Annotated in this window: 56 protein-coding genes (1 of these 56 running past the window's edge); 25 read left to right on the top strand and 31 right to left on the bottom strand. The window is 65.7% G+C overall.

Translation table 11 applies throughout. The features are described 5' to 3' along the window. From IB273_RS22520 to IB273_RS22500, 5 genes are all read right to left on the bottom strand, one after another. On the bottom strand, window positions 1-203 hold the 5' portion of the coding sequence (locus tag IB273_RS22520; RefSeq protein WP_081515166.1) for a RidA family protein. The gene continues 151 nt to the left of window position 1, outside the view; only the first 203 of its 354 coding nucleotides appear in the window; it begins with the start codon at window positions 201-203; its stop codon lies beyond the left edge, outside the window. Beyond that, window positions 178-1,473, bottom strand: a complete 1,296-nt coding sequence (gene dadA, locus IB273_RS22515) for a D-amino acid dehydrogenase (RefSeq protein WP_045217668.1) — start codon at window positions 1,471-1,473, stop codon at window positions 178-180. Before dadA ends, IB273_RS22520 begins: the two co-directional genes overlap by 26 nt. Window positions 1,474-1,834: 361 nt before the next feature. After that, complete coding sequence (locus IB273_RS22510) at window positions 1,835-2,179, bottom strand: YdbL family protein (protein WP_081515165.1); 345 nt, start codon at window positions 2,177-2,179, stop codon at window positions 1,835-1,837. Window positions 2,180-2,193: 14 nt separating this feature from the next. Further along, window positions 2,194-2,385: a YnbE family lipoprotein gene (locus IB273_RS22505; protein ID WP_081515164.1), complete on the bottom strand. Its 192-nt coding sequence runs from the start codon at window positions 2,383-2,385 to the stop codon at window positions 2,194-2,196. 18 nt (window positions 2,386-2,403) lie between these two features. After that, window positions 2,404-4,968, bottom strand: coding sequence for a YdbH domain-containing protein (locus tag IB273_RS22500; RefSeq protein ID WP_192225076.1), 2,565 nt, complete (start codon window positions 4,966-4,968; stop codon window positions 2,404-2,406). A gap of 172 nt (window positions 4,969-5,140) precedes the next feature. On the opposite strand from IB273_RS22500, the gene dadR reads away from it, so the two are divergent. The 3 genes from dadR to IB273_RS22485 all read left to right on the top strand — a co-directional run bounded on the left by dadR (window position 5,141) and on the right by IB273_RS22485 (window position 8,722). After that, entirely contained in the window at window positions 5,141-5,629 is a 489-nt protein-coding gene (gene dadR, locus IB273_RS22495; RefSeq protein ID WP_015479539.1) for a transcriptional regulator DadR, read from the top strand. 150 nt (window positions 5,630-5,779) lie between these two features. Next, entirely contained in the window at window positions 5,780-7,099 is a 1,320-nt protein-coding gene (locus tag IB273_RS22490; protein WP_081515162.1) for an NAD(P)/FAD-dependent oxidoreductase, read from the top strand. A gap of 69 nt (window positions 7,100-7,168) precedes the next feature. Next, window positions 7,169-8,722, top strand: a complete 1,554-nt coding sequence (locus tag IB273_RS22485; protein WP_081515161.1) for a phospholipase D family protein — start codon at window positions 7,169-7,171, stop codon at window positions 8,720-8,722. On the opposite strand, the gene IB273_RS22480 is transcribed toward IB273_RS22485, so the two are convergent. Further along, window positions 8,719-9,888 carry an MFS transporter gene (locus IB273_RS22480; RefSeq protein WP_192225075.1) on the bottom strand — a complete coding sequence of 390 codons (1,170 nt, stop codon included), beginning with the start codon at window positions 9,886-9,888 and terminating at the stop codon, window positions 8,719-8,721. The genes IB273_RS22485 and IB273_RS22480 overlap by 4 nt on opposite strands. A gap of 314 nt (window positions 9,889-10,202) precedes the next feature. Continuing rightward, the gene (locus tag IB273_RS22475) at window positions 10,203-11,696 is read right to left on the bottom strand and encodes an aldehyde dehydrogenase (RefSeq protein WP_045217682.1); all 1,494 of its coding nucleotides are present in this window, start codon (window positions 11,694-11,696) and stop codon (window positions 10,203-10,205) included. Window positions 11,697-11,996: 300 nt separating this feature from the next. Here IB273_RS22475 and IB273_RS22470 point away from each other — a divergent pair, with 300 nt between their 5' ends. Continuing rightward, window positions 11,997-12,359, top strand: coding sequence for a cupin domain-containing protein (locus IB273_RS22470; protein ID WP_081515159.1), 363 nt, complete (start codon window positions 11,997-11,999; stop codon window positions 12,357-12,359). Between the two features lie 128 nt (window positions 12,360-12,487). Here IB273_RS22470 and rpmG read toward each other — a convergent pair whose 3' ends face one another. Both rpmG and rpmB read right to left on the bottom strand, forming a co-directional pair. Further along, complete coding sequence (gene rpmG / locus IB273_RS22465; protein ID WP_017520721.1) at window positions 12,488-12,643, bottom strand: 50S ribosomal protein L33; 156 nt, start codon at window positions 12,641-12,643, stop codon at window positions 12,488-12,490. 12 nt (window positions 12,644-12,655) lie between these two features. Further along, window positions 12,656-12,892 carry a 50S ribosomal protein L28 gene (gene rpmB / locus IB273_RS22460; RefSeq protein ID WP_009614118.1) on the bottom strand — a complete coding sequence of 79 codons (237 nt, stop codon included), beginning with the start codon at window positions 12,890-12,892 and terminating at the stop codon, window positions 12,656-12,658. A gap of 366 nt (window positions 12,893-13,258) precedes the next feature. Between rpmB and IB273_RS22455 the strand changes: the two genes are divergently transcribed. Next, on the top strand, window positions 13,259-14,830 hold the full coding sequence (locus IB273_RS22455; protein WP_192225074.1) for an ABC transporter substrate-binding protein: 1,572 nt from the start codon (window positions 13,259-13,261) through the stop codon (window positions 14,828-14,830). Between the two features lie 10 nt (window positions 14,831-14,840). Here the strand turns inward: IB273_RS22455 and radC are convergent, their stop codons facing one another. After that, window positions 14,841-15,488 (bottom strand): RadC family protein, encoded by a 648-nt coding sequence (radC, locus tag IB273_RS22450; RefSeq protein ID WP_192225073.1) that lies wholly within the window; start codon window positions 15,486-15,488, stop codon window positions 14,841-14,843. A 142-nt stretch (window positions 15,489-15,630) separates the two neighbouring features. Here radC and coaBC point away from each other — a divergent pair, with 142 nt between their 5' ends. Genes coaBC through IB273_RS22425 form a run of 5 tightly spaced genes read left to right on the top strand, consistent with a single transcriptional unit; the run spans window position 15,631 to window position 21,399 of the window. After that, complete coding sequence (coaBC, locus tag IB273_RS22445; protein WP_045217692.1) at window positions 15,631-16,839, top strand: bifunctional phosphopantothenoylcysteine decarboxylase/phosphopantothenate--cysteine ligase CoaBC; 1,209 nt, start codon at window positions 15,631-15,633, stop codon at window positions 16,837-16,839. Window positions 16,840-16,846: 7 nt separating this feature from the next. Beyond that, window positions 16,847-17,302, top strand: coding sequence for a dUTP diphosphatase (gene dut / locus IB273_RS22440; protein WP_081515156.1), 456 nt, complete (start codon window positions 16,847-16,849; stop codon window positions 17,300-17,302). 40 nt (window positions 17,303-17,342) lie between these two features. Beyond that, complete coding sequence (locus IB273_RS22435; protein WP_192225072.1) at window positions 17,343-19,967, top strand: phosphomannomutase/phosphoglucomutase; 2,625 nt, start codon at window positions 17,343-17,345, stop codon at window positions 19,965-19,967. A 20-nt stretch (window positions 19,968-19,987) separates the two neighbouring features. After that, window positions 19,988-20,893 carry an acetylglutamate kinase gene (argB, locus tag IB273_RS22430; protein WP_024762065.1) on the top strand — a complete coding sequence of 302 codons (906 nt, stop codon included), beginning with the start codon at window positions 19,988-19,990 and terminating at the stop codon, window positions 20,891-20,893. A 59-nt stretch (window positions 20,894-20,952) separates the two neighbouring features. Continuing rightward, complete coding sequence (locus IB273_RS22425) at window positions 20,953-21,399, top strand: acyl-CoA thioesterase (RefSeq protein ID WP_151188726.1); 447 nt, start codon at window positions 20,953-20,955, stop codon at window positions 21,397-21,399. An 18-nt stretch (window positions 21,400-21,417) separates the two neighbouring features. On the opposite strand, the gene IB273_RS22420 is transcribed toward IB273_RS22425, so the two are convergent. Next, window positions 21,418-22,038 (bottom strand): DUF4124 domain-containing protein, encoded by a 621-nt coding sequence (locus IB273_RS22420; protein ID WP_151188727.1) that lies wholly within the window; start codon window positions 22,036-22,038, stop codon window positions 21,418-21,420. A gap of 20 nt (window positions 22,039-22,058) precedes the next feature. After that, entirely contained in the window at window positions 22,059-22,700 is a 642-nt protein-coding gene (gene pyrE, locus IB273_RS22415; RefSeq protein WP_081515152.1) for an orotate phosphoribosyltransferase, read from the bottom strand. Window positions 22,701-22,781: 81 nt separating this feature from the next. On the opposite strand from pyrE, the gene IB273_RS22410 reads away from it, so the two are divergent. Further along, window positions 22,782-23,561, top strand: coding sequence for an exodeoxyribonuclease III (locus tag IB273_RS22410; protein ID WP_151188728.1), 780 nt, complete (start codon window positions 22,782-22,784; stop codon window positions 23,559-23,561). 73 nt (window positions 23,562-23,634) lie between these two features. On the opposite strand, the gene IB273_RS22405 is transcribed toward IB273_RS22410, so the two are convergent. Together IB273_RS22405 and rph are read right to left on the bottom strand one after the other, a co-directional pair. Further along, on the bottom strand, window positions 23,635-24,006 hold the full coding sequence (locus IB273_RS22405; RefSeq protein WP_192225071.1) for a DUF4870 domain-containing protein: 372 nt from the start codon (window positions 24,004-24,006) through the stop codon (window positions 23,635-23,637). 49 nt (window positions 24,007-24,055) lie between these two features. Further along, window positions 24,056-24,775: a ribonuclease PH gene (gene rph / locus IB273_RS22400; RefSeq protein ID WP_015479557.1), complete on the bottom strand. Its 720-nt coding sequence runs from the start codon at window positions 24,773-24,775 to the stop codon at window positions 24,056-24,058. Window positions 24,776-24,941: 166 nt separating this feature from the next. Between rph and IB273_RS22395 the strand changes: the two genes are divergently transcribed. From IB273_RS22395 to IB273_RS22370, 6 genes are all read left to right on the top strand, one after another. After that, window positions 24,942-25,805, top strand: coding sequence for a YicC/YloC family endoribonuclease (locus IB273_RS22395; protein ID WP_081515151.1), 864 nt, complete (start codon window positions 24,942-24,944; stop codon window positions 25,803-25,805). A gap of 52 nt (window positions 25,806-25,857) precedes the next feature. Further along, entirely contained in the window at window positions 25,858-26,469 is a 612-nt protein-coding gene (gmk, locus tag IB273_RS22390; RefSeq protein ID WP_045217706.1) for a guanylate kinase, read from the top strand. A gap of 99 nt (window positions 26,470-26,568) precedes the next feature. Then, window positions 26,569-26,835, top strand: a complete 267-nt coding sequence (gene rpoZ / locus IB273_RS22385; RefSeq protein WP_045217709.1) for a DNA-directed RNA polymerase subunit omega — start codon at window positions 26,569-26,571, stop codon at window positions 26,833-26,835. A 60-nt stretch (window positions 26,836-26,895) separates the two neighbouring features. Further along, window positions 26,896-29,004 (top strand): bifunctional GTP diphosphokinase/guanosine-3',5'-bis pyrophosphate 3'-pyrophosphohydrolase, encoded by a 2,109-nt coding sequence (gene spoT, locus IB273_RS22380; protein WP_151188729.1) that lies wholly within the window; start codon window positions 26,896-26,898, stop codon window positions 29,002-29,004. A 22-nt stretch (window positions 29,005-29,026) separates the two neighbouring features. Next, a complete protein-coding gene (locus IB273_RS22375; RefSeq protein ID WP_017520704.1) occupies window positions 29,027-29,407 on the top strand; it encodes a RidA family protein in 381 nt (126 codons plus the stop codon). Window positions 29,408-29,465: 58 nt separating this feature from the next. Next, window positions 29,466-30,200: a hypothetical protein gene (locus IB273_RS22370; RefSeq protein WP_192225070.1), complete on the top strand. Its 735-nt coding sequence runs from the start codon at window positions 29,466-29,468 to the stop codon at window positions 30,198-30,200. A gap of 33 nt (window positions 30,201-30,233) precedes the next feature. Here IB273_RS22370 and IB273_RS22365 read toward each other — a convergent pair whose 3' ends face one another. The 3 genes from IB273_RS22365 to IB273_RS22355 form a co-directional block, all read right to left on the bottom strand. Continuing rightward, window positions 30,234-30,857, bottom strand: coding sequence for a LysE family translocator (locus IB273_RS22365; protein WP_192225069.1), 624 nt, complete (start codon window positions 30,855-30,857; stop codon window positions 30,234-30,236). A gap of 67 nt (window positions 30,858-30,924) precedes the next feature. Then, a complete protein-coding gene (locus IB273_RS22360) occupies window positions 30,925-31,725 on the bottom strand; it encodes a helix-turn-helix transcriptional regulator (protein ID WP_081515147.1) in 801 nt (266 codons plus the stop codon). A gap of 9 nt (window positions 31,726-31,734) precedes the next feature. Next, the gene (locus IB273_RS22355; protein WP_081515146.1) at window positions 31,735-32,604 is read right to left on the bottom strand and encodes an NAD-dependent epimerase/dehydratase family protein; all 870 of its coding nucleotides are present in this window, start codon (window positions 32,602-32,604) and stop codon (window positions 31,735-31,737) included. Window positions 32,605-32,699: 95 nt separating this feature from the next. Here IB273_RS22355 and IB273_RS22350 point away from each other — a divergent pair, with 95 nt between their 5' ends. The 3 genes from IB273_RS22350 (at window position 32,700) to IB273_RS22340 (ending at window position 37,202) form a co-directional block, all read left to right on the top strand. Further along, on the top strand, window positions 32,700-33,632 hold the full coding sequence (locus IB273_RS22350; RefSeq protein ID WP_081515145.1) for a hydrogen peroxide-inducible genes activator: 933 nt from the start codon (window positions 32,700-32,702) through the stop codon (window positions 33,630-33,632). Then, window positions 33,629-35,704 carry an ATP-dependent DNA helicase RecG gene (gene recG, locus IB273_RS22345; protein ID WP_151188733.1) on the top strand — a complete coding sequence of 692 codons (2,076 nt, stop codon included), beginning with the start codon at window positions 33,629-33,631 and terminating at the stop codon, window positions 35,702-35,704. Before IB273_RS22350 ends, recG begins: the two co-directional genes overlap by 4 nt. Window positions 35,705-35,795: 91 nt before the next feature. Next, on the top strand, window positions 35,796-37,202 hold the full coding sequence (locus IB273_RS22340; RefSeq protein ID WP_192225068.1) for an aminoacyl-tRNA deacylase and HDOD domain-containing protein: 1,407 nt from the start codon (window positions 35,796-35,798) through the stop codon (window positions 37,200-37,202). An 82-nt stretch (window positions 37,203-37,284) separates the two neighbouring features. Here the strand turns inward: IB273_RS22340 and IB273_RS22335 are convergent, their stop codons facing one another. The 5 genes from IB273_RS22335 to IB273_RS22315 all read right to left on the bottom strand — a co-directional run bounded on the left by IB273_RS22335 (window position 37,285) and on the right by IB273_RS22315 (window position 40,064). Continuing rightward, the gene (locus IB273_RS22335) at window positions 37,285-37,686 is read right to left on the bottom strand and encodes a helicase (RefSeq protein WP_081515143.1); all 402 of its coding nucleotides are present in this window, start codon (window positions 37,684-37,686) and stop codon (window positions 37,285-37,287) included. A 135-nt stretch (window positions 37,687-37,821) separates the two neighbouring features. Next, on the bottom strand, window positions 37,822-38,094 hold the full coding sequence (locus IB273_RS22330) for an HU family DNA-binding protein (RefSeq protein ID WP_017520695.1): 273 nt from the start codon (window positions 38,092-38,094) through the stop codon (window positions 37,822-37,824). A gap of 196 nt (window positions 38,095-38,290) precedes the next feature. After that, window positions 38,291-39,445 (bottom strand): NAD(P)/FAD-dependent oxidoreductase, encoded by a 1,155-nt coding sequence (locus IB273_RS22325; protein WP_081515142.1) that lies wholly within the window; start codon window positions 39,443-39,445, stop codon window positions 38,291-38,293. Between the two features lie 84 nt (window positions 39,446-39,529). Continuing rightward, the gene (locus IB273_RS22320; RefSeq protein ID WP_017520693.1) at window positions 39,530-39,697 is read right to left on the bottom strand and encodes a rubredoxin; all 168 of its coding nucleotides are present in this window, start codon (window positions 39,695-39,697) and stop codon (window positions 39,530-39,532) included. 199 nt (window positions 39,698-39,896) lie between these two features. Then, on the bottom strand, window positions 39,897-40,064 hold the full coding sequence (locus tag IB273_RS22315; RefSeq protein ID WP_015479573.1) for a rubredoxin: 168 nt from the start codon (window positions 40,062-40,064) through the stop codon (window positions 39,897-39,899). Between the two features lie 235 nt (window positions 40,065-40,299). Between IB273_RS22315 and IB273_RS22310 the strand changes: the two genes are divergently transcribed. After that, window positions 40,300-40,839 (top strand): chorismate lyase, encoded by a 540-nt coding sequence (locus tag IB273_RS22310; RefSeq protein ID WP_167523300.1) that lies wholly within the window; start codon window positions 40,300-40,302, stop codon window positions 40,837-40,839. A 27-nt stretch (window positions 40,840-40,866) separates the two neighbouring features. Next, window positions 40,867-41,757 carry a 4-hydroxybenzoate octaprenyltransferase gene (gene ubiA, locus IB273_RS22305; RefSeq protein ID WP_081515140.1) on the top strand — a complete coding sequence of 297 codons (891 nt, stop codon included), beginning with the start codon at window positions 40,867-40,869 and terminating at the stop codon, window positions 41,755-41,757. A gap of 75 nt (window positions 41,758-41,832) precedes the next feature. Here the strand turns inward: ubiA and IB273_RS22300 are convergent, their stop codons facing one another. Next, the gene (locus tag IB273_RS22300) at window positions 41,833-42,198 is read right to left on the bottom strand and encodes a hypothetical protein (protein WP_192225067.1); all 366 of its coding nucleotides are present in this window, start codon (window positions 42,196-42,198) and stop codon (window positions 41,833-41,835) included. Window positions 42,199-42,511: 313 nt separating this feature from the next. Between IB273_RS22300 and phoB the strand changes: the two genes are divergently transcribed. From phoB to IB273_RS22285, 3 genes are all read left to right on the top strand, one after another. After that, entirely contained in the window at window positions 42,512-43,201 is a 690-nt protein-coding gene (phoB, locus tag IB273_RS22295; RefSeq protein ID WP_054910046.1) for a phosphate regulon transcriptional regulator PhoB, read from the top strand. 39 nt (window positions 43,202-43,240) lie between these two features. After that, window positions 43,241-44,545 carry a phosphate regulon sensor histidine kinase PhoR gene (gene phoR, locus IB273_RS22290; protein ID WP_081515138.1) on the top strand — a complete coding sequence of 435 codons (1,305 nt, stop codon included), beginning with the start codon at window positions 43,241-43,243 and terminating at the stop codon, window positions 44,543-44,545. A gap of 92 nt (window positions 44,546-44,637) precedes the next feature. Beyond that, entirely contained in the window at window positions 44,638-45,978 is a 1,341-nt protein-coding gene (locus IB273_RS22285; RefSeq protein ID WP_192225066.1) for a hemolysin family protein, read from the top strand. A gap of 174 nt (window positions 45,979-46,152) precedes the next feature. Here IB273_RS22285 and IB273_RS22280 read toward each other — a convergent pair whose 3' ends face one another. The 8 genes from IB273_RS22280 to IB273_RS22245 all read right to left on the bottom strand — a co-directional run bounded on the left by IB273_RS22280 (window position 46,153) and on the right by IB273_RS22245 (window position 55,490). After that, entirely contained in the window at window positions 46,153-47,052 is a 900-nt protein-coding gene (locus tag IB273_RS22280; protein ID WP_081515136.1) for a peptidoglycan DD-metalloendopeptidase family protein, read from the bottom strand. Window positions 47,053-47,175: 123 nt separating this feature from the next. Then, the gene (locus tag IB273_RS22275; RefSeq protein WP_081515135.1) at window positions 47,176-48,069 is read right to left on the bottom strand and encodes a response regulator; all 894 of its coding nucleotides are present in this window, start codon (window positions 48,067-48,069) and stop codon (window positions 47,176-47,178) included. 133 nt (window positions 48,070-48,202) lie between these two features. Further along, complete coding sequence (gene phoU / locus IB273_RS22270) at window positions 48,203-48,946, bottom strand: phosphate signaling complex protein PhoU (protein WP_045217747.1); 744 nt, start codon at window positions 48,944-48,946, stop codon at window positions 48,203-48,205. Window positions 48,947-49,031: 85 nt separating this feature from the next. Beyond that, window positions 49,032-49,868 carry a phosphate ABC transporter ATP-binding protein PstB gene (pstB, locus tag IB273_RS22265; RefSeq protein WP_081515134.1) on the bottom strand — a complete coding sequence of 279 codons (837 nt, stop codon included), beginning with the start codon at window positions 49,866-49,868 and terminating at the stop codon, window positions 49,032-49,034. 52 nt (window positions 49,869-49,920) lie between these two features. Then, a complete protein-coding gene (gene pstA, locus IB273_RS22260) occupies window positions 49,921-51,597 on the bottom strand; it encodes a phosphate ABC transporter permease PstA (RefSeq protein WP_151188738.1) in 1,677 nt (558 codons plus the stop codon). 25 nt (window positions 51,598-51,622) lie between these two features. Next, the gene (locus tag IB273_RS22255) at window positions 51,623-53,656 is read right to left on the bottom strand and encodes an ABC transporter permease subunit (RefSeq protein WP_192225392.1); all 2,034 of its coding nucleotides are present in this window, start codon (window positions 53,654-53,656) and stop codon (window positions 51,623-51,625) included. A gap of 395 nt (window positions 53,657-54,051) precedes the next feature. After that, window positions 54,052-55,023, bottom strand: a complete 972-nt coding sequence (gene pstS, locus IB273_RS22250) for a phosphate ABC transporter substrate-binding protein PstS (protein ID WP_024762034.1) — start codon at window positions 55,021-55,023, stop codon at window positions 54,052-54,054. Window positions 55,024-55,256: 233 nt separating this feature from the next. Further along, a complete protein-coding gene (locus tag IB273_RS22245; protein ID WP_081515131.1) occupies window positions 55,257-55,490 on the bottom strand; it encodes a hypothetical protein in 234 nt (77 codons plus the stop codon). Between the last annotated feature and the right edge of the window lie 153 nt (window positions 55,491-55,643).

Below are 55,643 nucleotides of genomic sequence, written 5' to 3'. Positions count from 1 at the left end.
AGGTAGATGGTTGCCGAGAGCACCCGCGACTTGTCGGTGCCGGCTTCTTCGAGCAGGCGCTCGACGCTGGCGAGGACTTCGCGGGTCTGTTGCTCGACACCGGCGGAGAGGTCGTCCGCCACCTGGCCGGCGAGGTACACCGTGCCATTGTGGACGACGACCTGGCTCATCCGCTGGTTAGTGTGCAGGCGCAGGATGGCCATCGTGGGCCTCCGAGGCAGAGCCGTAGCGGGAGATGTCCAGGCCTTCGGTGCTGATCTGCGGGCGCTTCTTGGCCATCAGGTCGGCGAGGTAGCGGCCCGAGCCGCAAGCCATGGTCCAGCCCAGGGTGCCGTGGCCGGTGTTGAGGAACAGGTTGCGATAGCGGGTGGCGCCGACGATCGGGGTGCCGTCCGGGGTGGCCGGGCGCAGGCCGGTCCAGAACTCCGCCTGGCTGACGTCGCCGCCTTCCGGGTAGAGGTCGGTGGTGATCATTTCCAGGGTGGCGCGGCGACGCGGGTTCAGCGACAGGTCGAAGCCGGCGATTTCCGCCATGCCGCCGACGCGGATGCGCTGGTCGAAGCGGGTGATCGCAACCTTGTAGGTCTCGTCGAGGATGGTCGAGGTCGGCGCCATGTCCGGGTTGGTGATCGGCACGGTCAGCGAGTAGCCCTTGAGCGGGTAGACCGGGGCGTCGATACCCAGCGGCTTGAGCATCTGCGGCGAGTAGCTGCCCAGCGCCAGCACGTAGCGGTCGGCGGTGACCAGTTGGCCATCGACCCAGACGCCGTTGATGCGGTCGCCGGCGAAGTCCAGGCGCTGGATGTCCTGGCCGAAGCGGAACTCCACGCCCAGGGCCTTGGCCATCTCGGCCAGCTTGGTGGTGAACATCTGGCAGTCGCCGGTCTGGTCGTTGGGCAGGCGCAGGGCGCCGACCAGCTTGTCGGCCACCTTGGCCAGGGCCGGCTCGACGCGGGCGATGCCGGCGCGATCCAGCACTTCATAGGGGACGCCGGTGCTTTCCAGGACGGCGATGTCCTTGGCAGCGGAGTCCAGCTGGGCCTGGGTGCGGAACAGCTGGGTGGTGCCCAGGGAGCGGCCTTCGTAGGTGATGCCGGTCTCGGCACGCAGTTCGTCGAGGCAGTCGCGGCTGTACTCGGACAGGCGGACCATGCGCTCCTTGTTCACCGCGTAGCTCTTGGCGTTGCAGTTGCGCAGCATCTGCCACATCCAGGTGTACTGGCTGGGGTCGCCGGTCAGCTTGATGGCCAGCGGGGCGTGGGTCTGCATCAGCCATTTCATGGCCTTGAGCGGGATGCCCGGGGCAGCCCAGGGCGAGGCGTAGCCAGGGGACACCTGGCCGGCGTTGGCGAAGCTGGTTTCAAGGGCCGGGCCAGGCTGGCGGTCGACGACGACCACTTCGAAGCCGGCACGGGCGAGATAGTAAGCACTGGCGGTACCGATCACACCGCTGCCAAGCACCAGAACGCGCATCTTTGCCTCCTACGTCGCGCCGGGGGCGCGGACGTTTCTTATTCTGAACGTAGATGCGCGCAGTATAGGAAGTCAGGCTCAGCGATATTCACTGATTGCGATGCGTGTTTTGACGAAAATTCCTGGCAAAAGTCGCTTTCACGGAGGGACATCCACCAGTAATAGCGCTTTTTTACCCGAGACCGGATGGTCGAGTATCTGGCGAAAATTTCACCAGATCCAGAGGAAATAGCGAACGGAAGGGGATCGGCCAGAACTTCTCGCGCCGGCCTCATGGCGGACGGGATTTACCTGCTATCGGGCGGACCGTCCCCGCCTGCCCCGACAAGCGGCGACAGGCAGGGAAATCCCCTTGGCAGGCTTACTTGCGCACCCACTGACCATTGACCTGTACGTACTGCCCCGACGGCGTACGCTCGATGGCCTTCTTGCCGGCCAGGGATTCCACGTCCTTGAGGGTGGCGCCACTCTGGCTGGCGACCTTCTGGTACTCGGCGCGGCGTGCGGCGTTGATCTGCGCGGCGACATCGGCGGCATCACCGCCGTTCTTCACGACGCCGAGGTATCCGTCGGCCTGCTCGCCGACCAGCCCCTGGGACTTGGCGCTGCCCAGCGCGGACATCGCCTGCTCCAGGCTCATGGCCATGACCGGCAGGCTCAGGCAGAGGGCGACCAGCGCGACGCCCAGTTTGCGGTGCAATCTCATGCAAAGGCTCCTTCTCAGAACAGGCCACTGTTCTCGTTGATGATGCCGTCGAGCGCCTTGTCGACCTTGATATAGATCTCGTGCTCGATCTTCACGTTGAGGTTGATGTTGATCGGCTCCTTGGGCGCTGCCAGCTGCACGGTGGGCGTGCAGCCCTGGGCAAGGCCGGCCAGGAGCAGTAGGGCGAATAGGGCGCGGAGGCGCATTTCAGGTTCTCCTTGCGGTCATGGCGCGGCGGCCGGGTCGTTGCGCAGGCGTTCCTGCACGCGCTTGCGGATGGTGTCGCTGACCCGGTCGCTCAGTTGCAGGCTGGTGAGCAGCTTGGGCACGTTCTCCTCCAGGTTGACGTTGAGGTTGATCGGCCGGCCCTGCTCCAGTTCGGGATTGCGCCCGCTCAGGCTCAGGGCGAGGAGCAGCTTGCCGGATTCATCATAATCCACGCGGCTGCTCAGCTTGTCGTAGCGGAAGTCGTCGATGGCGGTGGCCACCAGTTGCATGGCCGGGTTGCTCTGGCCCAGCGACTGGATCTTCGGCGAACGGAACTGCAGCACGCCGGGCTGCCGCGCGGCCACTTCACCATTGCGGATCACCAGCTTGCCCTCGTGCAGACCCAGCGGCAGGTTGCCGTCGATGATGCCGTTGCCGGAAAGGCCCTCCGCCGGATAGGCCGCGAGGATCGCCTCCAGGGCCAGCCCCTCCAGCTTCAGGGTAAGACCCTGCCCCAGTGCAGAAAGATCCACGGCCCCGGCCGGCAGCCAGGCGCGGCCCTTGAACAGGCCCAGCTCCGCCTGCTGCCAGTCGACCCGGCCCGCCAGCGGCGCCGCCAGCGAGGCCTTGTAATTACCCTGCAGGGACAGCGGGCCGAGGGTGACGCCGGGGTTCAGCGTGGCGACTCTTACCTGCGGCAGATGCAGTTGCATCTGCGAGCCCTTCAGGGCGAACTTCGCCTGCAGGTCGAGGCCATGCACCTCGCTGCGATCGTAGACGCCCTCCAGTCCGCTGCCGCGCAGGTTCAGGTCGAGGCTCTGCGCAGCGGCGCCCTGTGGCAGGCGCCAATTCAGGTCGAAGCTCGCCTTGCCATTGTTCAGGCTGAGCAGCCCCGGCCAGTCGCCCAGGGACTTCTCCAGCGGGTTGCCGGTGCGCAGGAAGAACTCCGGCTGCCGCGCGACCAGGGCAACACCCTGCTTCGCCGAGTTACCCAGGTCGACCTCGGCATTCAGACCACCGCTGTTGAGCAGCCGGCCCTTGAACTGCTGGGCGTCGAGGCTCGCCGCCAGTGTGCCCATGGCATTCCAGGACAGCGGTTTGACGTGGGGCTGGCGCAACTCGCCCACGGCCAGTTTCAGCGGGGCATCGAGTTGCAGGGTGGCCCGCAGGTCACTGGCGTACCCCAGGTTCAGCGCGCCTTTACCCAGCGTGGCGGCAAGCTTGCTGGCCTTCAGCGACTGCGGTCCGGTCAGCGTGCCGACTTGCAACTGTGCGCCATCGGCCAGATTGAAACTCGCCGACTGCTGATCGATCCGGCCGTCGAAGCTCAGGTCGATGCGACTGTTGTCGCCGCGCAGGCCGGCCAGCTCCAGGTGCGGGATCTTCCCTTCCAGCCGCGCATCACTCAGTTGCAGCGCCAGCGGGGTCGCCTCTAGCAAGGCCACGCGGGAGCGCAGGCGCAGGTCGGCGGCCCCCACCGCACGCAGATCGGCGCGCACGCTGCCGACTTCCTCTTCTACACCGGGCTCCAGGTGCAGGGTCAGGCGCGCCGGGCGCAGGCCGACCGGCAGCGCCTGCAGCCAGTCGCCGTAGAGATCGGAAAGGCGCAGGTCGCCGCTGACCACCGAGGGCCGCCAGCCGATATCGTTCGCACTGGCGATCAGCCGCAGATCACCCTGCAGGTTGCCCGCACCCGGCAGCGGCCAGGGCTGCGGTAGCTGCAGGGAGAGATCGATGCTGCCGCGTCCATCGCGCAGGCCCGGCCAGTCCGGCCAGGCGGCGTCGCCGGCCAGCTGGGTGTCCCAGCTCAGGCGCAGGCGCCCGGCCTCGGGGATCGGCAACGGCAGGTTCGGTGTCGGCAACCACATGCCCAGCCAGTTGCGCACCGCCTGCACCGGTGGCACGGCGGGGCTGGCAATGTTGCCGCTGAGCTGGCGGCTGGTCGGCGCCCAGCTGGAATCCAGGGAAAGCAGCGGCTCGTTGTCCAGGTAGCTGTCCAGGTGCAGGCGCCACTGACCATCCCCCGGTTGCAGCAGGCCGTTGAATGCCAGTTGCTGTCCGCCCTGGCGCAGCTCGCCGCCCAGTGCGGCGGCGCCGCCCTGGATCTGCTGCCAGTGCGCGCTGCCATTGAGCGTGCAGCGTTGCTCGCGGGCGCAGGGCAATTCGACGGCGACGCGCTCCAGCGCCAGCCGTCCGGGCAGCAGAGCCAGCCAGCGGTTGAGCTGGGTGATATCCGGCAGCCCGGCATCTGCTTCCGGCGCGCCCTGCCCCGGCCACTGGCGGATGTCGATGCTGCGGGCAGCCAGCTCCTTCAGGCGCCAGCGCCCGTCTTCATGCTCGGGCCAGCCGACGCGCAGGTCCTGCAACTGGATCGCCAGGCGCGCGCCATCCGGTGTCTGCCGCTGCAGGGCCAGGCGCTGCAGCGTCAGACCCTCGCGGGAAATACCCAGCCCCTGCCACTGCTCGACGCTGACCCCGGCATTCGCCAGCAGGCGCGGAACCGCCAGCCACGCCGCGCCGGCCGCCATTGCCAGAAGCAGCAACAGCAGCAGGAGAACGGTGCGCAGGCGGGGGAGCGACATGCGAAAGCCTCTGCAAAAAATGACCGACTTCGTCCCAAAAGACCGAAGCGTTGGCCTACAGGCTGGCCGTCCAACGCGGGAAGTTCAAGGGTTGCCAGTGATATTCCCTGCACAACCGACTATATTGCCGACATTCCCCCAAAGCTCATCGCTCGACTTCAGAGTCATACCCATGAGAACCCAGCATCAAAGCCGCCGCGAACTGGACAAGATCGACCGCAACATCCTGCGCATCCTGCAGGAGGAAGGCCGCATCTCCTTCACCGAACTGGGCGAGCGCGTCGGCCTCTCCACCACGCCGTGCACCGAGCGCGTGCGCCGGCTGGAGCGCGAGGGAATCATCATGGGCTACAACGCCCGGCTGAATCCGCAGTACCTCAAGGCCAGCCTGCTGGTGTTCGTCGAGATCAGCCTGGACTACAAGTCCGGCGACACCTTCGAGGACTTCCGCCGCTCGGTGCTCAAGCTGCCCCATGTGCTGGAGTGCCACTTGGTGTCGGGCCACTTCGACTACCTGGTGAAGGCGCGCATCTCCGAGATGGCCTCCTACCGCAAGCTGCTGGGCGACATCCTGCTCAAGCTGCCCCACGTGCGCGAATCCAAGAGCTACATCGTGATGGAAGAGGTGAAGGAAAGCCTTACCCTGCCCATTCCTGACTGAATAGCCGGCTGATTCCCCGCCGTTCGCGGCAAGCTCAACAGATTTATTTACGACTTCCCGGCGTTTTTTCCCGTGCGGCTATTGGCTGCGCGGGAAGTCGGCGTTTATCCTGCGTAAAATTTTAACAACACAAAAATCAGGATATCGCACATGAACGCCCGCGTTCACCAGCCGGTGCACACCGACCGCCACGCCCCGTCCTACTACGCCGCGAGCGTCAATCGCCGCCTCGAAGTACCGCCCCTGGCGGGCGAGGAAAAGGCCGACGTGTGCATCATCGGCGGTGGTTTCTCCGGGCTGAACACGGCCATCGAACTGGCCGAGCGCGGGCTCTCGGTGATCCTGCTGGAAGCGCATCAGATCGGCTGGGGCGCCAGCGGTCGCAACGGCGGCCAGTTGATCCGCGGCGTCGGCCACGGCCTGGAGCAGTTCGAGCCGGCAGTGGGCGCCGCTGGCGTGCACGCCATGAAGCTGATGGGCCTGGAAGCGGTGGAGATCGTCCGCCAGCGTGTCGAAAAATACGCCATCGACTGCGACCTGACCTGGGGCTACTGCGACCTGGCCAACAAGCCCTCGGACGTCGAAGGCTTCCAGGAAGATTTCGACGAGCTGAAAAGCCTCGGCTATCGCCACGAACTGCGCATGATCCCGCAGGATCAGATGCGCTCCATCGTTGGCTCCGACCAGTACGTCGGCGGCATGGTGGACATGGGCTCGGGCCACCTGCACCCGCTCAACCTGGCCCTGGGCGAAGCTGCCGCGGCGCAGAGCCTGGGCGTGAGGCTGTTCGAGAACTCCGCCGTCACCGGCATCGACTACGGCAGCGAAGTACGCGTGCGCACCGCCCAGGGCAGCGTGCGCGCCAAGTCCCTGGTGATCGCCTGCAATGCTTACCAGAACGGCCTGAACCCCTACCTCGACGGCAAGGTGCTGCCCGCCGGCAGCTACGTGATCGCCACCGAACCGCTGTCCGCGGAACAGGCCCGCGCCCTGCTGCCGCAGAACATGGCCGTGTGCGACCAGCGCGTGGCGCTGGACTACTACCGGCTCTCCGCCGACAACCGCCTGCTGTTCGGCGGTGCCTGCCACTACTCCGGGCGCGACCCGGCGGACATCGCCGCCTACATGCGACCGAAGATGCTCAAGGTATTCCCGCACCTGGAAAACGTGCGCATCGACTACCAGTGGGGCGGCATGATCGGCATCGGCGCCAACCGCCTGCCGCAGATCGGCCGCCTGCCCGACCAGCCCAATGTGTATTTCGCCCAGGCCTACGCCGGCCACGGGGTGAACGCCACGCACCTGGCCGGCAAGCTGCTCGCCGAAGCCATCACTGCCCAGCAGGGCAGCGGCTTCGAGCTGTTCGCCAAGGTGCCGCACATCACCTTCCCCGGCGGCAAGCTGCTGCGCTCGCCACTGCTGGCCTTAGGGATGGCCTGGTACCGCTTCAAGGAAACCTTCGGCGGCTGACCGCCTGCGCGATCCACCGGCTAGAATCTTCCGCAGCCCGTCACCGGCGGGCTTGTCGGAGACTCATCCTTGCTTCCACGCCTGTTCCTGCTGATCCTGTTGGCCCTGGGTGGCTGCGCCAGCGCGCCGCCGCCCGAGCCTTCGCACGTGCTGCCGGTGCAAGGCACCCGGCTGGACAACCAGATCAGCGAACAGGCCGCCGCCCATCCCGGGCAATCCGGCTTCCACCTGCTGGCCTCCAGCGTCGACGCCTTCCTCGCCCGCGCCGAGCTGATCCGCAAGGCCCAGCGCAGCCTCGACGTGCAGTACTACATCGTCCACGACGGCCTCACCACCCGCGCGCTGATCCGCGAGCTGCTGCACGCGGCGGACCGCGGCGTGCGCGTGCGCATCCTGATCGACGACACCAGCAGCGACGGCTGGGACTACGAGCTGGGCACGCTCGCCGCCCACCCGAACATCCAGGTGCGCCTGTTCAACCCGCTGCACCTGGGCCGCAGCACCGGCGTCACGCGCAACCTCGGGCGGCTGTTCAACCTCTCCGAACAGCACCGGCGGATGCACAACAAGCTGCTGCTGGCGGACAACAGCGTGGCCATCGTCGGCGGCCGCAACCTGGGCGACGAGTACTTCGACGCCAAGGCCGAGATGAACTTCAGCGACCTCGACCTGATGGGCGTCGGCCCGGTGGCGCAGTCGCTGGGGCAGAGTTTCGACCAGTACTGGAACAGCCGCATCAGCCGGCCCATCGAGGACTACCTGTGGGGTGACCCGGACCTCGACGAGCTCAACCGCATGCGCCGCAAGCTGGACCACTACCTGGCGAAGGAGCGGGTGAAGAGCTCCAGCTACATAGCCCGGCTCAACCGCAACAGCGACCGCCCGCACCTGCAGAACTGGCTGGACGAACTGGTCTGGGCGCCGGGCAAGGCAGTCTGGGACACCCCGCTGAAAGTCCTCGACCACGGCGATCCGAAGGGCGAGTACCTGCTCAGCACCCAGCTGCAGCCGCTGTTCGACGGGGTGTCGAAGGAGCTGATCCTTGTCTCGGCCTACTTCGTACCGACCAGCGCCGGTGTCGACTACCTGACCCAGCGCGCCGACAGCGGCGTCAGCGTGCGCCTGCTGACCAACTCACTGGAGGCGACTGATGTGCCGGCCGTGCACGCCGGCTATGCGCCCTATCGATTGGAGCTGCTGGAGCACGGGGTGAAGCTCTACGAGCTGCGCGCCGATCCGGACCAACGTCTGTCCGGCGCACCGTGGATGGTGCGCGGGTCGAGCAGCGCCAGCCTGCACAGCAAGGCAGCGGTGTTCGACCAGCGGAAGGTGTTCGTCGGCTCGCTGAACTTCGACCCGCGCTCGGTGCTGTGGAACACCGAGGTCGGCATCATCGTCGACAGCCCGGAACTGGCCGACCAGGTACGCCGCCTGGCGCTGGCGAGCATGTCGCCTAGCGTCAGCTACCAGGTGAAGGTTGCCCCCAACAGTGACCCGCCAAAGCTGGTCTGGATCGAGGAGCGCGGCGGCAAGCTGGTGGCGCTGGACCGCGAACCGGGCAACGCCTGGCGTCGGCTCAACGCATGGATCGCCGGCGCCATCGGGCTGGAGAAGATGCTCTAGGAGCGCTCCTGCTGCAGCTCGGCGTCAGTCGAACGCATCACCGGCGGCAATCCGCGCAGGCTCACCAGGATCACGAAGCCGACCGCCCCCAGCGCCATCACCAGCGGCAGCGCGTGGCCGCTGATCCACTGGCTGGCCGCTCCGGTGGCCAGCGGCCCGATCAGGCAACCGATGCCCCAGAGCTGGGCGATGTGTGAGTTGGCGCGCACCAGCGCATCGTCGCGATAGCGCTCGCCAATAAGGATCAACGATAGGGTGAACAGCCCGCCCGCACTGGCGCCGAACAGCACCAGCACCGGCCAGATGGCGATGTGGTGGAGCAGTGGCGGCATGGCCAGGCTGCTCGCGCACAGTACGATGCCGCAGCCCTTGAACAGCGTCTGCCGCGAGATGCGATCGGCCAGCCAGCCGATGGGCAGCTGCAGCAGCGCATCGCCGACCACCACCGTGCTGACCATCGCCAGCGCTACCGCCTGGGTGAAGCCCTGCTGGATGCCGTAGACCGGCAGCAGGGTGAGGATCATCGCCTCGAAGCCGGCGAACAGCACCACCGCCCAGGCGATCGCCGGGAGCTGGCCGCAGAAGGCGAACAGCCCGCGCCCGTTGGCGCTGTGCGGGTCGACCCTGGGCGCGCCGGTACGGCCGAGCAGCAGCAGGGAGCCGCCCACCAGCAGGCAGACGCTGAACCAGAAGCCGCGGTTGTCGGCGGTGCCTATGAACGTCAGCAGCACCGGGCCGGACAGCTGGCTCAGTGCATAGCCGGTGCCATACAGAGCGACCAGGCGGCCGCGCCATTTCTCGATGGCCAGCTGGTTGATCCAGCTTTCTCCGAGGATGAACACGACAGTCAGTTGCACGCCGATCAGCAGGCGCAGGAACAACCAGATCGGGTAGCTCTGCAACAGCGCCAGCAGGCCGACCGAGAAGGCTCCGGACAGCAGGCACAGGCGCATCAGCCGTGGCGTGCCGACCCGCGCCGCGAGGCGCCCGGCAATCATCGCGCCCAGCAGCACACCCACGGCCGGCGTGGACGCCATGACGCCGATGGCGAAATTGCCATAGCCCCAGCCTTCCAGGCGCAACGAGACCAGCGGCATGGTCAGGCCCAGGGCCAGACCGATGCTGATGACGGCAGCACACACTGCAAAATACGGTCCCCAACGCATTGTCTTTCTCCCGTTCCATCCGGAGCGCACGCCAGGCGCGAGGGGTGCCCGATGCGCAATGCACAGCGGCCGGGCTTCCCTGAGGGAAACCCGGCCGCGGGTGTGGCTCTTTGTCAGAGCCGGCCCCTGACTCGGGGCCGACCTGTACCAGCCTGAATCGCTAAGTTCGCCACGGAAGGCGCGAGCTAGAACCAGGCAAGGCGAGAACGAATTTTGGTGCGCCACCTACGCTCGTATGAACAACGTCCGTAAATGAGCAGCCAAAATTCGTTCTCAACGCAGCATGGCCGACGCGCAGCCCCTCCGAACCGACCTTAGAGTTTGATCCAGGTGGCTTTTAGCTCGGTGTACTTGTCGAACGCGTGCAGCGACTTGTCGCGGCCGTTGCCGGACTGCTTGAAGCCACCGAACGGCGCGGTCATGTCGCCGCCGTCGTACTGGTTCACCCACACGCTGCCGGCACGTAGTGCCTTGGCGGTCAGGTGAGCCTTGGACAGATCGCTGGTCCACACCGCGGCAGCCAGGCCGTACGGGGTGTCGTTGGCGATGCGCACGGCTTCTTCGGCATCGGTGAACTCGATGACCGACAGCACCGGGCCGAAGATCTCTTCACGGGCGATGCGCATGGCGTTGGTCACGCCGTCGAAGATGGTCGGCTCGACATAGGTGCCGCCAGTCTCTTCCAGAGTGCGCTTGCCGCCGGCCACCAGCTTGGCGCCGTCGTCGTGGCCAGCCTGGATGTAGCTCAGCACGTTGTTCATCTGGGTGGTGTCGACCAGCGCACCGACGTTGGTTTCCGGGTCCAGCGGGTTGCCCGGCTTCCAGGCCTTGATGGCTTCGACGACCATCGGCACGAACTCGGCCTTGATCGACTTCTCCACCAGCAGGCGCGAGCCGGCGGTGCAGACTTCGCCCTGGTTGAAGGCGATGGCGCTGGCGGCAGCTTCAGCAGCGGCTTTCAGGTCCGGAGCATCGGCGAAGACGATGTTCGGGCTCTTGCCACCGGCTTCCAGCCAGACGCGCTTCATGTTGGATTCGCCGGCGTAGACCATCAGCTGCTTGGCGATCTTGGTCGAACCGGTGAACACCAGGGTGTCGACGTCCATGTGCAGGGCCAGGGCCTTGCCGACGGTGTGGCCGAAGCCCGGCAGGACGTTGAATACGCCTTTCGGGATGCCGGCCTCGATGGCCAGTTGGGCGATACGGATGCCGGTCAGCGGGGACTTCTCGGAAGGCTTGAGGATCACCGAGTTACCGGTGGACAGCGCCGGGCCGAGTTTCCAGCAGGTCATCAGCAGCGGGAAGTTCCACGGCACGATGGCAGCGACGACGCCGACCGGCTCGCGGGTAACCAGGCCCAGTTCGTTGTGGGCGGTGGCGGCCACTTCGTCGTAGATCTTGTCGATCGCTTCACCGCTCCAGCGCAGGCTGTTGGCGGCGCTGGACACGTCGATGCTCAGCGAGTCGCTGATCGGCTTGCCCATGTCGAGGGTTTCCAGCAGGGCCAGTTCCTCGGCGTTCTCCAGCAGCAGCTCGGAGAAGCGGATCATGACCTTCTTGCGCTTGGCCGGGGCCAGGCGCGACCAGGAGCCGGAATCGAAGGCGGCACGGGCGACCTGCACGGCACTTTCGGCATCGGCCAGGTCGCAGCTGGCGACCTTGGCCAGGAAGCGGCCATCCACGGGGCTGATGCAATCGAAGGTGGCGCCGGATGCGGCGTCGACATATTCACCGTTGACGAAGGCGCGGCCTTCGATCTTCAGGTCCTTGGCGCGAGCTTCCCAATCGGCGCGAGTGAGGGTACCCATGACAACGTGTCCTCTTATTAATGTACTTATCAGGTGCAGGCGCCCGGCGGGCGCGCTGTCAAAAATTCCGCAAGGCGGAGCAAACGCATGCTGTTGGCAACCCTAAACCGGAGGCCGCCAATTTTCAATATTTTTTACACTAAGCGGCCAAATGGCCTTGTCACGTTCGTTTTATTAAACATAGACTGCCCTGATTCGTCGGCTGATGGTTTTCCGACAGCCGCTTCGGAGTAAATATCCAACAGCGCTGCGCGTGCCCGCACGCACTCTCGCCAACAACTCTAAAGAACCGAGACCGCCATGAACGTCGAGCAGATCGTCGATTTCGCCCAGGCCACCACCGCCCCCGAGCACTACCGCCCCGCTCCGGACCGCATCATCAAGGGCGACCCGGCGCAGAACGTGCGCAACCACTACGCCAGCGAGTGCGGCCAGTTCAACGTGGGCATCTGGGAAGGCGAGCCGGGCCACTGGAATGTCAGCTACACCGAGCACGAGTACTGCGAGATTCTCCAGGGCGTGTCGGTGATCCGTGACGCCAACGGCGGCGCCAAGACCGTGCGCGTCGGCGACCGCTTCGTCATCCCGGCCGGCTTCAGCGGCACCTGGGAAGTGCTGGAGCCCTGCCGCAAGGTATACGTGATCTTCGAACAGAAGGCCTGATCCCCCGAACACCAAAAAGCCCGCCGATCGGCGGGCTTTTTTTTCGTCCGCAATCTTCGCCAGGGAAAATCGCAGGCAAGAAAAAACCCGCCACGAGGGGCGGGTTTCTTCACAAGGGCGAAGATCAATTACTTGATCTTGGCTTCCTTGTAGATCACGTGCTTGCGAACAACCGGATCGTACTTCTTGATCTCGATTTTCTCAGGCTTGGTACGCTTGTTCTTGTCGGTGGTGTAGAAGTGGCCGGTACCGGCGCTGGACACCAAACGGATCAGTTCGCGCATGACTGCAGCTCCTTAGAATTTTTCGCCGCGGGCGCGCAGGTCGTTCAGAACGGCCTCGATGCCACGCTTGTCGATGATACGCATGCCTTTGGCGGAAACGCGCAGACGCACGAAGCGCTTCTCGGATTCAACCCAGAAACGGTGGTGCTGCAGGTTCGGCAGGAAACGGCGGCGGGTTTTGTTGTGTGCGTGGGAAATGTTGTTCCCGGTAACCGGACCCTTACCGGTCACTTGGCAAACTCTCGACATGGCTCAGCCCTCTGTAAACCACATGCCAAACCCGGCATGGGTTGGCTGCTTAACTCAATAGGATTCTCAGTTTCACCGGGGTCTTAACTGCCGCTTCGCCGCGATCGAGTCGCAGGATCAGAGCAGGGCCCCAGAAAAGAGCGCAGCTTTATATCAGAAAGACACTTCCAGCTGCAAGGGAAAGCATGACTCGAAAAAGCCGATGCCAGCCCCCGCGGGCCGCGGCACTGGTGCCGTTCGTCGCCTGTCATCGTTGTGACGGGCGGCGGCTTGGTCTAGGGTAGCTCCTTCGAGGCTGCCAACAGCCTTGCATGACCCCGCCCAGCCTCGCGGATGGGCATCTTGCCAGCTCACACGGAGTTCGTCATGCGTCTTGCCCTTCTTGCCCTCCTTCTTTCCCCTGCCCTCGCCAGCGCCGCCTCGCTGAGCGTGTGCACCGAAGCCAGCCCCGAAGGCTTCGACGTGGTCCAGTACAACTCGCTGACCACCACCAACGCCTCGGCCGACGTGCTGATGAACCGCCTGGTGGACTTCGACGCCGCCCGCGGCGAAGTGGTGCCGAGCCTGGCCGAAAGCTGGAAAGTCTCCGACGATGGCCTGACCTACGACTTCCAGCTGCGCGACGGCGTGGCCTTCCACCACACCGACTACTTCAAGCCGAGCCGCGCACTGGGCGCCGACGACGTGGTGTTCAGCTTCCAGCGCATGCTCGACCCGGCCCAACCCTGGCACAAGGTCGCGCAGAGCGGCTTCCCCCACGCCCAGTCGATGCAGCTGCCAAGCCTGGTCAAGGCCGTGGAGAAGGTCGATGAGCACCACGTGCGTTTCAGCCTCAACCACCCGGACGCCACCTTCCTGGCGATGCTCAGCATGGGCTTCGCCTCCATCTACTCCGCCGAGTACGCCGACCATCTGATGAAGGCCGGTACCCCGGAGAAGCTCAACGCCCAGCCGGTCGGCACCGGTCCCTTCGTCTTCAAGCGCTTCCAGAAAGACGCCGTGGTGCGCTATGTCGCCAACGCCGAGTACTTTGGCGGCAAGCCAGCTGTGGATAACCTGGTGTTCGCCATCACCCCGGACGCCAGCGTGCGCCTGCAGAAGCTCAAGCGCGGCGAATGCCAGATCGCCCTGTCGCCCAAGCCGCTGGACGTCGAGGCGGCGCAGAAGAGCGCCGAACTCAAGGTCGAACAGACCCCGGCCTTCATGACCGCCTTCGTCGGCATCAACAGCCAGCACCCGCCGCTGGACAATCCCAAGGTGCGCCAGGCGATCAACCTCGCTTTCGACAAGGGCAGCTACCTGAAGAGCGTGTTCGCCGGCAGCGCCACCGCCGCCGACGGCGTCTACCCGCCCAACACCTGGAGCTATGCCAAGGACATCCCCGGCTACCCGCGCGACCTGGACAAGGCCCGCGCGCTGCTGGCCGAGGCCGGGCACAAGGACGGCTTCAAGACCACCATCTGGACCCGCCCTTCCGGCAGCCTGCTCAATCCCAACCCCAGCGTCGGCGCACAGCTGCTGCAGGCGGACCTGGCGCAGATCGGCATCCAGGCCGAAATCCGCGTGATCGAATGGGGCGAGCTGATCCGCCGCGCCAAGGCCGGCGAGCATGACCTGCTGTTCATGGGCTGGGCCGGCGACAACGGCGACCCGGACAACTTCCTCACCCCGCAATTCTCCTGCGCCAGCGTGAAATCCGGGCTGAATTTCGCGCGCTACTGCGACGAGAAGCTCGACGGCCCGATCAGCCAGGGCAAGGCGGTGGCCGACCAGGCCAAGCGCAGCGAGCTGTATCACCAGGCGCAGCAGATCATCCACGACCAGGCGCTGTGGCTGCCGCTGGCGCACCCGACCGCCTCGGCGCTGACCCGCCAGAACGTGAAGGGCTACGTAGTGAACCCCTTCGGTCGCCAGGACTATTCGAAGGTGCAGCTGTAGCGCACCGGAGCTAGAGCATCCCCAGCTCGGCCATGGATTGCGGCTCGCCGTCACCGACGATGAAGTGATCGAGCACCCGCACATCGATCAGCGCCAGCGCCTGGACGATGCGACGGGTCAGCAGGTCGTCGGACTGGCTCGGTTCGGCGATCCCGGAGGGGTGGTTGTGCGCCAGGGCGCGCTTGACGATCTGCCGTGGGTAGACGCTGGCGCTGTCGATGGAGCCGTGGAACAGCACCTCGAAGTCCAGCATGCGGTGGCGGTTGTCCATGAACAGGCAGGCGAAGACCTCGTGGGGTTCGTGGCGCAGGCGTGCCTTGAGGAAGTCGCGCACCGCCTGCGGGCTTTCCAGGGCGGGCCCGCGGTCCATGTCCTCGGCCAGGTGCCGGCGGCTCATCTCCAGCACCGCCTGGAGCTGGGTGAACTTGGCCGGCCCCAGCCCGCGATGGCTGCAGAACGCCTCGAGATCGGCCTCCAGCAGCGCGCGCAGGCTGCCGAACTCGACCAGCAGCCGGCGCGCGAGGTCCACGGCACTGCAACCGGTGACACCGGTGCGCAGGAAGATGGCCAGCAATTCGGCATCGCTCAGGCTCGCCGCCCCCTGTTCGAGCAAGCGTTCACGGGGCCGCTCCGACACCGGCCAATCGAGAATTCTCACGCAACCTCCCAGGTCTGGTCCGCCCGCTGTTCCGGCGCAGGCGCTGTGCTATCTTAGCCCCCTCGCTGCGCGCGGCCGGAGGCCTGGGGAGGCGTCATCGGCTTCAGCGCGCGTCATCCATTTCCGTATTTAAGGCTGGCCTATGCAGCGGCTCTATCGTAAACGCATCGTTCTGGGCGTCGGTGGCGGTATCGCCGCCTACAAGAGCGCCGAACTGGTCCGCCGGTTGCGCGACCAGGGCGCCGAGGTGCGTGTCGTGATGACCCAGGGCGGCCGCGAGTTCATCACCCCGCTCACCCTCCAGGCCCTGTCCGGGCACCCGGTGCACCTGGACCTGCTCGACCCCGCCGCCGAAGCAGCCATGGGGCATATCGAGCTGGCCCGCTGGGCCGATCTGGTGCTGATCGCCCCCGCCACCGCCGACCTCATGGCGCGTCTGGCCCAGGGCGTGGCCAACGACCTGCTGACCACCCTGGTGCTCGCCACCGACGCGCAGGTCGCACTGGCGCCGGCGATGAACCAGGCCATGTGGCGCGACCCGGCCACCCAGGTGAATGCCGAGCTGCTGCGCTCGCGCGGCCTGCACTTCTTCGGCCCCGCCGCCGGCAGCCAGGCCTGCGGCGACGTCGGTCCGGGACGCATGCTCGAGGCCGAAGAGCTGGCGCAACTGGCCGCCGACTGCTTCGAGTTCAAGGCCCTGACCGGCCAGCACATCCTGATCACCGCAGGGCCGACCCAGGAAAACATCGACCCGGTGCGTTACATCACCAACCACAGCTCCGGGAAGATGGGCTTCGCCCTGGCCGAAGCGGCCGCCGAAGCCGGCGCCCGCGTGACCCTGGTGACCGGCCCGGTGCACCTGCCGACCCCGGACCGCGTGAGCCGCGTCGACGTGGTCAGCGCCCGCGACATGCTCGCCGCCTGCGAAGCCGCGATGCCGGCGGACATCCTGATCGCCTCCGCCGCCGTGGCCGACTACCGCCCGGAACTGGTCGCCACGCAGAAACTCAAGAAAGACCCCACCACCGGTGACGGCCTGCTCTTGCAGCTGGTGCGCAATCCCGACATTCTCGCCACCCTCTCGCTGCGCGAGGACCGGCCCTTCAGCGTCGGTTTCGCCGCGGAGACCGAGAACCTGCTCGAGTACGCCTCGCGCAAGCTCAAGGACAAGAATCTCGACCTGATCGTCGCCAATGACGTCGCAAATCCGTCCATCGGCTTCAATAGTGAAGAGAACGCCATCACGGTCATCGACCGCGAACTGCACAAGACTGCGTTCGCCCAGACCAGCAAGGGCAAGATCGCCCGCCAGCTGATCGCCTTCATCGCCGAACGCATCAATCAACACTGAGAACTCAATGCATTCCCTGCAAGCCAAGATCCTCGATCCCCGCCTGGGCAGCGACTTCCCGCTGCCGCAGTACGCAACTCCCGGTTCCGCCGGCCTCGACCTGCGCGCCATGCTCAAGGAGGACTGCGTCCTCGAACCGGGCCAGACCGTACTGATCCCCACCGGCCTGTCCATTTACGTCGCCGATCCGGGCCTGGCTGCGCTGATCCTTCCGCGCTCGGGCCTGGGCCACAAGCACGGCATCGTGCTGGGCAACCTGGTCGGCCTGATCGACTCGGATTACCAGGGCGAGCTGATGGTCTCCTGCTGGAACCGCGGCCAGACGGCTTTCAAGATCGCCATTGGCGAACGCATCGCCCAGCTGGTGCTGGTGCCGGTGGTGCAGGCGCACTTCGAGCTGGTCGAGTCCTTCGACGAGAGCCAGCGCGGCGCCGGCGGCTTCGGTCACTCCGGCAGCCATTGACCCCTTTCCCTTTCAGGATGAATCGCCGAGGAGACGTTGCATGAAACTTTTCCAACGCACTGCCAAGGACAGCGCCGAACTGCCGGAACTCGTGCCGGCGGAGAAGCCCGTCAAGGGGCCGGCGGCCAAGGTCGACCTCAAACCGCTGCTGCCCTCCCTGGTCCTTACCGTCGGCGGTATAGCGGCGGCCGGCGCGTTGCTCTGGTTCAGCCTGTTCGGCCAGGCGGACAAGGCCCACGTCGCGCAGGTCAGCAGCGCCTGGTCGGAAAGCCAGGCCGGCGCGCTGCGCCAGTCACTCAGCCTGCTGGCCGCGGACAGCCGCGCCATGGCGAGCGACTCGCAGTTGCTGCCGACCCTGCAGAGCAATGACCCGGCGCGCATCGCCGCGCTGGAAAAGGCACTCACCCAGGGGCATCTTGATGGGCTGGTGGATGTCCACCTGAACGCCAGCGGGCAGGCCGTGCAGGACACCTCCCGCCCCGGCCCGCTCAACTATGCCGCGCTGGACATGCTGCACCGCGTCGAGAGCGGCCAGGCCGTGGCACCGGAAGCCTACAAGGTCGGCACCCGCTGGCTGGTCTACAGCCCCACCGCGCTGCGCGGTGCGGACAACTCGATCCAGGGTTCGCTGCTGCTGGTCGTCGACCTGCAGCGCCTGCTCGGCAGCCTGCCGCCGATGTCCGCCGATATCGGCCAGTTGCAGCTTTCCCAGCAGTTCGGCAACTCGCCGGCGCAGGTACTGCTGCAGCGCGGCCAAGCCAGTGAAGTTGCGCCGCTCAGCATCGCCAGCGGCAACCCGAACTGGAAGCTGAGCTTCACCCCCGGCCCGACCCTCACCAATCCGCTGTACTCGCCGACCCTGCTGGGCATCGCTGCGCTGCTCGCGCTGGTGGGCGGCCTGCTCGGCCTCTATCTTGCGCAAAGTGCGATGCAGCGCCGGGTCAGCAAAGATGCCCAGGGCCTGGGGCAGTTCATTCAGGAACTCGCCGGCCAACGCACTGCCAAAGCTCCTGAGCTGAGCCTGCCGAGCCTGCAGGCGCTGGCTCAGGCGCTGGCCCGCCAGCCGCGTCGCAAGACCGAAACACCCAGTGCCAGCGCTCCCGCCGCGCCTGCAGCCGCCGCCCAGCCGGTTCCGGCTGTCGCCGCTGCCAGCGCCCCGGCCGCTGCCACTGAAACGCCATTGGTCGATCCGCTGTTCCAGAACACCGACATTCTGGACATCGACATTCTTGATGAAGACCAGGATCTCCTGGGATTGGAGCAAACACCCGCTATGAGCACGCCTAAAGCCCCGCAGCTGCCCGCCAGCATCTTCCGCGCCTACGACATCCGTGGCGTGGTCGGCGACACCCTGACCACCGAGACCGCCTACTGGGTCGGCCGTGCGATCGGTTCCGAAAGCCTTGCGCGCGGCGAGCCGTGCGTCTCCGTGGGCCGTGACGGCCGCCTGTCCGGCCCCGAACTGGTCCAGCACCTCATCCAGGGTCTGCTCGACTGCGGCTGCCAGGTCACCGACGTCGGCATGGTGCCGACTCCGGTCCTGTACTACGCGGCCAACGTCCTGGAAGGCAAGTCGGGCGTGATGCTCACTGGCAGCCACAACCCGCCGGACTACAACGGCTTCAAGATCGTCGTCGCCGGCGAGACCCTGGCCAACGAGCAGATCCAGGCACTGCGCGAACGCATCCAGAATGGCGACCTCGCCTCCGGCGTGGGCAGCGTGCAGCAGGTCGACATCCTGCCGCGTTACTTCCAGCAGATCCGCGACGACATCGCCCTGGCCAAGCCGCTGAAAGTGGTGGTGGACTGTGGCAACGGCGTGGCCGGCGTAATCGCCCCGCAGCTGATCGAAGCCCTGGGCTGCACCGTGATTCCGCTGTATTGCGATGTCGACGGCACCTTCCCCAACCACCACCCGGACCCGGGCAAGCCCGAGAACCTGGAAGACCTGATCGCCAAGGTGAAAGAGACCGGCGCCGACCTGGGCCTGGCCTTCGACGGCGACGGCGACCGCGTGGGCGTGGTGACCAACGAAGGCACCATCATCTACCCCGACCGCCTGCTGATGCTGTTCGCCAAGGACGTGGTATCGCGCAACCCGGGCGCCGACATCATCTTCGACGTCAAATGCACCCGTCGCCTGATCTCGCTGATCAGCGGCTACGGCGGTCGCCCGGTGATGTGGAAGACCGGCCACTCACTGATCAAGAAGAAGATGAAGGAAACCGGCGCCCTGCTCGCCGGCGAGATGAGCGGCCACATCTTCTTCAAGGAACGCTGGTACGGCTTCGACGACGGCATCTACAGCGCCGCGCGCCTGCTGGAAATCATCAGCCTGGACAAGCGCGATGCCGAACGCGTGTTCTCCGCGTTCCCGATGGACATCTCCACCCCGGAAATCAACATCACCGTCACCGACGAGGGCAAGTTCGCCCTGATCGAGGCGCTGCAGGCCCGTGGCCAGTGGGGTGAAGCCAACCTCACCACCCTCGACGGCGTGCGTGTGGATTACCCCAAAGGCTGGGGCCTGGTTCGCGCGTCCAACACCACTCCGGTGCTGGTCCTGCGCTTCGAGGCGGATTCCCAGGAAGAACTGGAACGCATCAAGGAAGTGTTCCGCACCCAGCTGAAAGCGGTCGATCCCGCCCTCAGCCTGCCCTTTTGACCTCTATGCCGGAGCCCACCATGACCCAGAGCCGCGATGACGCCGCCCAGGTTGCCCGCGTCCTTGCCGAAGCCCTGCCCTACATCCGCCGTTTCGTCGGCAAGACGCTGGTGATCAAGTACGGCGGCAACGCCATGGAAACGGACGAGCTGAAGAACAGCTTCGCCCGCGACGTGGTGCTGATGAAAGCCGTCGGCATCAACCCGGTGGTGGTCCATGGTGGTGGTCCGCAGATCGGCGACCTGCTCAGCCGTCTGTCGATCGAGAGCCACTTCATCGATGGCATGCGCGTCACCGACGCGCAGACCATGGACGTGGTGGAGATGGTCCTCGGCGGCCAGGTCAACAAGGACATCGTCAACCTGATCAACCGTCATGGCGGCAGCGCCATCGGCCTGACCGGGAAGGACGCCGAGCTGATCCGCGCGAAGAAGCTCACCGTCACCCGCCAGACGCCGGAGATGACCAAGCCGGAAATCATCGACATCGGTCACGTGGGCGAAGTCACCGGGGTCAACGTCGACCTGCTTAACATGCTGGTGCAGGGTGACTTCATCCCGGTCATCGCACCGATCGGGGTGGGCGCCAACGGCGAGTCCTACAACATCAACGCCGATCTCGTGGCCGGCAAGGTGGCCGAGGCGCTGAAGGCCGAGAAGCTGATGCTGCTCACCAACATCGCCGGCCTGATGGACAAACAGGGCCAGGTCCTCACCGGCCTGACCACCGAGCAGGTCAACGAGCTGATCGCCGACGGCACCATCTACGGCGGCATGCTGCCGAAGATCCGCTGCGCCCTCGAAGCGGTGCAGGGCGGCGTGACCAGCGCGCACATCATCGATGGCCGCGTGCCCAACGCCGTGCTGCTGGAGATCTTCACCGACAGCGGTGTCGGCACCCTGATCACCAATCGCAAGCAGCGCTGATCGAGAATGACACCCGCCTGGAGCGATCCACGCGGGTGTCTTTCCGTCTGGAGTCTGGAATGACCGCATCCCCCGTTTCCCGCAACGACTTCAGCTTCTTCCATGGCCTGCGCGTGCGCTGGTCGGAGGTGGACCCGCAGGGAATCGTCTTCAACGGCAACTACCTGACCTACGCCGATGTCGCCACCACCGAGTACTACCGCCACCTGGGCGTAAGCTACCCGGCGGACCTGCTGCGCGGCGGCGGCGATCTGTTCGCGGTGAAGACCACCCTGGAATACCTGGCGCCCGCGCGCTTCGACGACTGGCTGGAAATGGGCGTGCGCGTCAGTCGGCTGGGCCGCAGCAGCCTGACCTTCCAGGTGTCGATCTGGTGTGATGAAACCCTGCTGACGCTGGGGGAGCTGATCTACGCCTATGCCGGCGAAGACCGGACAAGCCAGCCCTTGCCGGACTGGCTGCGCGGGAAGATCAACGAATTCGAGCGCGTCTCGCCGCAACAGTAAGCGCGGCGAGCGTCTGCCTCAGTTACCGCCGGAAATCTGGGCGAATCGCGCCCGGTCGGAGGCGAAGCTGCTCTGCGCCTGGGTGCGCAGCTGCTGATAGCGGGCGATGTCCTGCTGCAGGCGTTGCTCATCGCTGCGCAGGTTACTCAGTTGCGCGACCAGGTCATCCGGCACTGGGCGCCCGGCACGTTCCTGATCGGCAGCGCGGGCCTGCAGGTTGGCCTGCTGCGTTTTCAGCGACTGCAGGTTGCCCTTGGCCACGCTGGCCAGCCCGTCGAGCTCAGCCAGCTTGCGGTCGCGGGCACGGTCGACGTCCTCCACGCTGGTGTACATGCGCATCAGTTGCTGGTCGGAACTGGCACGCGCGGCGTCCGCCTTGCGCTGCTCGATCTCGGCGGCGGTCGGTGCCGGCGGCACCTCACGGATCACCCGGCCCTGGTCGTTAAGCACCTGGTAGCCCTTGCCGATGTACTGCGGCGGGACGCCCAGGCGGTCGATGACGGTGATGCCCTTGTCATTGACGTAGCGGTACAGCTCGACCTGGCTGGTCGGTTGGCCGGCAGCTGCCGCCTGGCCTGCGAGCATGGCCCCCAGAAGCCCCATCAACACCCTGTAGCGGTAAGCACCCTGCTTGGCCATGCCCGACACCCTTGTTCCGGTTAGATACCGTACTGCGCCCGATAGGCCTCGACGGCCGCGAGATGCTGCTTGAGCTGCCCGTCACCGGCCAGATACTCCAGCACCTGCTCCAGCGAGACAATGCTTACGACCGGGATCGAGAAGTCCCGTTCAACTTCCTGGATCGCTGACAGCTCACCCTTGCCGCGTTCCTGGCGGTTCAGCGCGATCAGTACGCCGGCGGCCTGGGCCCCCTGCGCGTCGATGATCTGCATGACTTCGCGGATCGCGGTGCCGGCGGTGATCACGTCATCGATGATCAGCGCGCGACCGGCCAGCGGTGCGCCGACCAGCGTGCCACCTTCGCCGTGGTCCTTGGCTTCCTTGCGGTTGAAGCACCAGGGCAGGTCGAGGCCGTGCTGTTCCGCCAGCGCAATGGCTGTAGCGGCCGCCAGCGGAATTCCTTTATAGGCCGGGCCGAACAACACGTCGAAAGGTATGCCGCTGTCGACCACCGCGCTGGCGTAGAAACGACCCAGCTGGGACAGCGCAACGCCTGAGTTGAACAGGCCCGCATTGAAGAAGTACGGACTGGTGCGCCCGGACTTGAGGGTGAATTCGCCGAAACGAAGAACGCCGCGCTCGATGGCGAAGCGGATGAAATCGCGCTGATATGGCTGCATGGGTAAGAACCGGCCGGTATGAATTTAGCTAAACCGTTTGAGCTCGGGTATCATACACACACGTGATTTTGGGGGCCATTTATGCGGATCATCAGTGTGAACGTGAATGGTATTCAGGCTGCAGCCGAGCGTGGTTTGCTCAGTTGGCTGCAAGCCCAGAATGCCGACGTGATCTGCTTGCAGGATACCCGCGCCTCCGCTTTCGATCTGGATGACCCGTCCTACCAACTGGATGGCTACTTCCTGTACGCCTGCGATGCCGAAGTGCCCAGTCAGGGCGGCGTCGCAATCTATAGTCGTCTGCAACCCAAGGCTGTCATAAGCGGCCTGGGTTTCGAGATGGCCGATCGTTACGGGCGCTACCTGCAAGCCGATTTCGATAAGGTGAGTATCGCCACTCTCCTGCTGCCTACCGGGCAGGAAGGGGATGAGAACCTGAACCACAAGTTCAAGTTCATGGACGATTTCGCCCAGTACATGAACAAGCAGCGCCGCAAGCGCCGCGAATACATCTATTGCGGCTCGCTGTACGTCGCGCACCAGAAGCTGGACGTGAAGAACTGGCGCGAATGCCAGCAATCGCCGGGCTTCATGGCGCCGGAGCGTGGCTGGATGGATGAGATCTTCGGCACCATGGGCTACGTCGACGCCCTGCGCGAGGTCAATCGCGAAGGCGACCAGTACAGCTGGTGGCCGGACAGCGAACAGGCCGAGCTGCTCAACCTGGGCTGGCGCTTCGACTATCAGATCCTCACGCCGGGTCTGCGCCGCTTCGTGCGCAGCGCCAAGCTGCCGCGCCAGCCGCGCTTCTCCCAGCATGCGCCGCTGATCGTCGATTACGACTGGACCCTGAGCATCTGAGTCCTGTCGCACCGCCGCGAGGCGGACAGAAAAAAGCCGGCTTCGAGCCGGCTTTTTCGCATCTGGAGCGCGCTTACTTGAGCGGACGCCAGGTGAAGGGATAGCGGTAATCCAGCCCTTCATTGGCCTTGATCCCGGCAATGATGGTCAGCACCAGTGCGCCGATGCTCACCAGGCCCAGCAGGAAGAAGCCGATCACCACCAGCATCAGCAGACAGCTGACCACCACCGCGAGGCTCACGGTGATCTGGAAGTTCAGCGCTTCCTTGCCCTGACGGTCCACGAACGGGGCCGATTCACGCTTGATCTGCCAGACGATCAGCGGCCCGAGCAGGTTGCCGAAGGGGAAAATGAAGCCAAGGAAGGCGGCAAAGTGGCAGAACATCGCCCACTGACGGGCTTCCTGGCTCGGCTGAACCTGCTGTACCGGTACTTCGTCGCTCATCCTTTCGCTCCTTGCACTTGAAGATCGGGCGGGCTGGCCGCCCGCCGGGTCAGTCTGCCAGCGCGGCGCGCTGCAGTTCGAACAGCTCGCGCAGGCCCTGCTGCGCCAGTTCCAGCATGGCATTGAGCTCGGCCGGCTGGAAGGGGGCGCCCTCGGCAGTGCCCTGGACTTCGATGAAGCCACCGGCATCGGTCATGACCACGTTCAGGTCGGTCTCGGCCGCGGAGTCTTCCAGGTAGTCCAGGTCCAGCACCGGCTCGCCCTGGTACATGCCCACGGAAACCGCGGCGACCATCTGCTTGAGCGGGTTGCCCTTGAGTGCGCCACGCTTCTTCAGCACGGCCAGGGCGTCGATCAGCGCCACGGTGGCGCCGGTGATCGAAGCGGTGCGGGTGCCGCCGTCGGCCTGGATCACATCGCAGTCGATGTACAGGGTGTTCTCGCCGAGCTTGGACAGGTCCAGCGCGGCACGCAGGGAGCGGCCGATCAGGCGCTGGATTTCCAGGGTGCGACCACCCTGCTTGCCGCGCGCGGCTTCACGCTGGTTACGCTCGCCGGTGGAGCGCGGCAGCATGCCGTATTCGGCGGTCAGCCAGCCCTGGCCCTGGCCCTTGAGGAAGCGCGGCACACCGGATTCGGCGCTGACGGTGCAGATCACCTTGGTGTCGCCGAACTCGACCAGCACGGAGCCCTCAGCGTGCTTGGTGTAATGGCGGGTGATACGGATCGGGCGCAGTTGGTCGGCGGCGCGGCCACTGGGACGGTTCATGGAGGCATCCTGTACAGATTGCTGGCGGGGGAATGTCCGCCATTATAGAGGCCAGCGGACGGGCGCAACCACCGCCGGCGTGCTGCGGCGCGCTACGCTGGGGTACAATTACCGGTTTCCGACGACCTGTCGGCCGTTTTCCCAGCCCATTCAGAGAGGTGACTCCATGGTCCACAGCATGACCGCCTTCGCCCGCGTCGAGCGCGCCAGCACCCATGGAACCCTGAGCTGGGAGCTGCGCTCGGTCAACCACCGCTACCTCGAGCCCAACCTGCGCCTGCCCGAAGCCTTCCGCGACCTCGAAGGCGCGGTGCGCGAGGCGCTGCGCCAGGGCCTGTCGCGCGGCAAGGTGGAATGCACCCTGCGCTTCAACGAGGAAAACGCCGGCAAGGCGCTGCAGGTCGACCGCGAGCGCGCCGCGCAACTGGTCGCCGCCGCCGAGACCGTCGCCGACCTGATCAAGAACCCCGCCCCGCTCGATCCGCTGGCCGTGCTGGCCTGGCCCGGCGTCCTGGTGGGCGATGCCGCCGATCCGCAGGCGCTCAACGCCAGCGCGCTGGCTGCTTTCACCCAGGCCCTGGATGAACTCAAGGCCGGCCGCGCCCGCGAAGGTGCCGAGCTTTCGAAGATTATCGACGAGCGCCTGACAGCCATGCAGGAAGACGTGGCCAACCTGCGCCAGCTGGTCCCGGAAATGCTCGCCAACCAGCGCCAGAAGGTGCTCGACCGCTTCACCGAGATGAAAGCCGAGCTCGACCCGCAGCGCCTGGAACAGGAAATGGTCCTGCTGGCGCAGAAGAGCGACGTTGCCGAGGAGCTGGATCGCCTCACCACCCACGTCACCGAAGTACGCCGCGTGCTCAAGGCGGGCGGCGCCGCCGGCCGGCGCCTGGACTTCCTGATGCAGGAACTCAACCGCGAGGCCAACACGCTGGGCTCGAAGGCTTTCGACCCGCGCTCCACCCAGGCCGCGGTCAACCTCAAGGTCCTGATCGAGCAGATGCGCGAACAGGTCCAGAATATCGAGTAAGCCGGACGCATCCGGCTTCAACCACAGTCAACCGCAACTCCAGGAAAGCGCCATGTCCGGCACCCTCTACATCGTTTCCGCCCCGTCCGGCGCCGGCAAGACCAGCCTGGTCAAAGCCCTGCTCGACGCCATGCCCAGCGTGCGCGTCTCCGTCTCCCACACCACCCGCGGCATGCGCCCGGGCGAAGTGGACGGGGTGAACTACCACTTCGTCGGCCACGACACCTTCCGCGCCATGCTCGAGCGCAACGAATTCCTCGAGCACGCGCAGGTCTTCGACAACCTCTACGGCACCTCCCAGCGCTGGGTCGAGAAGACCCTCGCCGAAGGCAACGACCTGATCCTGGAGATCGACTGGCAGGGCGCGCAGCAGGTACGCCGGCTGATGCCCCAGGCGCAGTCGATCTTCATCCTGCCGCCGACCCAGGAAGCCCTGCGCCAGCGCCTGACCAACCGCGGCCAGGACAGCGACGAGGTGATCGAGCGGCGCATGCAGGAAGCCGTCAGCGAAATGAGCCACTATGTGGAATACGATCACCTGGTGATCAACGACGATTTCGCCCACGCGCTGGAAGACCTCAAGGCGATCTTCCGCGCCCGCCAGCTCCGTCAGGATGCCCAGCAGCAGCGTCACACCGAGCTGCTGCAACGCCTGTTGGCCTGAAGTCGCCGAGAGAAGGCACTTCCATAAAGATTGGCGATTTTTTAGACTATCCAGTCCGCCCGGCATTTTCCGGGCCTACATTTCAGTACGAGGAACACCATGGCCCGCGTCACCGTTGAAGACTGCCTGGACAACGTCGATAACCGTTTCGAGCTGGTCATGCTCGCCACCAAGCGTTCGCGTCAGCTGGCCACCGGCGGCAAAGAGCCGAAGGTACCGTGGGAAAACGACAAGCCCACCGTCGTCGCCCTGCGCGAAATCGCTTCCGGCCTGATCGACAACGAAATCGTTCTGCTGGAGGACGTGGTTGAAGAAGAACCGCTGTTCGCTGCCTTCGAAGACGAGGCCAACAACGAGGCCCTGTAAGTCTATGTCCGGCCGACGAATCGGTGCACTGCGACGTACCGCTCGGCAGGGGGTGAACCCATGCCGAGCATAGATGCCTTCGCCGATCGTCTGTCGAGCTATCTGGGCCCGGACCAGGTCAACCTGGTCCGCCGCGCCTACTACTACGCCGAGCAGGCCCACGACGGGCAGCGCCGCCGCAGCGGCGAGGCTTACGTCACCCATCCGCTCGCCGTCGCCAATATCCTCGCCGACATGCACATGGACCATCAGAGCCTGATGGCGGCCATGCTGCACGACGTGATCGAGGACACCGGCATCGCCAAGGAAGCGCTCACCGCGCAGTTCGGCGAAACCGTCTCGGAACTCGTGGACGGGGTCAGCAAGCTGACCCAGATGAACTTCGAGTCCAAGGCCGAGGCGCAGGCCGAGAACTTCCAGAAGATGGCCATGGCCATGGCGCGCGACATCCGCGTGATCCTGGTGAAGCTGGCCGACCGCCTGCACAACATGCGCACCCTGGAAGTGCTGTCCGGCGAGAAGCGCCGGCGCATCGCCAAGGAAACCCTGGAAATCTACGCCCCCATCGCCAACCGGCTGGGCATGCACAGCATGCGCGTGGAATTCGAGGACCTGGGCTTCAAGGCCATGCACCCGATGCGCTCCGAGCGCATCCGCCAGGCGGTGAAGAAGGCCCGTGGCAACCGCCGCGAGATCGTCGGCAAGATCCAGGAATCGCTGGTCAACTGCCTCGCCCGCGAAAGCATGGAAGGCCAGGTCCTGGGCCGCGAGAAGCACCTGTTCAGCATCTACAAGAAGATGCGCGGCAAGCGCAAGGCGTTCAACGAGATCATGGACGTCTACGCCTTCCGCATCGTGGTCGACAAGGTCGACACCTGCTACCGCGTGCTCGGCGCCGTGCACAACCTGTACAAGCCGTTCCCCGGTCGCTTCAAGGACTACATCGCGATTCCCAAGGCCAACGGCTACCAGTCGTTGCACACCACGCTGTTCGGCATGCACGGCGTGCCCATCGAGATCCAGATCCGCACCCGTGAGATGGAAGAGATGGCCAACCACGGCATCGCCGCGCACTGGCTGTACAAGTCCAGCGAAGAGGAAGCGCAGAAAGGCACCCATGCCCGCGCCCGCCAGTGGGTGAAGGGCATCCTCGAACTGCAGCAGCGCGCCGGCAACTCGCTGGAATTCATCGAGAACGTGAAGATCGACCTGTTCCCGGACGAGGTCTACGTCTTCACGCCCAAGGGCCGCATCATGGAGCTGCCCAAGGGCTCCACGGCCGTCGACTTCGCCTACGCGGTGCACACCGACGTCGGCAACAGCTGCATCGCCTGCCGCATCAACCGCCGCCTGGCGCCGCTGTCCGAGCCGCTGCAGAGCGGCGCGACGGTGGAAATCGTCACCGCACCGGGTACCCGGCCGAACCCGGCCTGGCTCAACTTCGTGGTCACCGGCAAGGCGCGCACGCACATCCGCCACGCGCTCAAGCTGCAGCGCCGCTCCGAGTCGATCAACCTCGGCGAGCGCCTGCTGAACAAGACGCTGGCCGGCTTCGACAGCCACCTGGAGAAGATCCCTCAGGAACGCATCCAGGGCGTGCTCAACGAATACCGCATGGAAGTCTTCGAGGACCTGCTCGAAGAGATCGGCCTGGGCAACCGCATGGCCTACGTGGTCGCGCGCCGCCTGCTGTCCAGCGAAGGCGAGCAGGCTCCCAGCGCCGAAGGGCCGCTGGCGATCCGCGGTACCGAAGGTCTGGTGCTCAGCTACGCCAAGTGCTGCACGCCGATCCCCGGCGACCCGATCGTCGGCCACCTGTCGGCCGGCAAGGGCATGGTCGTGCACCTGGAGAACTGCCGGAACATCAGCGAAATCCGCCACAATCCGGAAAAGTGCATCCAGCTCAGCTGGGCCAAGGATGTCACCGGCGAATTCAACGTCGAACTGCGCGTCGAGCTGGAACACCAGCGCGGCCTGATCGCCCTGCTGGCGACCAGCGTCAACGCCGCCGACGGCAACATCGAGAAGATCAGCATGGACGAGCGCGACGGTCGCATCAGCGTGGTCCAGCTCGTCGTCAGCGTGCATGACCGTGTGCACCTGGCCCGCGTCATCAAGAAGCTGCGCGCGCTCAAGGGCGTGATCCGCATCACCCGCATGCGCAGCTGATCCCACCCCGTTAGGAGTCGACATGACCAAGACCGTTATCCACACCGACAAAGCCCCGGCCGCCATCGGCACTTACTCCCAGGCGATCAAGGCTGGCAACACCGTCTATGTCTCCGGCCAGATCCCGCTGGACCCGAAAACCATGGAACTGGTCGAGGGCTTCGAAGAGCAGACCGTCCAGGTGTTCGAGAACCTGAAAGCCGTCATCGAGGCTTCCGGCGGCTACCTGCACGACGTCGCCAAGCTGAACATCTTCCTCACTGACCTGTCGCACTTCGCCAAGGTCAACGAGATCATGGGCAAGTACTTCGTCCAGCCCTACCCGGCCCGCGCCGCCATCGGCGTTGCCGCCCTGCCCAAGGGCGCCCAGGTCGAGATGGACGCCATCGTCGTCCTGGAATAAGCCGCACCTCCCGAACGGGGCCTTCAGGGCCCCGTTCTTTTGTCTGCAAGGAGCAAACATGCGTCGCGCCCTGATCCTGAGCGCCCTGATCGGCCTGCTCACCGGCTGCGCCGGCACCCCGTCCGACCCTTCCGGCGTCTGGGTCAACCAGGCCGCCATCGATGCCGCCGGCAAGGGCGGCAAGCTGCGCGAGGCGCTGCTGGCCTACGGCCCGAACCTGGAATGGAAGCTGGACACCAAGGCCAGCCAGGCCACCTTCAGCAACGGCTTCGAGCTCGGCGAAGGCCAGCTGAGCGCCGAAGATCCCAAGCACTACCGCGTCGACTTCTACGGCAGCAACCAGGAATCCCTGGAGCTGGACGGCAAGGAGCTGGTGCAGGTGGGCAGCGACAACTGGCCCGAGCAGCGCTTCCTGCGTCCCAAGGAGCAGCCCGCCGCGCAGAGCCCGGCCGGCAGCACCTTCGAGAACGCCCTCTACGCCGCCTACCTGAACGGCACCTGGATCATCCAGGAAGGCGAAGGCAAGGGCAGCAAGGTCAAGTTCGCCGCCAACGGCAGCCTCGAAGGCATGCCCGGCTTCGATCGCTACGCGCTGTGCCTGGCCGGCGACTGCGCGGCCATGAGCGGCGACAACGACAGCATCTGGCTGCAACAGGGCCAGCAGGGCCGCGAATTCCTCTTCGAGCGCGACGGCGACAAGCTGGAGCTGTTCGAAGCGGTGAACCGCGCCCAGTCCGACGAGATGCCGCAGTACGCGCCCGGCAACAAGGTCTGGACCCTGGAGCGCGACTGATCCGCGCGAGCGGGCGGGCGCGAATGACAGCCGTCAGCGCAGCCCGCTCCACAGCAGCCAGCCACCCAGCGCCAGCAACAGGCCGCCGCAAAGTCGGTCCAGCGCTGTGACCCGGCGCTTCAGCCAGCCGCGCCAGCGCGGGCGATCCAGCAGGCGCACCAGCGCCATGTCCCACAGCAGCACCACCGCGCCCATCCACAGCACGCAGACGCCCAGTGCCCAGCCCGGCAGGTGGAACTGCCCGAGCACGCCGAACAGCCCGGTGTAGAAGATCGGCAGCTTGGGGTTCAGGCTGCTGGCCAGCAGGCCCTCGCGCATCCCGCGCAGAAATCCTCCGCTGCGCTGCAGCCCCAGATCAGTGGGAATCTCCAGCTCGCGCCGCGCCAGCAGCGCCTGCGCGCCGAGCCAGACGAAGTAGACGCCACCCAGCAACTGCACCACCCGCAGCCCGTGGCTGGCCACTTCCGGCAACAGACCGAGAACGAACAGCACCAGCAGCATGCTCGCCAGATTGGCCAGGGCGATGCCCGCCGCGCAGCCATCGGCATGGCGACGACCGCGCAGCAGCGCGGCGCGGATCAGCAGGAAGAAGTCCGGCCCCGGTGACAGCAGGGCGGCGAAGTGGGTGCTGGCGACCAGCGCGAAGGCGGCGAACATGGTGATCTCCCGGATAGCGGCGTCGCGCAGTCTGGAAGCGTCGGGGTTTGCCGGTCTTGGAAGAAAGTCAGGTGCGCGTGGCGCGCAGGAAGCGACCGGGCGTAACGCCGGTGAAGCGGCGGAAGGTGCCAGAGAAGTGCGCCTGGTCGTAGAACCCCAGGGTCAGCGCGACCTCCAGCGGCTTCTCGCCGGCCACCAGCAGGCGCTTGGCCTCGCGGATGCGCCGCTGCAGCAGGTAGGTGTGCGGCGGCACGCCGTAAGCGTTGCGGAAGGCTTCGATCAGGTGGCGCGGATGGCGCTGCAGCAGCTCAGCCAGCGCTTCGAGGCTGACCGCCTCGCGGTAATGCGCTTCCAGGTAGTCGCGCAGCTTGGCAGTGACGCTGCCGTCGCGCGAGGCCGAGGCAGTCGGGCGCATGCCGCCGTGGCGAACGAACACCAACTCCAGCAGCGCCAGCAGTTCGCTCTCCAGCGCCAGTGCGTCGTTGCGCTCGAACTCCGTGGCGACGCGCCGCAGCGCCTCCGCCACCTGCCCGTCATCGTGCGGATTGAGCGCCTGGAAGCCACGCGGCAACTGCTTGCGGCCCAGCAGCGGGAGCAGGCGCGATTCTTCGATGTAGAGCATGCGATAGACCAGCCGCTCGGACTCGGCATTGCCGGTGTGCGGCTCCTCCGGGTTCATCAGCGACAGGGTGCCGGCCGGCAGCACGTGGTGCGCGCCGCGGCACTGGTAGCCACCAGCGCCGTGCAGGATGGCGCCGATGGCAAAGGCATCGTGACTGTGCCGCCCGAACGGCTGGCCGGAGAAGTCCGCATGGAACAACTCCACCCCCGGTAACCAGGGGCGCGCCAGCAGTCGATTGGCGTCCATCAGACCCTTTTAGTCCTGCTTGCCGGCGAGGATCGCCGCGTAGCCTTCGCGGAAGCTCGGGTAGCGCGGCTCCCAGCCCAGCGCGCGGGCGCGGGCGTTGCTGCAGCGCTTGCTGCCGGCGCGGCGCACGGTCTGCTCGTCGGCCCAGTGGGTGACGCCCAGATGCGCGCGCAGCCAGCCGACTACGTCGTGCAGCGCCGCCGGGTCGTTGTCGACACCGATGTAGCAGTCTTCCAGCGCGACACCGCTGCGGTCGGCTTCCAGCAGTGCGGCGAGCAGGCCGGCGGCGTCCTCGGCGTGGATACGGTTGGCGTACAGCGGCGGCTCGCTGGCGACGCGGTAGCCCTCGCGCACCTGCTTGAGCAGCCACTCGCGGCCGGGGCCGTAGATACCGGTGAGACGCACGACACTGGCGGGAATACCGCTCTGCAGCGCCACCTGCTCGGCCTCGAGCATCACGCTGCCCGAATAACTCTGGGCTTCGGCGGGCGAGGTCTCGTCGATCCATTCGCCATCGCGCTGGGCATAGACGCCGCTGCTGGAGACGAACAGCAGGCGCTTGGGCAGCTGTCCACGCTGCTGCAACCAGCCCAGGGTGTTGCGCAGGCCTTCGACGTAGGCGGCGCGATAGCCGGCTTCATCGTGCTGGGTCGCGGCGGCGCAGAACACCAGGTAGTCCAGCTTGCCCACCGGCCAGGTGTCCGGGCATTCGAGCTGGCCCAGGTCGCCGGCCACCGGCAGCACTTCCAGCGGCAGCGCGGCCACGTTGCGGCGCAGGCCGTGGACGCGCCAGTCACGGGCGGCCAGTTGGCGTCCCAGGCGGCTGCCGACATCGCCGCAACCGACGATCATCAGGCTGGGGAAGGTGCTCTTGCTCATGCTTGGCTCCGCGAATCAAAGCTCGGCAGTTTAGCGCGGTTGGTTCGCGGCGGTGCAGCCGCTATGCTTGGGCCACCTCAACGGACTTAGTCGCCATGACCCTTACCGAACTGCGCTACATCGTCACGCTTGCCCAGGAGCAACACTTCGGCCGCGCCGCGGAGCGCTGCCATGTCAGCCAGCCGACCCTGTCGGTGGGCGTGAAGAAGCTGGAAGACGAGCTCGGCGTACTGATCTTCGAGCGCAGCAAGAGTGCAGTGCGCCTGACCCCGGTCGGCGAAGGCATCGTGGCGCAGGCGCAGAAGGTCCTCGAGCAGGCCCAGGGCATCCGTGAACTGGCCCAGGCCGGCAAGAACCAGCTGACTTCGCCGCTCAAGGTCGGTGCGATCTACACCATCGGCCCGTACCTGTTCCCGCACCTGATCCCGCAGCTGCACCGGGTCGCCCCGCAGATGCCGCTGTACATCGAGGAAAACTTCACCCACATCCTGCGCGACAAGCTGCGCACCGGCGAGCTGGACGCGATCATCATCGCGCTGCCGTTCCAGGAAGCCGACGTGCTGACCCTGCAGCTGTTCGACGAGCCCTTCTATGTGCTGATGCCGGCGGACCACCAATGGACCGCGAAAAAGACCATCGACCCGGAGCTGCTCAACGACAAGAGTCTGCTGCTGCTCGGCGAAGGCCACTGCTTCCGCGACCAGGTGCTCGAAGCCTGCCCGACCACCCACAAGGGCGGCGAAAACAGGCACACCACGGTGGAATCCAGCTCGCTGGAAACCATCCGCCACATGGTCGCCTCCGGCCTTGGCGTGTCGGTGCTGCCGTTCTCCGCCGTGGACAGCCACCACTACGCGCCGGGCGTGCTGGAAGTGCGCCCGTTCAGCGCGCCGGTCCCCTTCCGCACCGTCGCCATCGCCTGGCGCGCGAGCTTCCCGCGCCCGCGCGCCATCGAGGTGCTGGCCGACTCGATCCGCCTGTGCTCGGTCGCCAAGCCGACCGTCAAGGGTGAAGCCGAACCGGCATGACCGATCTGTCGAACGTCCCGGTCACCGCGCTCAAGGGCGTGGGCGCCGCGCTGGAAGAGAAGCTGGCGAAGGTCGGCCTGGAGAATCTCCAGGACATCCTCTTCCACCTGCCGCTGCGCTACCAGGACCGCACCCGCATCACCCCTATCGGCGCCCTGCGTCCGGGGCAGGATGCGGTCGTCGAAGGCGTGGTCTCCGGCTCCGACGTGGTAATGGGCAAGCGGCGCAGCCTGCTGGTGCGCCTGCAGGACGGTACCGGCACCCTGAGCCTGCGCTTCTACCACTTCAGCCAGGCGCAGAAGGAGAACCTCAAGCGTGGCACGCACCTGCGTTGCTACGGTGAGGCTCGCCCCGGCGCTTCGGGCCTGGAGATCTACCACCCCGAATATCGCTCGCTCACCGACGCCGCCGCGGCGCCGGTGGAGCAGACGCTGACGCCGATCTACCCGACCACCGAAGGCCTCACCCAGCAGCGCCTGCGCCAGCTCAGCGAGCAGACCCTGGCGCGCCTGGGCCCGTCGAGCCTGCCGGACTGGCTGCCGGCGGAACTGGCCCGCGACTACCGCCTGGGCCCGCTGGACGAAGCCATCCGCTACCTGCACCGGCCACCGCCGGACGCCGACCTGGAAGAGCTCGCCGAAGGCCGCCACTGGGCCCAGCACCGTCTCGCCTTCGAGGAACTGCTGACTCACCAGCTGTCGCTGCAACGCCTGCGCGAGAGCGTGCGTTCCCAGGCCGCGCCGCAGCTGCCGCCGGCCAAGCGCCTGCCGGCTCTGTACCTGAAGAACCTCGGCTTCAAGCCCACTGGCGCGCAGCAGCGTGTCGGCGCGGAGATCGCCTACGACCTCGCCCAGCCCGAACCCATGCTGCGCCTGGTGCAGGGCGACGTCGGCGCCGGCAAGACCGTGGTCGCCGCCCTCGCCGCCCTGCAGGCGCTGGAAGCCGGCTATCAGGTGGCGCTGATGGCGCCGACCGAGATTCTTGCCGAGCAGCACTTCCTCAACTTCACCAAGTGGCTGCAACCGCTGGGCATCGAAGTCGCCTGGCTGGCCGGCAAGCTCAAGGGCAAGGCCCGCGCCAGCGCGCTGGAACAGATCGCCGGCGGCGCGCCGATGATCGTCGGCACCCACGCGCTGTTTCAGGACGAAGTGAAGTTCAAGCGCCTGGCCCTGGTGATCATCGACGAGCAGCATCGCTTCGGCGTGCAGCAGCGCCTCGCCCTGCGCCAGAAAGGCGTCGACGGCCGGCTCTGCCCGCACCAGCTGATCATGACCGCCACGCCCATCCCGCGGACCCTGGCAATGAGCGCCTACGCCGACCTCGACACCTCGATCCTCGACGAACTGCCGCCCGGCCGCACCCCGGTAAACACCGTACTGGTGGCCGACAGCCGCCGAATCGAAGTGATCGAGCGGGTGCGCGCCGCCTGCGCCGAAGGCCGTCAGGCGTATTGGGTGTGCACGCTGATCGAGGAATCCGAAGAACTCACCTGCCAGGCTGCGGAAACCACTTACGAAGAACTCTCCTCGGCGCTGGGCGAACTGCGCGTCGGCCTGATCCACGGGCGCATGAAGCCGGCGGACAAGGCCGTGGTCATGGAAGCCTTCAAGGAAGGCATGCTGCAGTTGCTGGTCGCCACCACGGTGATCGAGGTCGGCGTGGACGTGCCCAACTCCAGCCTGATGATCATCGAGAACCCCGAGCGCCTGGGCCTGGCTCAGTTGCACCAGTTGCGCGGCCGCGTCGGCCGGGGCAGCGCGGCGAGCCACTGCGTGCTGCTCTACCACCCGCCGCTGTCGCAGATCGGCCGCGAGCGCCTGGGGATCATGCGCGAGACCTGCGACGGCTTCGTCATCGCCGAAAAGGACCTGGAGCTGCGCGGCCCCGGCGAAATGCTCGGCACCCGCCAGACGGGCCTGCTGCAATTCAAGGTGGCCGACCTGATGCGCGACGCCGACCTGCTGCCGGCGGTGCGCGATGCCGCCCAGGCCCTGCTGGCACACTGGCCGCAATCGGTCAGCCCGTTGCTGGCACGCTGGCTGAGACACGGGCAGCAATACGGACAAGTGTGATCTATTTCACTTTCATCGGTCAGTTGACTGCTCGGTCACGCTGACTGCGTGGTTATACTCCGACCCAGCCGTTGATAACCGGATCACATTCATGAGCGACGCCGCACGCGCCCCATCCGACTCCTCGCAGGCCCCAGAGGTCATCCTGCAGCTGCTCGCCAAGCTGGGCATACCGTCTCGCGAAGTCTGCGATGTCACTACGCTTGCGGCCTCGCGCCGGGTACAGGCCAGCCTGCTGGAAGATGCCGTCGGCACCCTGCTGGTGCTGTTCCCGCAAAGCCAGCTGCTGGACCTGAACCGCCTGGCCGAACTCACCGGCCGCAAGCTGGTGGCGGTCAAGCCCGATCGCCTGGAGCGCATGCTCGGCAAGCACCAGCTCGGCCGCCTGCCGGCGCTGCCGCCGCTGACCAGCTCGCCGTGCCTGTATGACGAGCGCCTGCTGCAGGAACCCCAGCTGCTGATCGAGTCCGGCGCAGCCGGCACGTTGCTGGAGATTCCCACCGCGTCCTTCCGCAGCCTGCTGGAGAAAGCCAGCGCGGCGCGCTTCGGCGTGGCGCTGGAATCGATCCGGCCGAACCTCGACCGCCCGGACGACGACCGCAAGGAAATCACCCAGGCCGTGCAGGCGTTCACCGCCCGCCGCATCCAGCAGCGCCTCGAGGAAACCATCGAGATTCCGCCGCTGCCGGAAACCGCACAGAAGATCATCAAGCTGCGCGTCGACCCCAACGCCACCGTGGACGACATCACCGGCGTGGTGGAGACCGACCCGGCGCTGGCCGCGCAGGTCGTCAGCTGGGCGGCCTCGCCCTACTACGCCGCGCCCGGCAAGATCCGCTCGGTGGAGGACGCCATCGTCCGCGTACTGGGCTTCGACCTGGTGATCAACCTCGCCCTGGGCCTGGCCCTGGGCAAGACCCTGAGCCTGCCCAAGGACCAGCCGCAGCACGCCACGCCCTACTGGCACCAGGCGATCTACACCGCCGCGGTGATCGAGGGCCTGACCCGTGCCGTGCCGCGCGCCGAGCGCCCGGAAGCCGGCCTGACCTATCTCGGCGGCCTGCTGCACAGCATTGGCTACCTGGTCCTGGCACACATCTTCCCGCCGCATTTCTCGCTGATCTGCCGGCATCTGGAGGTGAACCCGCACGTCGAGCACAACCTCGTCGAGCAGCACCTGCTGGGCATCACCCGTGAGCAGATCGGCGCCTGGCTGATGCGCACCTGGGACATGCCGGAAGAGATCTACACCGCGCTGCGCTTCCAGCACGACCCGTCCTACGCCGGTGACTGCTCGGCCTACGCCAACCTGGTCTGTCTGGCGACCCGCCTGCTGCGCAACCACGGCATCGGTAGCGGCCCGGAGACCGACATTCCACAGGACCTGCTGGATCGCCTGGACATCCCCCGCGAGAAGGCCGAAGACGCCGTGCGCAAGGTGCTCGACGCCGAAGCGGTGCTGCGCGAGCTGGCCAGCCAGTTCAATCCCGCGCATTGAATGTACCAACGCTGAAGCCGTCGCGATGCAGACATGAAAAAGGCCCCTCGAAGGGGCCTTTTTTCTGTTCGTCGAAAGGGCCTCAGGCGGCTTTCTTGTCGCTGCCCGGCGCGGCTTTCTTCTTCGGCTTGAGGTACTTCACCAGGCCCTGGAACCAGATCACCAGGCCGGGGTTGCCCTGGATCTGGATGTCCTTGTTCTGGATACCCTGCATGAAGGCCAGCTGCGGGTTCTTCGAGGTCATGGTGGCGAAGCCGTAGGCGCCGTCCTTGAAGCCCAGCGCGAAGGCCGGCTGCGGATGGGTGCCGCGACGGGCGCTGACCTTGAGGTCCTTGACGATGTAGTGGCGGGCGACCTTGCCGTCGAGCGTGTGGAGCTGGAACACCAGGTCCTTGCCTTCGAGCTGCTTCTGGAACGCCGGGTTTTCGCGGCTGGCCTTGGCCATCAGGCGACCGAGCATCCACAGGAGTAGACGGAATTTCATGCACAAACCTCGACGTTCGAGACAATAGTCTGCGCATTGTAGCCAGTTTGAAAACGGACTACATCCGGTCTTTTGGAGGGATTATGTAACTGGAGGAGGCAACCCGGAGCCGCTCTGGCTCCGGGTCAGACGCGATCAGTTGACGGCGTCTTTCAGCGCCTTGCCCGGTTTGAAGGCAACGGTATTGCTGGCTTTGATCTTGACCGGCTGGCCGGTTTGCGGGTTCTTGCCGGTACGGGCGCCACGGTGGCGCTGAACGAAGGTACCGAAACCGACAAGGGTAACGCTGTCCTTGCGGTTGAGCGCGCCAGTGATTTCATCCAGCAGCGCGTTCAGCACCTTGTTGGCTTGTTCTTTGGTGAGGTCGGCCTTCTCGGCGATCGCGGCGGCGAGTTCTGGTTTACGCATAAATGCCTCTTTGACGGTTTGTTGTTGTTGTGTCCGTGCTGTCTTCCCAACAGCGCCCAAGGCACCGCAGGCTTGCCGTACAGGCTCTAGGCTGCGGCAGACGGGGGGAGAATGGCACGCCGAAAGCTGGTACGCCAGTATCGTCTGACAATTTGCGGGCACTTTCCCAAGGCAAAAACGCCATTGGCGACGCCTGTCACGCCAGTAGTGCCGGCAACTCCTTGTTCAGGGAGAGTTTTTCGCTCACGGCGGCCCCGGTCAGGGCATAGCCGAGCAATCGACCGGCGGTATCCCGGCAAAGCACCTTGAGGTCCGGGCCAGAGCCTTCCACCCGCCATTCGCCCTCGCTGCCACGCGGCGGCGGCGATACCACCAGCGGGCACACCGGCGTCTTCACGGTCACCGGCATGGCGCCGTAGGCCACCGGCGTCGGTTTGCCGGCCAGGGTCTGCGCGAGCGCGCGGGCACAGGACATCAGCGGCATCACATAGAGCAGGTTGAGGCCGTCGACCTCGGCGCAGTCGCCCAGGGCATAGATGTTGGCGTGGGAGGTGCGCAGTTCGCGGTTCACCATCACGCCGCGATTGATATCCAGGCCGGCGGCGGCGGCCAGGTCGATGCGCGGGCGCAGGCCGACCGCGGAGACGACCAGGTCGCAGGGGATCACCTGGCCATCGGAGAGGTGCGCTTCCAGGGCGTCGCCAGCGCGCACCAGGCTGTTCAGCACCGGGCCGAGGTGGAAGCGCACGCCGAGGCCTTCCAGCCCCTGCTGCACCGCCTGGGCGGCGGCCGGATGGAGCAGGCCGGGCATGACCTGCTCGCAGGGCGCCACCACGTCGAGCTGGTAGCCGCCGCTGGAGAGGTCGTTGGCGAACTCGCAGCCGATCAGGCCGGCGCCCAGCAGCAGCACGCGGCGCTTGCCGGCGGCGGCACTGCGGAAGCGCGCGTAGTCTTCCAGGTCGTTGATCGGGAAGATCAGGTCCTGGGCGTCGCCCTCGACCGGCACTCGAATGGTTTCGGCGCCCCAGGCCAGCACGAGGTCGCGGTAGTGGATCTCTTCCTCGCCGATCCAGATGCGCCGGTGGCCCGGATCGATGCCGGTGACACGGGTATGGGTGAGGATGCGCGCCTTGAGCTGGTCGGCCATGGCGCCCGCCTCGGCCATGGCCAGGCCGTCGGCGTCCTTGTCCTTGGAGAAGCCGGTGGAGAGCATCGGCTTGGAGTAGGAGCGTCCGTCGTCGGCGGTGATCAGCAGCAGCGGCGTCTCGCTGTCCAGCTTGCGCCACTCGCGGGCGAGGTTGTAGCCGGCGAGGCCGGTTCCGATGATCACCAGCGGTGCGTTGTCGCTCATTGCTCTCTCACCTCAAAACACGCCATTTCGTAAAGACGGCACGGCGGCCGTGGGGCCGCCGCATAAATTCGTTCGGGCAGGGGCTCAGGAGATTTCGATCATCTCGAAATCGATCTTGCCCACGCCGCAATCCGGGCACACCCAGTCCGCCGGGATGTCCTCCCAGCGCGTGCCGGGGGCGATGCCCTCGTCCGGCAGGCCCAGTGCCTCGTCGTAGATGAAGCCACAGACCACGCATTGCCATTTGCGCATCAGCCAAGCCCTCCTGCGATTGCCCGGTGAAGCTAACGTATCGGCGCGCACCGGCCAACGGCGGGCGCGACGCCGGGCTCCGTCAGCAGGGTCAACCCGGCGCGCCTCCAGTCTACCGCGTCAGGCGCGGGCTTGCGGGGTGCGCAAACGCAGACGGCGGCCCGAAGGCCGCCGTCGCGGGAATCGATCCGGGCAAGGATCAGCCGATCTCGATCATCTCGAAATCCAGCTTGCCGACGCCGCAATCGGGGCACAGCCAGTCTTCCGGCACGTCTTCCCAGCGGGTACCGGCGGCGATGCCCTCTTCCGGCCAGCCCTTGGTCTCGTCATAGATCAGGCCACAAACCACGCACTGCCACTTCTTCATCAGCTATCACCCTCATGTTCTTGTCGCTTGGACGTCGGTGCATCCAATGTCCGGCTTTGTACTGGCGATGGGCTTGCGGCGCAAGCCCCATGGAAAACGCCGGGCGGCTGGCCAAACCTTTGGTGGGGTCTGGCGTAATGCACTCTTGCGGACAACGCAATCGGCCGCGCAAAGGCGCCATGTTAAGCTGCCGCGTCCCTGGCCAACCGCAGTCCAAGCCGTGCCCGAAGCCGCCCTGATCCATCCGCCCCGCTGGCTCACTTCCGCCCAGTTGCACCCCGCTCCCGCCGCCCAGGTCGTGGACTGGCTGTTCGACGAAGGCTCGCTGACGCGCCGGCTGACGGCTCTCTCCGCCGATAACTTCGCCGTGCAGCCGCTGGCCGAGGGCTGGCACCGCCTGCGTACCGACGAGTGCGCCGCGCTGGGTGTGCCGGACGGCAGCCAGGGCTGGGTTCGCGAGGTCTACCTGAAAGGCCACGGCACACCCTGGGTATTTGCCCGCAGCGTCGCCGCACGCTCGGCGCTGGAAGGCTCGGGCTTCGACCTGCGCCTGCTCGGCACGCGCTCCCTGGGTGAGTTGCTGTTCAGCGACCGCGCCTTCCAGCGCGGCCCCATCGAGGTCTGCCGCTACCCAGCGGCGAGCCTGCCGGCGGAGGTGCGCGCCGAGCGCCTGTGGGGCCGTCGCTCCTGCTTCAGTCGCGACGGCCTGGGCGTGCTGGTCGCCGAGGTTTTCCTGCCATCGCTGTGGCACCGCGTGGAACAACAGCCCGTATAATTCCCGGATCGTTTTCCGGAGGCCGCCATGTTCGTCGCCCTGATCAAACCCCTCGCCCGCCTGCATCCCCGCGCCTGGGACTTCATCCAGCTGACGCGCATGGACAAGCCGATCGGCATCTACCTGCTGCTCTGGCCGACACTGTGGGCGCTGTGGATGGCCAGCGGCGGCGTGCCGAGCGTGAAGAACCTGGTGATCTTCATCCTCGGCACCGTGTTGATGCGCATGGCTGGCTGCGTGATCAACGACTTCGCCGACCGCAAGCTCGACGGCCATGTCGAACGCACCAAGGCGCGCCCGCTGGCGACCGGCAAGATCACCGTGCGCGAGGCCTGGATTGCCTTCTTCACGCTGCTGGGGCTGAGTTTCCTGCTGGTGCTGTGCACCAATGAGCAGACCATCTGGCTGTCCTTCGGCGGCGCAGCGGTAGCGGCGCTCTACCCCTTCATGAAGCGCTACACCTACTACCCGCAGGTGGTGCTGGGCGCGGCGTTCTCCTGGGGTATCCCGATGGCCTTCACCGCGGCCAGCGGCACGCTGCCGGCGGTGGCCTGGCTGCTGTTCTTCGCCAACGTGCTGTGGACAGTCGCGTACGACACCTACTACGCGATGACCGACCGCGAGGACGACCTGAAGATGGGCATGAAGTCCACGGCGATCCTCTTCGGCGACGCCGACCGGGTGATCAACCTGAGCCTGCAGGGCCTGATGCTCCTGCTGCTGATCCTGGCCGGCAACAAGCTGGCGATGCACCTGACTTACTACCTGGGTCTGGCCGTGGCGGCGGGCTGCTTCGCCTGGCAGTTCCACTCGACCCGCGACCGCGAGCCGATGAAGTGCTTCAAGGCCTTCCTGCACAACCACTGGGCGGGGCTGGCGATCTTCCTCGGCACCGTGCTGGACTTCGCCCTGCGCTGATCGGGGCCCCTGCAGGAGCGCACCATGCGCGCGATCGCGGGCGTGGCCCGCTCCTGCAGGGAAATGCGGATCACATCAGGGCTTGGCCATGTGCCAGACGCCCATCTTGCCCTCGCCGGCCATGTCGCCGGCCTTCTTGTCCTGCACGAAGGTGTACAGCGGCTTGCCCTTGTAGGCCCACTGCACGGTGCCGTCTTCGCGCTTGATCATGGTCCAGTCGCCCATCGCCTTGGCGTCAGCTGAGGCCATCAGGGGCGGCCAGTTCTGCGCGCAGCCGCCATTGCACATCGACTTGCCGCCACTGTCCTTGTCGAAGGTGTAGAGCGTCATGCCCTTGGCATCGACCAGCATGCCGTTCTTCTCCATGCCGGGCGCCGCGGCCAGGGCGGACATCGCCGGCAGCATCAGGCCCAGTGCCAGGGCCGGGAATAGCAGTTTCATAAACACTTCTCCTCTGGTGAGGTGGAAACGGCGCGAGCACCGGCGCAAAGGCGGGCGGAAATGCAGGCAGGGCCGGCCAGGGGACGTCGACAACGCACTCACTACCGTCATCGCAAAACTCCGGCAGGCTCTCTGCCGGGCACACCGCCGACCAGGCCGGTGGGTTCCGCTTGTGCCGCGTGGTAAGCGCGCGGCGACCCCATGAGCATAGACGAGCGCTCTGGCACGAGGCTCAGCTACCATCGCGGTGTCACATTCATGAAATATTTCCGTTATCTAATGCGGCGCATTACAGAAATTCTGAGGCCTCAGCATGGTTGGCAAGACAATCCTCATCGTCGATGACGAAGCTCCGATCCGGGAAATGATCGCCGTGGCCCTGGAGATGGCCGGCTACGAATGTCTGGAGGCCGACAGCGCCCAGACGGCTCACGCGGTGATCGTCGACCGCAAGCCGGACCTGATCCTGCTCGACTGGATGCTCCCGGGCACCTCCGGCATCGAACTGGCCCGCCGCCTCAAGCGCGACGAGCTGACCTCGGCGATCCCGATCATCATGCTCACCGCCAAGGGCGAAGAGGACAACAAGATCCAGGGTCTGGAAGTCGGCGCGGATGACTACATCACCAAGCCCTTCTCCCCGCGCGAACTAGTTGCCCGCCTGAAGGCCGTGCTGCGCCGCACCGGCGCCGGCGACAGCGAAACGCCGATCGAAGTCGGCGGCCTGATGCTCGATCCGATCAGCCACCGCGTGACCATCGACGGCAAGCCCGCCGAGATGGGCCCGACCGAATACCGCCTGCTGCAGTTCTTCATGACCCACCAGGAGCGCGCCTACACCCGCGGCCAGCTGCTGGACCAGGTCTGGGGCGGCAACGTCTACGTCGAGGAGCGCACCGTCGACGTGCACATCCGCCGTCTGCGCAAGGCCCTGGGCGAGGTATACGAAAATCTGGTTCAGACCGTGCGCGGCACCGGGTATCGTTTCTCGACCAAAAGCTGACCCGGCTTCTCATCTGGCGGGCACAAGGAACGGAATTTCGTGACCCAGAACTGGAGTGGCGTGCTGATACGCCACCTGCTGCTAGTCGTAGCCGCCGGCGCGCTGCTCGGCCTGATCACCGGCCAGTACGGCTGGGCCATCGCCGTGGCGCTGGCGGGCTATCTCGGCTGGTCGACCTGGCAGCTGCTGCGCCTGCACAAGTGGCTGAAGAACCACCAGCCCGATGAAGCCCCGCCCGATGGCTACGGCCTGTGGGGCGAGGTGTTCGACAGCATCTACCACCTGCAGCGACGCAACCAGCGCGCCCGCGGGCGCCTGCAGGCGGTGATCGACCGCATGCAGGAATCCACCGCGGCGCTGCGCGACGGCATGATCCTGCTCGACCGCGACGGCAACCTGGAATGGTGGAACCAGTCCGCCGAGCGCCTGCTGGGCCTGAAGAGCCCACAGGACGGCGGCCAGCCGGTGACCAACCTGGTGCGCCATCCGCGCTTCAAGGAATATTTCGAGGGCGAGGACTACCGCGAACCGCTGGAGCTCTCCTCGCCGATCAACGACAACCTGCGCCTGCAGTTCCACATCACCCTCTATGGCGCCGGCGAGCACCTGATGCTGGTGCGCGACGTGACCCGCGTCCATCAACTGGAGCAGATGCGCAAGGACTTCGTCGCCAACGTCTCCCACGAACTGCGCACGCCATTGACGGTGATCGCCGGCTACCTGGAGACGCTGCTGGATAACGTCGAGGACGTGAACCCGCGCTGGACCCGCGCGCTGCAGCAGATGCAGCAGCAGGCCGGGCGCATGCAGAACCTGCTCAACGACCTGCTCCTGCTGGCCAAGCTGGAAGCCACCGACTACCCGGCGGACAACAAGCCGGTGGCGGTGGACCTGATGCTGCTGTCGATCCGCAACGACGCCCAGGCGCTGTCCGGCGCGCGCAGCCATCGCATCAGCCTGGAGGCGGATTCGAAGGTCAAGCTCAAGGGCAGCGAGGCCGAACTGCGCAGCGCCTTCTCCAACCTGGTGTTCAACGCCGTGAAGTACACCCCCGAGGAAGGCGAGATCCGCATTCGCTGGTGGGCCGACGAGCAAGGCGCGCACCTCGCCGTGCAGGACAGCGGTATCGGCATCGATCCCAAGCACCTGCCACGCCTGACCGAGCGCTTCTATCGCGTCGACTCCAGCCGCAATGCCAGCACCGGCGGCACCGGCCTGGGCCTGGCAATCGTCAAGCACGTGCTGCTGCGCCACCGCGGCACCCTGGACATCAGCAGCGTGCCGGGCAAGGGCAGCAGCTTCACCTGCCATTTCCCGCCGCAGCAGATCGAGAGCCGCGCATAACGGTGTCCGACTTCGACTCTGGTATAGACGGGCTTGCCAGCCAGGCCCCGCGAACCGCATTCTTGTCCGTCCATTCTTGAACCAACAGAACCATGGACCCTTCCCCTAGTAGCAACTTCCTCACCTATTTCGCCGATTTCGGCCTGATCCTGTTCGCCCTGTTCCTCGTCGTGCTCAACGGTTTCTTCGTCGCCGCCGAGTTCGCCATGGTCAAGCTGCGCTCGACCCGCGTGGAGACCATCGCCAACCAGCACGGCTGGCGCGGCACCATCCTGCGCAAGGTGCACAACCAGCTCGACGCCTACCTCTCCGCCTGCCAGCTGGGCATCACCCTCGCCTCACTGGGCCTGGGCTGGGTCGGCGAGCCGGCCTTCGCCGAGCTGCTGGAGCCCTTGCTGGCCGCGGTCGGCGTGCACTCCGAGGAAGTCATCCGCGGCGTGTCGTTCTTCACTGCGTTCTTCATCATCTCCTACCTGCACATCGTGGTCGGCGAGCTGGCGCCCAAGTCCTGGGCAATCCGCAAGCCGGAGCTGCTGTCGCTGTGGACGGCGGTGCCGCTGTACCTGTTCTACTGGGCGATGTACCCGGCGATCTGGCTGCTCAACGCCAGCGCCAACACCATCCTGAAGATTGCCGGGCAAGGCGAGCCGGGCCCTCACCACGAGCACCACTACAGCCGTGACGAGCTCAAGCTGATCCTGCACTCCAGCCGCGCCCACGACCCCAGCGACCAGGGCATGCGCGTGCTGGCCTCGGCAGTGGAGCTGGGCGAGCTGGAAGTGGTGGACTGGGCCAACTCCCGCGAGGACCTGGTCTTCCTGGAGCGCAGCGCCCCGCTGGACGACATCCTCGCCACCATTCGCCGCCACAAGTACAGCCGCTACCCGGTGTACGACAGCGAGAATGGCGAGTTCATCGGCCTGCTGCACATCAAGGACCTGCTGCTGGCCCTGGCCACGCTGGACAGCCTGCCGGAGTCCTTCGACCTCGACGAGCTGACCCACCCGCTGGAAATGGTCACCAAGCACCTGCCGCTGGCCCGCCTGCTGGAGCAGTTCCGCCAGGGCGGCTCGCACTTCGCGCTGGTGGAGGAAGCCGACCACAAGGTCGTCGGCTACCTGACCATGGAAGACGTGCTGGAAGTGCTGGTCGGTGACATCCAGGACGAACACCGCAAGGCCGAGCGCGGCATCGTCGCCTACCAGCCCGGCAAGCTGCTGGTGCGCGGCGACACGCCACTGTTCAAGCTGGAACGCCTGCTGGGCCTGGACCTGGACCACGTCGAGGCGGACACCCTCGCCGGCCTGGTCTACGACACCCTCAAGCGAGTGCCGGAAGAAGAGGAAGTGCTGGATACCGAAGGTCTGCGCATCATCGTGAAGAAGATGAAAGGCCCGAAGATTGTCCTCGCCAAGGTGGTGAAGCTCGACTGAGTCTTTTGCCCTGAATGAAAAAGGCTGCCCCCGGGCAGCCTTTTTCGTTGGCAAATGCTCGACTGCAGGAGCGCGCCATGCGCGCGATCGCGGGCATGGCCCGCTCCTACAGGTCTGCGCCATGCGTCATGGGCATGCAGTAAAGCGTGCCCACGCGGACGCGAAAGAAGCGAATCAGTTGCCCTTCACCACCGCGAAATTCGGCAGCGTATCCACCGGCTGGGAGAAGTCGTAGGGAATCGACTCCAGCGCCAGGCCGACGTTGCGCTGCACCACGAAGTGCAGGTGCGGGCCGCTGCTATTGCCGGTGTTGCCCGACTGCGCCAGCGGCGTGCCGGTACCAACGCGCTGGCCCTCGCGCACCAGCACCGAGCCGCGCATCAGGTGCAGGTACACACCCATGGTGCCGTCGTCATGCAGTATCCGCACGAAGTTGCCGGAGGGGTTCTTGCCGCGCCCGCTCTGGCCGTTCTCGACCTTCACCACGGTACCGCCGCGCGCCGCGATGATCGGCGTGCCTACCGGCATGGCGATATCCATGGCATAGCGGCCCTTGGGCGTGAAGTGGCTGTAGCGGCCATTGGCGCCCTGGGTCAGGCGGAACGGCCCGCCGGTCCATGGCAGCGCGTACTGGTAGGACAACGGCGTCAGTCGCGGATCGCCCAGCGCATAGCGCAGCTTGGGCTTGTAGCGCAGCGGCCTGGCGGGATCGAGCGGCGCCAGGGTGGCGAGGCGAATCGAGCTGCGCGGCGGCAGCACCCAGCGGATCGGCCGCTCCGGCGCGCCCACGGCGTTCTGCACACCGGTCACGCTCAGCTCGACTTCCACCGGTGCGTACAGGTCGTTGCGCACCTGCAGGGTCTCGCCGCCGGCGTGCTTCTTCGTCTCCAGCTTCACCTGTTCTTCCAGGTGCTCGACCATGCGATCGCGGAAAACGAAGACAGCCGCACCCGCCACGGCCTTGTCCGTGTAGGTGACCACGCCATTGGCGTCGGTGTACTTGTAGATGGTCACGGCCGAAGCCGTCCCGGATGCGGCCAGAAGACCGCACAGGAGGATACTGCGCCCTAGCATGTCGACTCTGGTTATAGGTATGGCGACGCTGGCAAGACTAGCAGCGTCGCCCGTGTGTCGCGACCTGCCGCCGGTCGGCCTGTGAAACAGTCCCGGTTGCCGGCGGGCGGATTTGTAACCGGATCAGGCGCCGGGCACGTAGTGCTTCTGCGAGCTGCCGCGGGCGATCAGGCGGGACAGGTAGTCGAGCTTCTGCGGGTCGCGGTCGACGAAGCGGAAGGTCAGTTGCAGCCACTCGCTGTCCGGCTTGGGCTCCAGCGCTGCCACGGCATGCAGGTAGCCGTTGAGGCGGGCGACGTCGCTGTCTTCTTCCAGGTCCAGCACGGCGCTTTCCAGCACCTGGGGCAGCGGCGTACCGCGCTTCACCACCAGCAGCGCTTCCTTGAGGCTGAGCGCCTTGATCACACAGGGCAGGCTCGCCGAGGGCAGGCGCAGCTGGCCTTGCTGACCCTTGGCGCCACTGCGGGCGGCCGGAGCGGCGGCAGCCGGTGCCGGAGCCGCCGGGCGCGGCGCAGCGGGCGCGGCCGCCGGGCGTACTACCTCGGCCTTGCCGCCGGTGAGAGCAGCCAGGGAGTCATTGGGCATGGAGCCGACCAGGCTGCGCTGCGGCGCCTGGGCCGCGAGGGCTTCCAGCTTGCCGGCGCGCGACAGCGCCTTCTTCACCTTGCTCACCAGCTGGTCGTTGGAGAACGGCTTGCCGATGAAGTCGGAGACGCCGGCCTGGATGGCCTGCACCACGTTGTCCTTGTCGCCGCGGCTGGTGACCATGATGAAGGGCGTGGTCTTCAGGTGGTCCTGCTCGCGGCACCAGGTAAGCAGCTCGATACCCGACAGCTCAGGCATCTCCCAGTCGCAGAGGATCAGGTCCACGGCCTGGCGCGCGAGGAACTGCTGCGCCTTGCGGCCGTTGACCGCTTCTTCGATCTGCAGACCGGGGAAATGGTCCCGCAGTCCCTTCTTCACCAGGTCACGGATGAACGGAGCGTCATCCACGACCAGCACACTGACCTTGCCCATCGGCATCTCCCGAAAACGATAGGGCGAAGGATAGCCTTGCCGGGTGGCTACATGCCATTGGTGAGGGACCGCTCGGCCATAAAATGACGAACCCGGCGCGATGGCCGGGTCCGTTCTGGTACGGGCGTCTGGCTTATTCGGCCTTGTCGGCCTTGCCAGCGGTGCCCTGCACCTCTTCCTTCATGCGAGTCAGGCCGATGTGGCGGACGTCGGTGCCGCGCACCAGGTAGATCACCAGTTCGGCGATGTTGCGCGCGTGGTCGCCGATGCGCTCCAGCGAACGCAGCGCCCAGATGACGTTGAGCACGCGGGAGATGGCACGCGGGTCTTCCATCATGTAGGTGACCAGCTCGCGCAGGGCGGTCTTGTATTCGCGGTCGACGGTCTTGTCGTACTGCGCAACCGACAGTGCGAGGTCGGCGTCGAAACGGGCGAAGGCGTCCAGCGCCTCCTGCACCATCTTGCGCACCTGGTTGCCGATGTGGCGCACCTCGACGTAGCCGCGCGGCGACTCGCCTTCCTCGCACAGCTGAATGGCGCGGCGGGCGATCTTCGAGGCTTCGTCGCCGATGCGCTCGAGGTCGATCACCGACTTGGAGATGCTGATGATCAGGCGCAGGTCGGAGGCAGCCGGCTGGCGGCGGGCGAGGATGCGCAGGCATTCCTCGTCGATGTTGCGCTCCATCTGGTTGATCTGGTCGTCGATCTCGCGCACCTGCTGGGCCAGGCCCGAGTCGGCGTCGATCAGCGCGTTGACCGCGTCGTTGACCTGCTTCTCCACCAGGCCGCCCATGGCCAGCAGGTGGCTGCGCACATCTTCCAGTTCGGCGTTGAACTGCTGCGAGATGTGGTGGGTGAGGCTTTCTTTGTTGATCATGTTCGCTCCGCGAAAGCCGCAGGCGCCGGGCCGCTGGCTTGTGATGTTCTCCGGGAAGTTCTACCGCGCACGCAATACCGCGAGACTAGCCGTAGCGACCGGTGATGTAGTCTTCGGTCTGCTTCTTGGCCGGGTTGGTGAACAGGGTATCGGTATCGCCGAACTCGATCAGCTTGCCCATGTACATGAACGCCGTGTAGTCGGAGACACGTGCGGCCTGCTGCATGTTGTGGGTCACGATGACGATGGTGAACTTGGATTTCAGCTCGTAGATCAGCTCTTCGATCTTCAGGGTGGAGATCGGGTCCAGTGCCGAGCAGGGTTCGTCGAGCAGCAGGACTTCCGGCTCCACGGCGATGGTGCGGGCAATGACCAGACGCTGCTGCTGGCCACCGGAGAGGCCGAGGGCGGATTCGTGCAGGCGATCCTTCACTTCATCCCACAGGGCAGCGCCCTTGAGCGCCCACTCGACGGCTTCGTCGAGAACGCGCTTCTTGTTGATGCCCTGGATGCGCAGGCCGTACACCACGTTCTCGTAGATGCTCTTGGGGAACGGGTTGGGCTTCTGGAACACCATGCCGACGCGGCGACGCAGTTCGGCGACGTCGACGTTCTTGGCGAAGATGTTGTGGCTGTCCAGGAGGATCTCGCCCTTCACGTTGCAGCCATCGACCAGGTCGTTCATGCGGTTGAAGCAACGCAGCAGGGTCGACTTGCCGCAGCCGGACGGGCCGATGAAGGCGGTCACGCGCTGCTTGGGAATGTTCATGCTGACGTCGAACAGCGCCTGCTTTTCGCCGTAGAACAGGCTCAGGCCGGGCACTTCGAGGGCGACGGTCTCGCTTTCCAGGTTCATGCCATGGCGGTCGCCGCGGCCGAGCGCGCCGATATCGATGCCGTGGGATGCGGTGTCATGTTGCATGTTCAGTCTCCTTGGGAGGCCAGGCGGCGGGCACGGCCCGCCGCCTGCAGAATCAGTTTTCCAGCGCCTTGTACTTTTCGCGCAGGCGGTTACGAATGGCGATGGCCGAGAAGTTCAGCAGGGCGATCACCATCACCAGCAGCAGCGCGGTGGCGTACACCAGCGGGCGCGCGGCCTCGACGTTCGGGCTCTGGAAGCCGACGTCATAGATGTGGAAGCCCAGGTGCATGATCTTCTGGTCCAGGTGCACGTACGGGTAGTTGCCGTCCACCGGCAGCGCCGGAGCCAGCTTCACCACGCCCACCAGCATCAGCGGCGCCACTTCACCGGCGGCACGGGCCACGGCGAGGATCAGGCCGGTCATCATCGCCGGGCTGGCCATCGGCAGGACCACTTTCCACAGGGTCTCGGCCTTGGTTGCGCCCAGGGCGAGGGAGCCTTCTCGGGTGGCCCGCGGGATGCGCGCCAGGCCTTCTTCGGTGGCCACGATCACCACCGGCACCGCGAGGATGGCGAGGGTCAGCGAGGCCCAGAACAGCCCCGGCGTGCCGAAGGTCGGCGCCGGCAGGGCTTCGGGGAAGAACATCCGGTCGAGCGAGCCGCCCAGCACGTAGACGAAGAAGCCCAGGCCGAACACGCCGTAGACGATCGCCGGAACACCCGCGAGGTTGTTCACCGCGATGCGGATGATGCGGGTCAGCAGGCCCTGGCGGGCGTACTCGCGCAGGTAGACGGCAGCGATCACACCGAACGGGGTGACGATCACGGCCATCACCAGGGTCATCATCACGGTGCCGAAGATGGCCGGGAAGATACCGCCCTCGGTGTTGGCTTCACGCGGGTCATCGCTGAGGAATTCCCACAGCTTCTTGAAGTAGAAGCTCAGTTTGGTGGCCACGCCCATCTGGTTCGGCTGGTAGGCATGCACCAGCTTGCCGACGCTGATTTCGGTCTGCTGGCCGGTGGCGTCGCGCATGACGATGCTGTCGCGGTTGAACTCCTGGTGCAGGCCGTTGAGCTGTTCTTCCAGCACCTTGTACTGGGCGTTCAGCTCGGCGCGGCCGGCGGCGATGTCGGCCTCGGCGGTGGCATCCAGCTTGTTGTTCAGCTGCAGGCCACGTTCCTTGAGGCGCAGGCGCTCCAGACCATGGTTGATGCCGCCAATGTCCTTCTTCTCCAGCCGGTACAGCTTGCTGTAGAGCTCATCAACGCGCTTGAGACGGGTCTGCAGCTCGGCCATGGCGCCCGGACCTTCGGCAACCACCTTGCCGTTTTCCTTCACGCTCAGCAGGTAGCCATAGAAGTTGCCCCACTCGCGGCGCTCCAGGGTGACCAGGTCTGCCGGGTGACGACGGTCGGTCAGCCACTCGCCGATCACCCAGGAGAAGTCGCTGCCGTAGAGGTCACGGTTGCCCAGCTTGAGCAGTTCGCGGGTCATGAACTCCGGACCATTGTCCGGCACCGGCAGACCGGCGCCGCGCAGACGTTCGCGCGGCACCTGCTCGACCTGGACTTCTTCGCCGATCAGGGTCTTGGGCGCTTCACCGGGGACGGTGTAGGTCGCTTCGATCACATCCGCCGGCCAGAAGTGGCCGAGACCGCGCACGGCGATCACGGCGAGCAGGCCGATGGTCATGATCACGGCGATGGACACCGCACCCGCGTTCATCCACACCCAGGGAGAACCGCTGGCAAACCACGCTTTGACGGATTCCTGTTTCTGTTTCACGGAACGTAGCCTCGTCGGGCGTCGCTTAGAGCGACGCGTATTTCTTGCGCAGGCGCTGACGGATCAGCTCTGCCAGGGTGTTCATCACGAAGGTGAAGGACAGCAGGACCAGTGCCGAGAGGAACAGCACGCGGTAGTGAGTGCCGCCCACCTCCGACTCGGGCATTTCCACCGCGACGTTCGCCGCGAGGGTGCGCATGCCCTGGAAGATGTTCACGTCCATGACCGGGGTGTTGCCGGTGGCCATCAGCACGATCATGGTCTCGCCCACGGCGCGGCCCATGCCGATCATCAGCGCGGAGAAGATGCCCGGGCTGGCGGTCAGGATCACCACGCGGGTCAGCGTCTGCCAGGGCGTGGCGCCCAGGGCCAGGGAGCCGTAGGTCAGGCTGCGCGGCACGCTGAAGATGGCGTCTTCGGCGATGGAGAAGATGTTCGGGATCACCGCGAAGCCCATGGCCAGGCCCACTACCAGAGCGTTGCGCTGGTCGTAGGTGATGCCCAGGTCATGGCTGATCCACAGGCGCATGTCGCCGCCGAAGAACATGGTCTCCAGGTGCGGGCTCATCCACAGGGCGAAGGCGCCGGTGGCGAGGACCACGGGGATCAGGATCGCCGCTTCCCAGCCGGCCGGCAGGCTCAGGCGGATGCGCTCAGGCAGACGGCTCCAGATCAGGCCGGCAGCGAGGATACCCAGCGGGGTAAGCAGTAGCAGGCTGAAGATGCCCGGCAGGTGGCCTTCGACGTACGGCGCCAGGAACAGGCCGGCGAAGAAGCCGAGGATCACGGTCGGCAGCGCTTCCATCAGCTCGATCACCGGCTTCACCTTGCGGCGCATGCCCGGAGCCATGAAGTAGGCGGTGTAGACGGCGGCGGCGATGGCCAGAGGAGCAGCGAGGATCATCGCGTAGAACGCGGCCTTCAGGGTACCGAAGGTCAGCGGCGACAGGCTCAGCTTGGGCTCGAAGTCGGTGGTCGCGGCGGTGGACTGCCAAACGTAGGACGGCTTGTCGTAGCTCTCGTACCAGACCTTGCCCCACAGCGCGCTGAATGACACTTCCGGGTGCGGGTTGCTCAGGCTGAAGCGACGCAGCTCACCGCCCTGCTCGAGGATCAGTCGGTTGGCGCGCGGCGACAGGGCCATCGGGCCGGCGGAGGGCGCGACGTTCTCCACCAGCAGCGTACGGTGCGCGGTGCTGTGGAAAATGCCCAGGTTGCCCTGCTTGTCGATGGCCAGGAAGCCCTTGCGGCGCTGCTCCGGCGCGATGCTGGAGATCGGCTGGTCGCCCAGCTTGAAATCACGCACGTGGGACAGGCGCGGTTCGCCGTCTTCGCCACGGGCCATGAACCACTGGCTGATGCCGCCCTTGGAGTCGCCGACCATCAGCGAGATGCCACCCAGCAGCTGGCTGCTGGCAGTCACTTCGGCGGACGCGTCATCCAGCAGCTTGTAGCGGCCGTTGAGCTGGTGGGAGTTCAGGTCGAACACGTCGGCCTGGGCGCGGCCATTGAGCACATAGAGCCACTGCTTGCGCGGGTCCATGTAGATGGCCTTCACCGGATCGGCGATCTGCGGCAGGTTGATGCGTTCTTCCTGCAGGGTGCTCTCGCCGGTCAGCATGTTTTCCTGCTGAGTCAGGCCGAGCAGGAGCATCTCGCTGCCGGTGGACGCGGCCAGCAACAGGCTGTCGTCACCCGAGACGATCGCCACGTGCTCCAGCGGACGGCCCTGGGGATCCAGGTTCATCGGCGCTTCGCCGTAGGGATAGTCGATGTGCGGGGTGATGGTCTTCTTGTTGTCCGGGTAGGTGACCTTGTAGTTGTGCTTGAACACCAGCACCTGGCCGTTGGACAGGCCCAGCGCGACGGTCGGATGACCCGGCTGGTCCTCGGCGATGGAGGTGACGCTGGTGCCGGCGGGCAGCTTCAGCGCAACGCGGTCCATCTCGTCGCCTTTCTTGGCGTCGAAGAACACCACTTCGCCGTTGGCGGCGACGCGCATGCCCACCATGTTCTGCTCTTCGATGCTCAGCAGCAGCGGCGCCTGGGCCGTTTTCAGCCAGGTCGGAGCGAGGGGGTCACGCGCCTCCAGTTCGGCGCCGCGGAACAGCGGCAGCACGACGTAGGCGAGGTAGAAGAAGATCAGGGTAATGGCAGCCAGCACGGCGAGCCCGCCGACCAGGACGTACCAACGGGTCAGTCGATCCTTGAGCGCCCGGATACGGCGCTTGCGCTGCAGGGCAGGCGTATTGAAATCGATCCGCTCGGGGAGAGAAGAAGTCATCGGGGAGTTGGCCATGTCGTTCATGGAGTGACACCCTAGCGGCCCTATATGACAGAAAGATGACATGGAGGTGACGCGACAAAGCCCGCCAGCAGAGCCATGCTGGCGGGCTCGGTCGAGTAAGCGTCAGCCCATGCCGGGCGGAGATCTCCGCCCGGTTGAAGGGCTGATTACAGACCCAGGTCCTTGATCGCTTTTTCGGCGACTTTGGACGGCAGCGGGATGTAGCCGTCTTTCACGACAACCTGCTGGCCGGTCTTGGAGAGCACCATCTTCAGGAACTGGGCTTCCAGCGGGTTCAGCGGCTTGTTTGGCGCCTTGTTGACGTAGACGTAGAGGAAACGCGACAGCGGGTAGGTGCCGTTCAGGGCATTCGCCTCGTTGTCTTCGATGAACTCGCCGCCTTCCTTCTTGGCCAGGGCAACGGTCTTCACGCTAGCGGTCTTGTAACCGATACCGGAGTAGCCAACGCCGTTCAGGGACTGGCTGACCGACTGAACCACGGAAGCCGAACCCGGCTGCTCGTTCACGTTCGGCTTGTAGTCGCCTTTGCACAGGGCTTCTTCCTTGAAGTAGCCGTAGGTGCCGGAGACGGAGTTGCGACCGAACAGCTGGACGGGCTTGTTGGCCCAGTCGCCGGTCAGGCCCAGGTCACCCCAGGTCTTCACTTCCGACTTGCCGCCGCACAGGCGGGTGGAGGAGAAGATGGCGTCGACCTGTTGCATGGTCAGACCCTTGATGGGGTTGTCCTTGTGCACGAAGATCGCCAGGGCATCCACGGCAACCGGAACAGCGGTCGGCTTGTAGCCGTACTTCTGTTCGAAGGCCTGCAGCTCGACGTCCTTCATCTTGCGGCTCATGGGACCTAAGTTGGCGGTGCCTTCGGTCAGAGCCGGCGGCGCGGTGGAGGAACCGGCGGCCTGGATCTGCACGTTAACGTTCGGGTACAGGCGCTTGTACTCTTCCGCCCACATGGTCATCAGGTTGGCCAGAGTGTCGGAACCGACGCTCGACAGGTTGCCCGACACACCGCTGGCTTTCTGGTAGTCCGGCAGGGCCGGATCGATCGCGGCTACCGCACTGGCGGTGCCTACGCCTGCAGCGACAAAAGTCAGGGCCGCCATCAAACGCTTGAGTTTCATGCCTTGCTCCTTAAGGAGAATGGGGTTGGATGGAACGGGGGCCAGTATCGGCAGGCCGCATGAAGACTCTATGACTGGAATGTGACAGTTGGATGAAATGCCATCAGTGTGGCAGCAGAGGCTTTGTAACAGGAACACCGCTACCCGCAGGAAAGGGAGAATAACGCTGAAATGGCTGTTCTAGAGGGCTATGAGCCCTGCTCTCAGCTAAGGCGGCAAGTATTTGCAGGCGCTCATCCGGCCATGATCATGGCGACGAGGAAGCAGCCCATGCACACCAGGTAAGGCAGCAGAAGCCATTTATAGATACCGTGCCGGCGCCCTAGAAAGAAGCCGAAACCCGGGATGATCAGGGCGAGAATCGCAGCTGGCCCTGCCCGCGCCACGAGCAGGCAGAAGGCGAGCAGCTGACCGACGCTCAGGCTCAGAACACCCAGCAGGATGAAGGTAGAAATCAACGTTTCCATGTCGAACGGCGTCCTTTTTCGCGCCACAAAAGCAAAACCCCCGGCCAGCGATGCTGACCAGGGGTCTTGGGATAGGAGCTTGACGATGACCTACTCTCACATGGAGAAACTCCACACTACCATCGGCGATGCGTCGTTTCACTACTGAGTTCG

The sequence above is a fragment of the Pseudomonas sp. PDM19 genome (genome assembly GCF_014852215.1).
Classification (GTDB): Bacteria; Pseudomonadota; Gammaproteobacteria; order Pseudomonadales; family Pseudomonadaceae; genus Pseudomonas.
This window is presented reverse-complemented; position numbering and strand designations above follow the sequence as displayed.

Coding starts and splice junctions, on each gene's coding strand:
- IB273_RS22285 (WP_192225066.1), top strand. CDS start 44,638: ATGGACCCTTCCCCTAGTAGCAACTTCCTCACCTATTTCGCCGATTTC.
- dut (WP_081515156.1), top strand. CDS start 16,847: ATGCATTCCCTGCAAGCCAAGATCCTCGATCCCCGCCTGGGCAGCGAC.
- IB273_RS22330 (WP_017520695.1), bottom strand. CDS start 38,094: ATGCGTAAACCAGAACTCGCCGCCGCGATCGCCGAGAAGGCCGACCTC.
- IB273_RS22470 (WP_081515159.1), top strand. CDS start 11,997: ATGAACGTCGAGCAGATCGTCGATTTCGCCCAGGCCACCACCGCCCCC.
- rpmB (WP_009614118.1), bottom strand. CDS start 12,892: ATGTCGAGAGTTTGCCAAGTGACCGGTAAGGGTCCGGTTACCGGGAAC.
- IB273_RS22425 (WP_151188726.1), top strand. CDS start 20,953: ATGACCGCATCCCCCGTTTCCCGCAACGACTTCAGCTTCTTCCATGGC.
- pstB (WP_081515134.1), bottom strand. CDS start 49,868: ATGCAACATGACACCGCATCCCACGGCATCGATATCGGCGCGCTCGGC.
- IB273_RS22375 (WP_017520704.1), top strand. CDS start 29,027: ATGACCAAGACCGTTATCCACACCGACAAAGCCCCGGCCGCCATCGGC.
- IB273_RS22245 (WP_081515131.1), bottom strand. CDS start 55,490: ATGGAAACGTTGATTTCTACCTTCATCCTGCTGGGTGTTCTGAGCCTG.
- IB273_RS22335 (WP_081515143.1), bottom strand. CDS start 37,686: ATGAAATTCCGTCTACTCCTGTGGATGCTCGGTCGCCTGATGGCCAAG.
- IB273_RS22420 (WP_151188727.1), bottom strand. CDS start 22,038: ATGGCCAAGCAGGGTGCTTACCGCTACAGGGTGTTGATGGGGCTTCTG.
- spoT (WP_151188729.1), top strand. CDS start 26,896: ATGCCGAGCATAGATGCCTTCGCCGATCGTCTGTCGAGCTATCTGGGC.
- IB273_RS22505 (WP_081515164.1), bottom strand. CDS start 2,385: ATGCGCCTCCGCGCCCTATTCGCCCTACTGCTCCTGGCCGGCCTTGCC.
- IB273_RS22365 (WP_192225069.1), bottom strand. CDS start 30,857: ATGTTCGCCGCCTTCGCGCTGGTCGCCAGCACCCACTTCGCCGCCCTG.
- recG (WP_151188733.1), top strand. CDS start 33,629: ATGACCGATCTGTCGAACGTCCCGGTCACCGCGCTCAAGGGCGTGGGC.
- IB273_RS22405 (WP_192225071.1), bottom strand. CDS start 24,006: ATGAGCGACGAAGTACCGGTACAGCAGGTTCAGCCGAGCCAGGAAGCC.
- phoB (WP_054910046.1), top strand. CDS start 42,512: ATGGTTGGCAAGACAATCCTCATCGTCGATGACGAAGCTCCGATCCGG.
- IB273_RS22355 (WP_081515146.1), bottom strand. CDS start 32,604: ATGAGCAAGAGCACCTTCCCCAGCCTGATGATCGTCGGTTGCGGCGAT.
- phoU (WP_045217747.1), bottom strand. CDS start 48,946: ATGATCAACAAAGAAAGCCTCACCCACCACATCTCGCAGCAGTTCAAC.
- IB273_RS22360 (WP_081515147.1), bottom strand. CDS start 31,725: ATGGACGCCAATCGACTGCTGGCGCGCCCCTGGTTACCGGGGGTGGAG.
- IB273_RS22480 (WP_192225075.1), bottom strand. CDS start 9,888: ATGCGTTGGGGACCGTATTTTGCAGTGTGTGCTGCCGTCATCAGCATC.
- IB273_RS22510 (WP_081515165.1), bottom strand. CDS start 2,179: ATGAGATTGCACCGCAAACTGGGCGTCGCGCTGGTCGCCCTCTGCCTG.
- IB273_RS22455 (WP_192225074.1), top strand. CDS start 13,259: ATGCGTCTTGCCCTTCTTGCCCTCCTTCTTTCCCCTGCCCTCGCCAGC.
- rpoZ (WP_045217709.1), top strand. CDS start 26,569: ATGGCCCGCGTCACCGTTGAAGACTGCCTGGACAACGTCGATAACCGT.
- IB273_RS22435 (WP_192225072.1), top strand. CDS start 17,343: ATGAAACTTTTCCAACGCACTGCCAAGGACAGCGCCGAACTGCCGGAA.
- IB273_RS22490 (WP_081515162.1), top strand. CDS start 5,780: ATGAACGCCCGCGTTCACCAGCCGGTGCACACCGACCGCCACGCCCCG.
- IB273_RS22340 (WP_192225068.1), top strand. CDS start 35,796: ATGAGCGACGCCGCACGCGCCCCATCCGACTCCTCGCAGGCCCCAGAG.
- IB273_RS22410 (WP_151188728.1), top strand. CDS start 22,782: ATGCGGATCATCAGTGTGAACGTGAATGGTATTCAGGCTGCAGCCGAG.
- dadR (WP_015479539.1), top strand. CDS start 5,141: ATGAGAACCCAGCATCAAAGCCGCCGCGAACTGGACAAGATCGACCGC.
- IB273_RS22500 (WP_192225076.1), bottom strand. CDS start 4,968: ATGTCGCTCCCCCGCCTGCGCACCGTTCTCCTGCTGCTGTTGCTGCTT.
- rph (WP_015479557.1), bottom strand. CDS start 24,775: ATGAACCGTCCCAGTGGCCGCGCCGCCGACCAACTGCGCCCGATCCGT.
- coaBC (WP_045217692.1), top strand. CDS start 15,631: ATGCAGCGGCTCTATCGTAAACGCATCGTTCTGGGCGTCGGTGGCGGT.
- IB273_RS22275 (WP_081515135.1), bottom strand. CDS start 48,069: ATGGGCAAGGTCAGTGTGCTGGTCGTGGATGACGCTCCGTTCATCCGT.
- IB273_RS22280 (WP_081515136.1), bottom strand. CDS start 47,052: ATGCTAGGGCGCAGTATCCTCCTGTGCGGTCTTCTGGCCGCATCCGGG.
- pstS (WP_024762034.1), bottom strand. CDS start 55,023: ATGAAACTCAAGCGTTTGATGGCGGCCCTGACTTTTGTCGCTGCAGGC.
- IB273_RS22370 (WP_192225070.1), top strand. CDS start 29,466: ATGCGTCGCGCCCTGATCCTGAGCGCCCTGATCGGCCTGCTCACCGGC.
- IB273_RS22300 (WP_192225067.1), bottom strand. CDS start 42,198: ATGAAACTGCTATTCCCGGCCCTGGCACTGGGCCTGATGCTGCCGGCG.
- IB273_RS22475 (WP_045217682.1), bottom strand. CDS start 11,696: ATGGGTACCCTCACTCGCGCCGATTGGGAAGCTCGCGCCAAGGACCTG.
- gmk (WP_045217706.1), top strand. CDS start 25,858: ATGTCCGGCACCCTCTACATCGTTTCCGCCCCGTCCGGCGCCGGCAAG.
- IB273_RS22320 (WP_017520693.1), bottom strand. CDS start 39,697: ATGCGCAAATGGCAATGCGTGGTCTGTGGCTTCATCTACGACGAGGCA.
- ubiA (WP_081515140.1), top strand. CDS start 40,867: ATGTTCGTCGCCCTGATCAAACCCCTCGCCCGCCTGCATCCCCGCGCC.
- IB273_RS22350 (WP_081515145.1), top strand. CDS start 32,700: ATGACCCTTACCGAACTGCGCTACATCGTCACGCTTGCCCAGGAGCAA.
- IB273_RS22325 (WP_081515142.1), bottom strand. CDS start 39,445: ATGAGCGACAACGCACCGCTGGTGATCATCGGAACCGGCCTCGCCGGC.
- IB273_RS22395 (WP_081515151.1), top strand. CDS start 24,942: ATGGTCCACAGCATGACCGCCTTCGCCCGCGTCGAGCGCGCCAGCACC.
- dadA (WP_045217668.1), bottom strand. CDS start 1,473: ATGCGCGTTCTGGTGCTTGGCAGCGGTGTGATCGGTACCGCCAGTGCT.
- rpmG (WP_017520721.1), bottom strand. CDS start 12,643: ATGCGCGAACTGATCCGTTTGGTGTCCAGCGCCGGTACCGGCCACTTC.
- IB273_RS22315 (WP_015479573.1), bottom strand. CDS start 40,064: ATGAAGAAGTGGCAGTGCGTGGTTTGTGGCCTGATCTATGACGAGACC.
- argB (WP_024762065.1), top strand. CDS start 19,988: ATGACCCAGAGCCGCGATGACGCCGCCCAGGTTGCCCGCGTCCTTGCC.
- pyrE (WP_081515152.1), bottom strand. CDS start 22,700: ATGCAGCCATATCAGCGCGATTTCATCCGCTTCGCCATCGAGCGCGGC.